46 protein-coding genes (2 of these 46 cut by a window edge) are annotated in these 57671 nt (G+C 65.0%); 21 read left to right on the top strand and 25 right to left on the bottom strand.

The annotated features are described in order from the left end of the window. A protein-coding gene (locus ACDH77_RS05045) for a Bax inhibitor-1/YccA family protein (protein ID WP_008575005.1) crosses the window boundary here: on the top strand, nt 1–649 show its 3' portion. It extends 113 nt beyond the left edge of the window; the window shows 649 of its 762 coding nt (coding positions 114–762); the start codon falls outside the window, past its left edge; the stop codon is at nt 647–649. Nucleotides 650–787: 138 nt separating this feature from the next. Here ACDH77_RS05045 and ACDH77_RS05040 read toward each other — a convergent pair whose 3' ends face one another. The 3 genes from ACDH77_RS05040 to grxC form a co-directional block, all read right to left on the bottom strand. Then, nucleotides 788–1795 carry an isocitrate dehydrogenase gene (locus ACDH77_RS05040; RefSeq protein WP_008575004.1) on the bottom strand — a complete coding sequence of 336 codons (1008 nt, stop codon included), beginning with the start codon at nt 1793–1795 and terminating at the stop codon, nt 788–790. A gap of 226 nt (nt 1796–2021) precedes the next feature. Next, complete coding sequence (locus tag ACDH77_RS05035; protein ID WP_008575003.1) at nt 2022–2417, bottom strand: carboxymuconolactone decarboxylase family protein; 396 nt, start codon at nt 2415–2417, stop codon at nt 2022–2024. Then, nucleotides 2414–2722 (bottom strand): glutaredoxin 3, encoded by a 309-nt coding sequence (gene grxC, locus ACDH77_RS05030; protein WP_017158114.1) that lies wholly within the window; start codon nt 2720–2722, stop codon nt 2414–2416. The genes ACDH77_RS05035 and grxC overlap by 4 nt, the downstream gene beginning before the upstream one ends. Before the next feature lie 89 nt (nt 2723–2811). Here grxC and ACDH77_RS05025 point away from each other — a divergent pair, with 89 nt between their 5' ends. The 8 genes from ACDH77_RS05025 (at nt 2812) to lpxH (ending at nt 13759) form a co-directional block, all read left to right on the top strand. Next, nucleotides 2812–4518, top strand: a complete 1707-nt coding sequence (locus tag ACDH77_RS05025; protein WP_029818792.1) for a M48 family metalloprotease — start codon at nt 2812–2814, stop codon at nt 4516–4518. Between the two features lie 183 nt (nt 4519–4701). Continuing rightward, entirely contained in the window at nt 4702–5391 is a 690-nt protein-coding gene (phoB, locus tag ACDH77_RS05020) for a phosphate regulon transcriptional regulator PhoB (protein WP_003483753.1), read from the top strand. Nucleotides 5392–5464: 73 nt separating this feature from the next. Next, nucleotides 5465–6793, top strand: coding sequence for a phosphate regulon sensor histidine kinase PhoR (gene phoR, locus ACDH77_RS05015; RefSeq protein WP_011346580.1), 1329 nt, complete (start codon nt 5465–5467; stop codon nt 6791–6793). Between the two features lie 112 nt (nt 6794–6905). Beyond that, complete coding sequence (ppk1, locus tag ACDH77_RS05010) at nt 6906–9008, top strand: polyphosphate kinase 1 (protein ID WP_008571427.1); 2103 nt, start codon at nt 6906–6908, stop codon at nt 9006–9008. 177 nt (nt 9009–9185) lie between these two features. Then, entirely contained in the window at nt 9186–10706 is a 1521-nt protein-coding gene (gene ppx / locus ACDH77_RS05005) for an exopolyphosphatase (protein WP_031421318.1), read from the top strand. 134 nt (nt 10707–10840) lie between these two features. Then, complete coding sequence (locus tag ACDH77_RS05000; RefSeq protein ID WP_029818789.1) at nt 10841–11977, top strand: glycosyltransferase family 4 protein; 1137 nt, start codon at nt 10841–10843, stop codon at nt 11975–11977. Continuing rightward, nucleotides 11958–12500: a phosphatase PAP2 family protein gene (locus ACDH77_RS04995; protein WP_008571423.1), complete on the top strand. Its 543-nt coding sequence runs from the start codon at nt 11958–11960 to the stop codon at nt 12498–12500. The genes ACDH77_RS05000 and ACDH77_RS04995 overlap by 20 nt, the downstream gene beginning before the upstream one ends. A gap of 515 nt (nt 12501–13015) precedes the next feature. Then, the gene (lpxH, locus tag ACDH77_RS04990) at nt 13016–13759 is read left to right on the top strand and encodes a UDP-2,3-diacylglucosamine diphosphatase (protein ID WP_008571623.1); all 744 of its coding nucleotides are present in this window, start codon (nt 13016–13018) and stop codon (nt 13757–13759) included. Between the two features lie 182 nt (nt 13760–13941). Here lpxH and ACDH77_RS04985 read toward each other — a convergent pair whose 3' ends face one another. The 10 genes from ACDH77_RS04985 to ACDH77_RS04940 all read right to left on the bottom strand — a co-directional run bounded on the left by ACDH77_RS04985 (nt 13942) and on the right by ACDH77_RS04940 (nt 27692). Then, complete coding sequence (locus tag ACDH77_RS04985) at nt 13942–14361, bottom strand: hypothetical protein (RefSeq protein WP_008571624.1); 420 nt, start codon at nt 14359–14361, stop codon at nt 13942–13944. A 134-nt stretch (nt 14362–14495) separates the two neighbouring features. After that, nucleotides 14496–15749 carry a zinc-dependent metalloprotease gene (locus ACDH77_RS04980; protein ID WP_008571625.1) on the bottom strand — a complete coding sequence of 418 codons (1254 nt, stop codon included), beginning with the start codon at nt 15747–15749 and terminating at the stop codon, nt 14496–14498. A gap of 565 nt (nt 15750–16314) precedes the next feature. Beyond that, nucleotides 16315–17160, bottom strand: coding sequence for a ferritin-like domain-containing protein (locus tag ACDH77_RS04975; protein ID WP_014089506.1), 846 nt, complete (start codon nt 17158–17160; stop codon nt 16315–16317). A 174-nt stretch (nt 17161–17334) separates the two neighbouring features. Next, entirely contained in the window at nt 17335–18801 is a 1467-nt protein-coding gene (gene purF, locus ACDH77_RS04970; protein WP_008571628.1) for an amidophosphoribosyltransferase, read from the bottom strand. A gap of 30 nt (nt 18802–18831) precedes the next feature. Beyond that, entirely contained in the window at nt 18832–19578 is a 747-nt protein-coding gene (locus ACDH77_RS04965; protein WP_372353751.1) for a CvpA family protein, read from the bottom strand. A 213-nt stretch (nt 19579–19791) separates the two neighbouring features. After that, nucleotides 19792–20859: an SPOR domain-containing protein gene (locus tag ACDH77_RS04960; protein WP_372353750.1), complete on the bottom strand. Its 1068-nt coding sequence runs from the start codon at nt 20857–20859 to the stop codon at nt 19792–19794. Between the two features lie 67 nt (nt 20860–20926). Continuing rightward, on the bottom strand, nt 20927–22225 hold the full coding sequence (gene folC / locus ACDH77_RS04955; protein ID WP_071118834.1) for a bifunctional tetrahydrofolate synthase/dihydrofolate synthase: 1299 nt from the start codon (nt 22223–22225) through the stop codon (nt 20927–20929). A gap of 328 nt (nt 22226–22553) precedes the next feature. Beyond that, nucleotides 22554–23198, bottom strand: coding sequence for a histidine phosphatase family protein (locus ACDH77_RS04950; RefSeq protein ID WP_031421310.1), 645 nt, complete (start codon nt 23196–23198; stop codon nt 22554–22556). An 84-nt stretch (nt 23199–23282) separates the two neighbouring features. After that, complete coding sequence (locus ACDH77_RS04945; RefSeq protein WP_372353887.1) at nt 23283–25367, bottom strand: S46 family peptidase; 2085 nt, start codon at nt 25365–25367, stop codon at nt 23283–23285. 237 nt (nt 25368–25604) lie between these two features. Beyond that, nucleotides 25605–27692, bottom strand: a complete 2088-nt coding sequence (locus tag ACDH77_RS04940) for a phosphocholine-specific phospholipase C (RefSeq protein ID WP_218488777.1) — start codon at nt 27690–27692, stop codon at nt 25605–25607. A 106-nt stretch (nt 27693–27798) separates the two neighbouring features. Between ACDH77_RS04940 and ACDH77_RS04935 the strand changes: the two genes are divergently transcribed. Beyond that, a complete protein-coding gene (locus tag ACDH77_RS04935; protein ID WP_218488778.1) occupies nt 27799–30222 on the top strand; it encodes a TonB-dependent receptor in 2424 nt (807 codons plus the stop codon). A gap of 277 nt (nt 30223–30499) precedes the next feature. After that, entirely contained in the window at nt 30500–31534 is a 1035-nt protein-coding gene (tdh, locus tag ACDH77_RS04930; protein WP_008571638.1) for an L-threonine 3-dehydrogenase, read from the top strand. A 663-nt stretch (nt 31535–32197) separates the two neighbouring features. On the opposite strand, the gene ACDH77_RS04925 is transcribed toward tdh, so the two are convergent. The 5 genes from ACDH77_RS04925 to ACDH77_RS04905 form a co-directional block, all read right to left on the bottom strand. Further along, nucleotides 32198–32914 (bottom strand): TorF family putative porin, encoded by a 717-nt coding sequence (locus tag ACDH77_RS04925; RefSeq protein ID WP_011346562.1) that lies wholly within the window; start codon nt 32912–32914, stop codon nt 32198–32200. A 279-nt stretch (nt 32915–33193) separates the two neighbouring features. Continuing rightward, the gene (locus tag ACDH77_RS04920) at nt 33194–34225 is read right to left on the bottom strand and encodes a sulfate/molybdate ABC transporter ATP-binding protein (protein WP_008571641.1); all 1032 of its coding nucleotides are present in this window, start codon (nt 34223–34225) and stop codon (nt 33194–33196) included. 7 nt (nt 34226–34232) lie between these two features. Further along, a complete protein-coding gene (gene cysW, locus ACDH77_RS04915) occupies nt 34233–35186 on the bottom strand; it encodes a sulfate ABC transporter permease subunit CysW (RefSeq protein ID WP_011346560.1) in 954 nt (317 codons plus the stop codon). Further along, nucleotides 35183–36043, bottom strand: a complete 861-nt coding sequence (gene cysT, locus ACDH77_RS04910) for a sulfate ABC transporter permease subunit CysT (RefSeq protein WP_011346559.1) — start codon at nt 36041–36043, stop codon at nt 35183–35185. Before cysT ends, cysW begins: the two co-directional genes overlap by 4 nt. Nucleotides 36044–36046: 3 nt before the next feature. Beyond that, nucleotides 36047–37144: a sulfate ABC transporter substrate-binding protein gene (locus tag ACDH77_RS04905; protein WP_014089499.1), complete on the bottom strand. Its 1098-nt coding sequence runs from the start codon at nt 37142–37144 to the stop codon at nt 36047–36049. Nucleotides 37145–37234: 90 nt separating this feature from the next. Between ACDH77_RS04905 and kbl the strand changes: the two genes are divergently transcribed. Both kbl and ACDH77_RS04895 read left to right on the top strand, forming a co-directional pair. Further along, nucleotides 37235–38443, top strand: a complete 1209-nt coding sequence (kbl, locus tag ACDH77_RS04900) for a glycine C-acetyltransferase (protein ID WP_031421297.1) — start codon at nt 37235–37237, stop codon at nt 38441–38443. 2 nt (nt 38444–38445) lie between these two features. Next, nucleotides 38446–38838 carry an HNH endonuclease gene (locus tag ACDH77_RS04895; protein ID WP_031421295.1) on the top strand — a complete coding sequence of 131 codons (393 nt, stop codon included), beginning with the start codon at nt 38446–38448 and terminating at the stop codon, nt 38836–38838. Here the strand turns inward: ACDH77_RS04895 and ACDH77_RS04890 are convergent. The 3 genes from ACDH77_RS04890 to ACDH77_RS04880 form a co-directional block, all read right to left on the bottom strand. Then, on the bottom strand, nt 38789–39649 hold the full coding sequence (locus ACDH77_RS04890; RefSeq protein ID WP_014089496.1) for a pseudouridine synthase: 861 nt from the start codon (nt 39647–39649) through the stop codon (nt 38789–38791). The genes ACDH77_RS04895 and ACDH77_RS04890 overlap by 50 nt on opposite strands. A gap of 19 nt (nt 39650–39668) precedes the next feature. Continuing rightward, nucleotides 39669–40184, bottom strand: a complete 516-nt coding sequence (locus ACDH77_RS04885) for a hypothetical protein (RefSeq protein ID WP_007968908.1) — start codon at nt 40182–40184, stop codon at nt 39669–39671. Nucleotides 40185–40376: 192 nt separating this feature from the next. Then, nucleotides 40377–41474 (bottom strand): OmpA family protein, encoded by a 1098-nt coding sequence (locus ACDH77_RS04880; RefSeq protein ID WP_008571649.1) that lies wholly within the window; start codon nt 41472–41474, stop codon nt 40377–40379. Nucleotides 41475–41889: 415 nt separating this feature from the next. Between ACDH77_RS04880 and ACDH77_RS04875 the strand changes: the two genes are divergently transcribed. The 4 genes from ACDH77_RS04875 to ACDH77_RS04860 all read left to right on the top strand — a co-directional run bounded on the left by ACDH77_RS04875 (nt 41890) and on the right by ACDH77_RS04860 (nt 48005). Then, complete coding sequence (locus tag ACDH77_RS04875; protein ID WP_014089494.1) at nt 41890–42912, top strand: zinc-binding alcohol dehydrogenase family protein; 1023 nt, start codon at nt 41890–41892, stop codon at nt 42910–42912. Nucleotides 42913–43115: 203 nt separating this feature from the next. Then, the gene (locus ACDH77_RS04870) at nt 43116–45155 is read left to right on the top strand and encodes an NADPH-dependent 2,4-dienoyl-CoA reductase (protein WP_031421290.1); all 2040 of its coding nucleotides are present in this window, start codon (nt 43116–43118) and stop codon (nt 45153–45155) included. Between the two features lie 1365 nt (nt 45156–46520). Continuing rightward, nucleotides 46521–46982, top strand: a complete 462-nt coding sequence (locus tag ACDH77_RS04865) for a cell wall hydrolase (RefSeq protein WP_005915848.1) — start codon at nt 46521–46523, stop codon at nt 46980–46982. A 408-nt stretch (nt 46983–47390) separates the two neighbouring features. After that, nucleotides 47391–48005: a glutathione binding-like protein gene (locus tag ACDH77_RS04860; RefSeq protein ID WP_031421285.1), complete on the top strand. Its 615-nt coding sequence runs from the start codon at nt 47391–47393 to the stop codon at nt 48003–48005. A gap of 84 nt (nt 48006–48089) precedes the next feature. On the opposite strand, the gene ACDH77_RS04855 is transcribed toward ACDH77_RS04860, so the two are convergent. Then, nucleotides 48090–49076: a malate dehydrogenase gene (locus ACDH77_RS04855; RefSeq protein WP_008571655.1), complete on the bottom strand. Its 987-nt coding sequence runs from the start codon at nt 49074–49076 to the stop codon at nt 48090–48092. A 118-nt stretch (nt 49077–49194) separates the two neighbouring features. After that, nucleotides 49195–49689, bottom strand: coding sequence for a peptidylprolyl isomerase (locus tag ACDH77_RS04850; RefSeq protein ID WP_003486644.1), 495 nt, complete (start codon nt 49687–49689; stop codon nt 49195–49197). A gap of 241 nt (nt 49690–49930) precedes the next feature. Between ACDH77_RS04850 and typA the strand changes: the two genes are divergently transcribed. The 3 genes from typA to ACDH77_RS04835 all read left to right on the top strand — a co-directional run bounded on the left by typA (nt 49931) and on the right by ACDH77_RS04835 (nt 54001). Further along, nucleotides 49931–51760, top strand: a complete 1830-nt coding sequence (typA, locus tag ACDH77_RS04845) for a translational GTPase TypA (RefSeq protein ID WP_003486646.1) — start codon at nt 49931–49933, stop codon at nt 51758–51760. 67 nt (nt 51761–51827) lie between these two features. Next, nucleotides 51828–52247 carry a DUF2127 domain-containing protein gene (locus ACDH77_RS04840; protein WP_008571656.1) on the top strand — a complete coding sequence of 140 codons (420 nt, stop codon included), beginning with the start codon at nt 51828–51830 and terminating at the stop codon, nt 52245–52247. A 104-nt stretch (nt 52248–52351) separates the two neighbouring features. Beyond that, nucleotides 52352–54001 (top strand): amidase, encoded by a 1650-nt coding sequence (locus tag ACDH77_RS04835; RefSeq protein WP_031421283.1) that lies wholly within the window; start codon nt 52352–52354, stop codon nt 53999–54001. A gap of 239 nt (nt 54002–54240) precedes the next feature. Here the strand turns inward: ACDH77_RS04835 and ACDH77_RS04830 are convergent, their stop codons facing one another. Continuing rightward, on the bottom strand, nt 54241–55368 hold the full coding sequence (locus ACDH77_RS04830; RefSeq protein WP_008571659.1) for a mechanosensitive ion channel family protein: 1128 nt from the start codon (nt 55366–55368) through the stop codon (nt 54241–54243). A gap of 100 nt (nt 55369–55468) precedes the next feature. Then, nucleotides 55469–56851, bottom strand: coding sequence for a class II 3-deoxy-7-phosphoheptulonate synthase (locus ACDH77_RS04825; RefSeq protein WP_031421281.1), 1383 nt, complete (start codon nt 56849–56851; stop codon nt 55469–55471). 246 nt (nt 56852–57097) lie between these two features. On the opposite strand from ACDH77_RS04825, the gene ACDH77_RS04820 reads away from it, so the two are divergent. After that, nucleotides 57098–57671 carry the 5' end (the start) of a TonB-dependent receptor gene (locus ACDH77_RS04820; protein ID WP_031421277.1) on the top strand. 1550 nt of this gene lie beyond the right edge of the window, so the window shows 574 of its 2124 coding nt (coding positions 1–574); the start codon lies at nt 57098–57100; the stop codon falls past the right edge of the window.

Genomic DNA, 57671 nt, shown 5'->3' with positions numbered 1-57671 from the left:
CGGCGCGTTGTTGCTGATGGCGGTGATCACGGCCGCCTTCGCCTGGTCGCAATCGATCGGGGCCGATGGCATGCCGCTGCCCGTCGCGCGCATCTACATGATCGCCGGCGCGATCGGCGGCCTGGTATTCGCGCTGGCCACCAGCTTCAAGCCGACCTGGGCACCGATCACGGCGCCGCTGTATGCATTGATCGAAGGCTTCTTCCTCGGCTCGATCTCTGCGGTGTACGAAGCGCGCTTCAACGGCATCGTGTTCCAGGCCGTCCTGCTCACCTTCGGCACCCTGTTCGCGCTGCTGTTCGCGTATCGCAGCGGCATGATCAAGGCCACCGAGAACTTCAAGCTGGGCGTGGTCGCAGCCACCGGCGGCATTGCACTGGTGTATCTGGCGACCATCGTGCTGGGCTTGTTCGGTGTGCGCATCCCTTTCATCCACGACTCGGGCCTGATCGGCATCGGCTTCAGCCTGTTCGTGGTGGTGGTGGCGGCACTGAACCTGGTGCTGGACTTCGACTTCATCGAGAGCGGCGTCGAACACGGTGCGCCCAAGCACATGGAGTGGTACGGCGCATTCGGCCTGATGGTGACGTTGGTGTGGCTGTACATCGAGTTCCTGCGCCTGCTGTCGAAGCTGCAGTCGCGCAATTGAGCGGGGAATTGGGAATCGGGATTGGGGAATCGTAAGAGCGTTCCCCACGATCAATGACCAAGTGTGGCTTCAGACAATTCCAAGCAAAAAGAAAGGGCGCCGAGGCGCCCATTCTTTTTGTGCGATCAACCGGTGCGCTCAGAGGCGGCTGGCGATGGCCTTGGCAAAGCCCATGGTGTTACCGGTGCCGCCCAAGTCGGGGGTCAGCGAATCCTTGGCTTCCAGGGTGGCGACGATGGCTTCGCGCAGGCGCTCGGCATTCTGCGGCTGGCCGATGTGGTCCAGCATTTGCGCCGCGCCCAGCAGCAGCGCGCACGGGTTGGCCTTGCCCTGCCCTGCGATATCCGGCGCCGAGCCGTGCACGGCTTCGAAGATCGCCGCATCCAGACCGATGTTGGCGCCCGGGGCCAGGCCCAGGCCGCCGACCAGACCGGCGCACAGGTCGGAGATGATGTCGCCGAACAGGTTGGTGGTCACGATGATGTCGAACTGCTCCGGACGCATCACCAGCTGCATGCAGGTGTTGTCGACGATCATTTCCTGGAATTCGATGTCCGGATATTGCGCGGCGACATCGCGTGCCACCTTCAGGAACAGGCCCGAGGTCGACTTGATGATGTTGGCCTTGTGCACGGCGGTGACCTTCTTGCGGCCGGTGCTCTTGGCCAGCTCGAAGGCGTAGCGCACGATGCGCTCGGAGCCCTTGCGGGTGATCCGGGTGCCGGAGAACGCGGTCTCGCCATCCTCGGACACGGTCTGGCCTTCGCTCAGGTACGCGCCTTCGGTGTTTTCGCGGACGGTGATCAGGTCCACGCCGTCGGCGAAACGCGACTTGGTGTTCGGGAACGACTTGGCCGGACGCACGTTGGCGTACAGGTCGAACTTGCGACGCATGGCGACGTTGATCGAGCTGAAACCCTCGCCGACCGGCGTGGTCAGCGGGCTTTTCAACGCCACCTTGTTCTTGCTGATCGACGCCAGAGTGGACTCGGGCAGCAGATCGCCATGCTTTTCCAGGGCGACCAGGCCGGCGTCGGCGTACTCGTAGGTCAGGCCAGCCTGCAGCGCGTCGAGCACGAACAGCGTGGCATCCATGATCTCCGGGCCGATGCCGTCGCCGCGGATGACCGTGATTGTCTGCGTCATAACGTTGGGTTTCCGAACTTGAAGGGGGGAGCGCCAGCCGCGATACCCGGCAGAGCGGCGCAAGGAGGTTTCACGGGCAATTATGCCCGATGCCGGTGAAGGCGCCCAAACCGACCTTGGTCTAAGGGTGCAGGCGCCCGAACGCAACGCGCCGCCTCGGTGGGCGGCGCGTGCGTTACTCGCTTTGACGAACCCCGACCGACACTTGCGTGCCGCAGCGACCCCTTCAGTCGTGTGCGTGCTGGGCCGGCGCCTGCGCACCGCCTTCGAGCTGGTCCAGGAAATCCACCGCGCGGCGAAGATGCGGGATGACAATGGAGCCGCCGACCACCAGGCCGACCGAGAAGGTTTCGAAGAACTCTTCCCGGGTCACGCCGGCTTCCTTGCACTGGGCCACGTGATAGCTGATGCAGTCGTCGCAGCGCAGCACCATCGAGGCGACCAGGCCGAGCAGTTCCTTGGTCTTCACGTCCAGCGCGCCGGCCTGGTAGGTCTGGGTGTCCAGCGCGAAGAACCTCCGCACCACCTGATTCGGCTCGGCCAGGATGCGCTGGTTCATGCGCTGGCGGAATTGCGTGAACTCGCGCAGGCGGTCGGCGCTGCCGTCGTCGGGACCACTCATGCCTGGCCGCCCGCGCTGCCGGCCAGCAGCGGCTCGAGCTTGCCGGCACGATGCATGGCCATCATGTCGTCGTAGCCGCCCACGTGAACGTCGCCGACGAAGATCTGCGGCACGCTGGTGCGCTTGGCCAGGGCGATCATCCTGTCGCGTTCGGCCGGATCCAGGTCGATCCGCACTTCGGTCCAGGTCTTGCCCTTGCTCTTGAGGAAGTTCTTGGCCGCCACGCAATACGGGCAGATGGCAGAGGAATACAGGGTGATCTGCGGGCCGGAGGCCGCATCCTGATCGGTATGGTCTTGGCTCACGGGAAACTCCGTGGTTGGTGTGAGGTCTGACACATGGTACCGGGCGACTGGAATTTCCATGTCGTCACCGCAACACTGTGGGTTAACCGATGATTCACGCCTCTGCGCCGGGCTGCCCGCATGCTCCGCACACCACCTGGGAGTTCCACTTGCGCCTGCTACCGCTCGCCACTGCCCTCACGCTGGCCGTCGCCATGGGCGTGGCACCTGCGCAGGAAAGCCGCCTGCCCGATATCGGTTCGTCGGCCGGCGAGTTGCTGACCCCGGCCCGCCAGGCCGAATACGGCCGGATGATGCTGGCCGAGTTGCGCAACTACGACTACGTGCTGGACGACCCGCTGATCACAGACTGGCTGCAGACCATGGGCACCCGGCTGGGCGCCAACAGCGACCAACCGCAGCAGCCGTTTACGTTTTTCATGCTGCGCGACCGCCAGATCAATGCATTCGCCACGCTGGGCGGCTACATCGCCGTCAATGCCGGGCTGGTGTTGACTGCCGAGCGCGAGGACGAAGTGGCGGCGGTGCTGTCGCACGAAATTGCCCACGTCACCCAGCAGCACGTGCTACGTGGAGTGGAGCGAGCGCAGCGCGACCAGATTCCGATCCTGCTCGGCATGCTGGCGGCGGTGGTGGCAGCGCAGCAGGCCGGTGGCAATTCCAAGGGCGACGCCACCATGGCCACCATCACCAGCGCGATGGGGCTGATGCAGCAGCGCCAGATCGACTACACCCGCTCCAACGAATCCGAAGCCGACCGGCTGGGCATCCGCACGTTGGCGCGCAGCGGCTACGACGTGGATGCGATGGCCGGCTTCTTCGAGCGCATGTCGGTGGCGATGCGCGCCAACGAGGGCGGCTACAGCGCGCCGGATTTCCTGCAGACCCATCCGGTGACCGTCACCCGTATCAGCGAGGCCAAGTCGCGCGCCGAACAGATGAAGAAGAACACCGTGGTGCTGACCACCTCGGTGCCGGGCGGGACGCGCCAGGAGCGCGTAGACCCGGCCGACCCGTCGCTGTCGGAGCCGCTCAGTCGCAATGGCAACGCGCTGCTCCCTTACGCGCTGCGGTTGCCGGTGGATGCGCTCAGCCGCGGCGGCGACCAGCAGGGTTTCGATTGGGCCAAGGAACGCCTGCGCGTGCTCAGCGCAGCCACGCCGGATGCGGCCATTCGCGAGTACGAAAACCTTCGCCGCAGCGCCAAACAAGGCTTGAGCGATCCGCAGCGCTATGGCCTGGCGCTGGCGCGGCTGCGCAACAGCGGCGGACGGCCGGGCGAGCCGGTGGCAGAGCTGACCAGTCTGCTCGAGGCGCATCCGGACAATGTGTGGCTGGCGCTGGGCCTGAGCGAGGCGCAGGCGCGCGTGGGCCCGCGCGAGGCGGCCAATGCCCGCTTCGATGCGTTGCTCAAGCAATTGCCGAACAACCGCGCGGTTGCGCTGACCTATGCCACTGCGCTCAACGAGCAGGCCAGCAAGGAATCCGGCCAGCGCGCGCGCCAGGTGCTGGAACCGTTGTTGCACCGGAGCAGCGACGACCCATTGCTGCAACAGAGCTACGCGCGGGCCTGCGAGCTGTCCGGCGACCCATTGCGCGCCAGCGAAGCGTATGCGGAGGCGGCGTTTTTGAACGGCCGCGCCGAACAGGCCCTGATCCAGCTGGAAGCACTGAAGAAGAAAGATCTCGACTATGTGACACGGGCGCGCGTGGATGCGCGCATCGCCGCGATCACCCCAACCGTGCTGGAGTTGCGTCGCCAGGGGATCCGCGACCCGGATTTGTCCACGCGCTGATCGCCGATGCATTGCCGGCCTGTTCACGACGGCACGGTATCGCGCGGCCGCCGGCCGGTAACGGAACTGCCCAGTCCGCTTCACGCCCCTGTTTCGCCACGCAGGCGCCGCCGGCGATGTCACATTAGAGTCACAAAACCGTAGTCTACTGGCGATCAACCAAAGCCAGACGGTAAGCCCCGCGTGCAGAAACGCATTCTGATCGTCGATGACGAACCCGCGATCCGCGACATGGTGGCGTTCGCGCTGCGCAAAGGCGAGTTCGAGCCCATCCATGCCGGCGATGCCCGCGAGGCGCAGACCGCCATCGCCGACCGCGTGCCGGACCTGATCCTGCTGGACTGGATGTTGCCGGGCACCAGCGGGCTGGACCTGGCAAGGCGCTGGCGCAAGGAGCAGCTGACCCGCGAGATTCCGATCATCATGCTCACCGCGCGCGGCGAAGAAAACGACCGCGTGGGCGGCCTGGAAGCCGGCGTCGACGATTACGTGGTCAAGCCGTTCTCGGCACGCGAGCTGCTGGCGCGCATCCGCGCGGTGATGCGGCGCACCCGCGAAGACGACGAAGACGGTAGCGTGGCGGTCGGCAAGCTGCGCATCGACGGCGCCGCGCACCGGGTGTTCGCCGGTGATGCGCCGGTGCCGATCGGCCCGACCGAATATCGTCTGCTGCACTTTTTCATGACACACCCCGAGCGCGTGTATACACGCACCCAGCTGCTGGACCATGTCTGGGGTGGCAGCGTGTATGTGGAAGAGCGCACCATCGACGTGCATATCCGCCGCCTGCGCAAGACGCTGGAACCGTTCGGGCTGGAAAACATGGTGCAGACCGTGCGCGGCTCGGGCTATCGTTTTTCCTCGGCGACCTGACGTGCCGCAAAGCCGCCCTGGCCGCAGTCCGGCCGGGTGGCTGCCTACCTGACGCTTCGTGGTAACGCCTTCCATGCCTCAACACATCCGTTCCGCCTGGCTCAAGACGCTCGGCACCCTCGCGCTGTTGTTGGGCGCTGCCGTCGTCGTCGGCGTGCTGATCGGGCATGTGTGGATGGCGCTGACGCTCACCGCCCTGGGCGTGCTGGCCTGGCATTACTGGCGGCTGCGCCAGGTGCTGCGGCGGCTGACTGCACGCCAGCGTGCCGAGCCTGCGGCCGGAATCGGGGCCTGGAACGAACTGGACCGGCTGCTGTATCGCAGCCAGGACGAAATGCGCGCGCGCAAGCGGCGCCTGATCGAAATGTTGCGCACCTACCGCGCCGCAGCGCAGGCGCTGCCGGATGCAGTGGTGGTCGTGGATCGCAACAGCCAGCGCGTGCAGTGGTTCAACAAGGCGGCCGGCGGTTTGCTCGGCCTGCACCATCCCGGCGACATGGGCGTGTCGATCGTGGAGCGGCTGCAGCCGTTGCCGCTGGCGCATTGGCTGGCGGCCGGGCGCAACGCCGAGCCGATGCTGGATGCCGCCTCGCCGGCAGACCCGGATCTGCGCCTGAATCTGCGCCTGATCCCCTACTCCGACGACTACTGGCTGCTGGTGGCGCGCGATGTCAGCAAGCTGCTGCGGCTGGAACAGGTGCGCCGCGATTTCGTGGCCAACGTCTCGCATGAACTGCGTACCCCGCTGACGGTGGTGCACGGTTATCTGGACATGCTCGACCCGGAAGACTTCCCCGATTCGGGTCCGATGCTGGCGGAAATGCGCAAGCAATCCCAGCGCATGGCGCAGCTGGTCGAAGACCTGCTGACGCTGTCGCGGCTGGAATCGCAGGAAGAACTCGGCGAAGAACACGTGGCGATGGCGCCGATGCTGTCGACCTTGCGCCGCGAGGCCGAGGCGCACAGCCAGGGCCGCCACACCGTGGAGGTGATCGACGAGGCCGGCGTGGATCTGCTCGGCTCCAACAAGGAGCTGCACAGTGCGTTTTCCAACCTGGTGACCAATGCGGTGCGCTACACGCCCGGCGGCGGCACGGTGACGATCCGTTTCGTGCGCGAAGGCGATGGTGCGGCGCTGGCCGTGCGCGACACCGGCTATGGCATTCCCGCCTCGCACCTGCCGCGCATCACCGAACGCTTCTACCGGGTGTCCAGCAGCCGCTCGCGCGAGAGCGGCGGCACCGGGCTGGGGCTGTCGATCGTCAAGCACATCCTGGGGCTGCATCAGGCGCGCCTGGACATCGAAAGCGAAGTGGGACGCGGCAGCGAATTCTCGTGTCATTTCGTGCCTGCGCGCGTCGTGCAGCGCGAGCAATCGGTGCCACTGTCACGCTCGGCGTGATATGTAGTCAGTGCGCGCCGCAGCGCGCTGCGATGGACGCGTCTGCCACGCGCCGCATTGCCTGCGTTGCGCGCCCCAGGCAATTACACAACCCGTCTTGACGATCGATTCCATGGGCCACGCCAAAGAACTGCACGACATCACACCCGGCGACGACATCGCCACCGATCCGTTGCGTGATCCGGCGCTGTACATCAACCGCGAGCTGTCGCAACTGGACTTCAACTTCCGGGTGCTGGCGCAGGCGCTCGACGAGCAGGTGCCATTGCTGGAACGGCTGCGCTTCCTGTGCATCTCGTGCACCAACCTGGACGAGTTCTTCGAAATCCGCGCGGCCACGGTGCGGCACGCACAGGAGTTCGGGCTGCCGCCGGCACCGGATGGGCTGAGCCCGACCGCCATCCTCAACGCCGTGCACGATCGCGCCGCAAAATTGGTCGAGCAGCAATACCACGCGTGGAACGAGGTGCTGCGGCCGGCGATGGAAGACGCAGGCGTTGCCGTACTCAGCCGCTCGGCATGGACGGCGCGGCAGAAACGCTGGCTGCGTGCGTATTTCCGCAACGAGATCATGCCGGTGCTGTCGCCGCTGGGCCTGGACCCGGCGCACCCGTTCCCGAAGATCCTCAACAAGACCTTGAACATCGTGGTGGTGCTGGAAGGCCAGGACGCGTTCGGTCGCGCCGGGCATCTGGCCATCGTGCGCGCACCACGTTCGCTGCCGCGCATCATCCAGCTGCCGGCCAGCCTGTCGCCGGAGGGCACGCAGAGCTTCGTGTTCCTGTCGTCGGTGTTGTCCGAATTCGTCGACGAGCTGTTCCCGGGCATGCAGGTGATGGGCTCATACCAGTTCCGCGTCACCCGCAATTCCGAACTGGTGGTGGACGAGGAAGAAGTCGAAAACCTGGCACTGGCGCTGCGCGATGAACTGGTCACGCGCGGCTACCGTCCGGCGGTGCGGCTGGAGATCGCGCACGATTGCCCGGCGCCGATCCTGCGCACCTTGTTGCAGAATTTCGGCCTGAACGAGAACGCGGTGTACCGCATCACCGGGCCGGTCAACCTGAGCCGCGTCACCCAGGTCTATGACCTGGTGCAGCGCCCCGAACTCAAGTATCCCTCGTTCAATCCGCGCACCTTGCGCGACAGCGAGGGCATCTTCGAGATCGTCAAAAAAGGCGATGTATTGCTGCATCACCCCTTCGATGCGTTTACCGCGGTGCTGGATGTCATCCGCCAGGCCGCGGTCGACCCGAACGTGCTGGCGATCAAGCAGACGCTGTACCGCACCGGCAAGGATTCGTTGATTGTCGATGCGCTGATTCTGGCCGCGCGCAACGGCAAGGACGTCACGGTGGTGGTGGAGTTGCGTGCGCGCTTCGATGAAGAAGCCAACCTGGGCCTGGCCGACAAACTGCAGGAAGCCGGCGTGCAGGTGGTCTACGGCGTGGTCGGCTTCAAGACCCACGCCAAGATGCTGCTGATCGTGCGCCGCGAGGGCCGCAAGCTCAAACGCTACGTGCACCTGGGCACCGGCAATTACCACAGCGGCACCGCGCGCCTGTATACCGACATCAGCCTGATCACCGCCGATGCCGAGATCGGCAACGACGTGCACATGCTGTTCCAGCAGTTGTCCGGACTTGCGCCGCGCATGAAGCTGGACCAGTTGCTGCAGTCGCCGTTTACGCTGCATGCGGGCGTATTGAAGCGAATCGATCGCGAGACACGGCTGGCCCGCAAGGGTCGCCCGGGCCGCATCATCGCCAAGATGAACGCCCTCAACGAACCGCAGGTGGTGCGTGCGTTGTACATGGCCTCGCAGGCAGGGGTGCAGATCGATCTGATCGTGCGCGGGGCCTGCACGCTGCGCCCCGGGGTGCCAGGCGTGTCCGACAACATCCGCGTGCGTTCGATCGTGGGCCGCTTTCTGGAACATAGCCGCGTGTACTGGTTCGGCAACGACGGGGCCGCCGAGTTGTACTGCGCCAGTGCCGACTGGCTGGAACGCAATCTGCTGCGGCGGGTGGAGACCTGCTTCCCGATCCTGGAACCGGACCTGGCCAAGCGCATCTACCGCGAAGTGCTGCAGAACTATCTGGACGACAACGTCAGCGCCTGGGAGCTGGACGCCGAGGGCGTGTACCACAAGCGCACGCCCGCTCCGGGCGAGCCGGCGCATTCGGCGCAGATGACCTTGCTCGAGCGGATCTGAGCGCGCACTGCCGCACGCCAGGTGCAAGCCGCTTGCGCAGGCATGCGGCATGCCCATCACGGCGATTGACCGCCCGCTTGCCGCGCTTGCGAATGCAGATCTGGTGCGCCTGCCGCTGGGCGCACGCATGGCCTCTCACGTGGCCAACAGCCCATCGGCTACCATGCGGCCATGCCAATGCCCTCCCCCACGATTCCGCCCCTGCGCGATGGCGATTTTCTTGCCGCCATCGACCTAGGCTCCAACAGTTTCCACATGGTCATTGCGCGCTACCTGATGGGTCAGCTGCGCGTCGTCGATCGCCTGCGCGAGACCGTGCGCATGGCCGATGGCCTGGATGGCAAAGGTGGGCTCTCCAATGAAGCGCGACAGCGCGCACTGGAATGCCTGGCGCGGTTCGGCCAGCGCATTCGCGACGTGCCTTCGCTGCGCGTGCGTGCGCTGGCGACCAACACGGTGCGTCAGCTGCGTTCGCCACAGGCGTTTTTGATGCCGGCCGAAACCGCGCTGGGCCATGCGATCGAAGTGGTCAGCGGGCGCGAGGAAGCGCGCCTGATCTATCTTGGTGTTGCGCATGCGCAACCGCCCAAGCCCGACCAACGCCGGCTGGTGATCGACATCGGCGGCGGCTCGACCGAGTTCATCATCGGCCGCGGGTTTCAGACACTGGAACGCGAAAGTCTGCAGGCCGGATGCATTGCCAGCACGCGGCGGTTTTTCCCCGGCGGCAAATTATCCAAGAAGAAATGGAAGGACGCGCTGACCGAGATCGGCGCCGAGTTCCAGCAATTTGCCGGCCAGTACAAGGCACTGGGCTGGCATGAGGCGATCGGCTCGTCCGGCACGCACAAGGCCATCGGCGAGATGTGCGCGGCGATGAAGCTGACCAAGGGCGCGATCACCGCGCAGGCGCTGCCGGCGCTGCGCGAGGAGTTACTCAAGGCCAAGCGCATCGAAGACATCCAGCTGCCCGGCCTGGCGGCCGAACGGCGGCCGATCATCGCCGGTGGCATCCTGGTGCTGGAGGCTGCGTTCCAGGCGCTGGGGCTGGAGAAACTGATGGTCAGCAAGGCGGCGATGCGCGAAGGCATCCTGTACGACATGCTTGGCCGCGGCGGCGAGAACGACCCGCGCGACAGTTCGGTGACCTCGCTGATGCAGCGCTACGGCATCGACGAAGTACAGGCGCAGCGCGTGGAAGCGACCGCCTGCCGCCTGTTCGACCAGGTCTGCGAATCCTGGCAACTGGATGGCGACGATGCGCAGGTGCTGCGCCGCGCCGCGCGCCTGCACGAGCTGGGGCTGATCATCGCGCACAGCCAGTACCACGTGCACGGCAGCTACATCCTGGAACATTCGGATATCGCGGGTTTTTCGCGACAGGAACAGCAGGTGCTGGCGGCGCTGGTACGCACGCACCGGCGCAATGTGCCCAAGACCGCCTTCGATGCGCTGCCCGACCGCCTGCTGCTGCCAACCCGACGCAAGGCTGCGCTGCTGCGACTGGCGGTGTTGCTGCACCGCGCGCATGAGTCCGACCCGATTCCGACCCTGGAACTCACCGCCGAAGACGCCCGGCTGTCGTTGATCCTGTCGCAAAGCTGGATCGACTCGCGCCCGCTGCTGCGCGCCGACCTGATCGGCGAAGTCGACAGCATGGCCGGGCTGGGAATTGCGTTCAAACCGTTTGTGACCTGAGGCCTGCGGCCTCAGGCGGTGCGATTCCCGATTCCCGATTCTCCATTCCCGTCACACCTGTCACCGCCACGTCTTACTAGCGCAACATCAATGCCATCGCACTCCCGGAAGCTAGTCAAAACGGGAGAACGGGCATGCGCTACGCGATCGTTACCGAAACCTATCCCCCCGAGGTCAACGGTGTTGCGTTGACCGTGCATGGTCTGGAAACCGGTCTGCGCACGCGCGGACACCAGGTGGATGTGGTGCGGCCACGCCAGAGCGCCGATACCGCCCCGACCGATGCGCTCCTGGTGCGTGGCGCCTCGTTGCCGCGCTACCCGGGATTGAAATTCGGCCTGCCGGCGACGCAACGCCTCGTCCGCCATTGGCGCAGCACGCAGCCGGACGCGATCTATGTGGCCACGGAAGGCCCCCTGGGCTGGTCGGCAATGCGCGCAGCCCGCCGGCTCGGCATCCCGGTCGCCACCGGCTTCCACACCCGCTTCGACGAATACCTGCCCGACTACGGCGCTGCCTGGCTGCAGGGCACCGCGTTGCGCTGGATGCGGCGCTTCCACAACCAGGCCGATGCCACCCTGGTGCCCACGCGCGAGCTGCAGCAGTTCCTGCGCAACGATGGCTTTGAGCGTGTGCAATTGCTGGCGCGGGCAGTGGATAGCCAGCAATTCGATCCGAGCCGTCGCGATTTCGCATTGCGCGCCGATTGGGGCATCGAAGGCGAAGGCTTTGCCGCCATCTATGTGGGGCGCATCGCCAGCGAAAAGAATCTGCCGTTGGCCGTACGCGCCTTTCGCAAACTGCAGCAGATCCGCCCGAAGGCACGCTTCGTCTGGGTGGGCGATGGCCCGGCGCGCGAGAAGCTTGCGCACGACAATCCGGACTTCATCTTCTGCGGTGTCCAGCGTGGCGATGCATTGGCCCGTCACTTCGCCAGCGGCGATCTGTTCCTGTTTCCCAGCCGCAGCGAAACCTTCGGCAACGTGACGCTGGAGGCGATGGCCAGCGGCGTGGCGACGGTCGCTTTCGATTACGGCGCGGCCCGCGAATATCTGCGCAACGGCCATACCGGCGCGGCGGTGGACACCGACGAGGCCTTTATCCAGGCCGCCGTCGCGCTCACCGAAAACGACGCCCTGCGCCAGCGCATGGGCACGGCGGCGGCGCAGGCGATGAAGAAACTGCATCCGGACAATGTGGTCTGCGACTTCGAAGCCTTGTTGCTGGGGATCAGCGCTGCACGGGGGCGTTATGTCGTCAACGCGGCTTGAGGTGTTGCGCGGTCATGAAGCGCGCTGGTGCCGACGCGCCAATCTGTGGTGCCGACGCCACCCGGTACGGCGCGTCTTCGCCACCATCAGCCGCCTGGGCGACGGCGTGTTCTGGTACGCCTTGATGGGGTTGCTGGTGGTGCTCGACGGCATGGACGGTGTACGTGCATCGGCGCACATGGCTGCCACCGGCGTGCTTGCATTGACGCTCTACAAGGCGCTCAAACGCTGGACCCGGCGTCCGCGGCCATATGCGGCGGACGTGCGTATTCGCGCATGGGTGGCACCGCTGGACGAGTTCAGCTTTCCCTCCGGCCATACCTTGCACGCGGTGTCCTTCAGCATCGTGGCGCTGGCCTATTACCCCTGGCTGGCCCCCTTGCTGGTGCCGTTTTCGGCCGGCGTGGCGCTCTCGCGGGTGGTGCTGGGGCTGCATTATCCCAGCGACGTGCTGGCCGCCACGCTGATCGGCGTGCTGCTGGCCAGCCTGTCGCTGTGGGGCTTGCCGGTGGTGTTGGGATAAGCGCTAGGGGTTGCGTGATGGCGGCTCGCTGACAGGTAAGCGTAACGGCAAACGGACAGGTACCAAGACGCTGCCCAGTCAGCAACAAGGCCTCTTCGCCTCATCTTTCTCCCTTCGGGACATTGTCCTCCTTTATGAGGGCGAAGGGCCGATGAGGGTACGTGCGAAGCCTCATGCACTCGCCGTCGATGGGTGTTTTCGCTAAAGCCGAAAAGAGCCCCAGCGCAGCAATTGCGACTCCAGCGCGTGGCTTTGCCCCGTACCCTCACCCCCCACCCCTCTCTCGCAGGGAGAGGGGATCTTGCGCTGACGGTACGCGGTGAACTGACGGCAGGTTGCCCACCCACGCGCATGTCGCACGGCGCGTGCGACCCGCAGGATGTCTGAATGGCGATCGCCAGCCTGCGGCGTCGTTGCAAGTTGGCACACCAATCGCTGCGAAGCTGCAATGCTTCTGCGATTCCCGATTCCCGATTCCCGATTCCCGCCCCGCTCTACCGCCGTACAATGGCGCAATGACGACCCTGTTCATTTCCGACCTGCATCTGGATCCGGCCCGGCCGGCAATCACCGAGTTGTTTCTGGAGTTCCTGCGCACGCAGGTTCCCGGCAGCGACGCGCTCTACATCCTGGGCGATCTGTTCGAAGCCTGGATCGGCGACGACACCCCATCCACCGCCGCCGATGCAGTGGCGGTGGCCCTGCATGCAGTGGCAGATTCCGGGGTGCCGGTGTTCTTCATGGCAGGCAACCGCGACTTCCTGGTAGGCGAAACCTATGCGCAGCGCGCGGGCTTCCGGATCCTGCCCGACCCCACCGTCATCGATCTGTACGGGCACACCACGCTGCTGATGCACGGCGATTTGCTGTGCACCGACGACACGGCCTATCAGGCATTCCGCGCGCAGACGCGCGACCCGGTGTTCCAGGCGCAGTTCCTGGCCCAGCCGCTGGCCGCACGCGTCGCGTTCGCGCAGCAGGCGCGCGCTGCCAGCCAGGCGCGGCATGCAGAACTCAAGCAGGGCGACCAGTCGCGCTTCGAAACCGTCACCGATGTCTCGCCGGCCGAAGTGGAAGCCACCTTCGTGCGTTACGGGCTGGATCGGCTGATCCACGGCCACACCCATCGCCCTGCCATCCACACCTTGCAGGCCGGCGGCAACACCTGCACGCGCATCGTGCTGGGCGACTGGTACGAGCAAGGATCGGTCCTGCGCGTGGATGCCGATGGCGTGTCGCTGGAGCAGTTGGCGTTATAGCGCGGCAGATCCACGCGCCTGCCATGGCAGGCGCAGCGACGCGGTGCTGCATTCAAGGCACGCAGCAAGATCGAAAGCGCGCCTGATGCCACAGACACGCGGCGACGCAACGATGGATCGGCAGCGCTTGCCGATTGAGGCACGCCGCATCGTCGGGCGTGCCAATCAATGACCGCACCTCATCACTGCAGGCTTCGCGCACGCTCGGCGTAGTCGACGAAATCGGCATTCACCACGTCGTACCACAGCAGCGTGCCATCGGCCTGTACGCGGAAACGGTCGCGTACCGGGCTGGTCTGCGGGTCGCCGGGGCAGCCGTCGCCATGGCGTTCGCGCACCGCAAAATCGAACGTGTCCGGCGCAGGCGCATCGCCGTCCTCGGCCATGATGCTGATGCAGTTATCCGGGTACACCTTGTCGCCCTGCAAGCGGCTTTCGAGCGCCTGCAGTGCGCGGGCCTGCGCGTCGCCGCCGGGGGGTGGCGCCGGTGCGCTCACGGCAGGTTTGGGTTGCGTGGCGACAGGGTCGGCCGGTTGCTGCTTGCATCCGGCAACCGTCAGCGCGGCCAGGAACACAAGCGCATGACGCAGAGACGTGGACATGAGGGCTCCGCTCGACAGGACAAGGCCGGCAGTCACCGGCGGTGCGCCTAGTCTGCGCGATCCATGCGCGCGGGTGTAGCCAAAACGCCCGGCACTTGCGGTGCCGGGCCGGGCTTGGATCGGTCAACAACCGCTCAACGGAAGGCCGCAATCGTGGCCTTGGTATTGACCAGCACGCGTTGGTTGTCGGCGGTGCTGGCATTGCCCATGGGCACGCCGTTGTAGCTGATGTTGGGGTTGGACCAGTAGTTCAGGCGTGGGCAACCGCTGGTGCAGTCGTAGGCCATGATGGTGCGCCAGCTGTTGCCGTAGCGGTAGCCGTGGCCATACGCATACGGGGAGGTGCTCGGGTCGTTGGTGGCGTCGTGGCGTGCGCTTTGCAGATGCCCGATTTCATGAGCGAAGCTGTAGTAGCCGGTGGCGCAATCCCAGTACACCGACGCAAATGCGCTCGCGGCGTTAGAGCCAATACCCGACGCCAGGCCGCAGTAGCTGCTGTTGTCCAGCACGATGACTCCCACATCGGCCGTGTAGGTGTTGCGGCTGGTGTGGATGCTGTCCATATAGCCGTCGTTGGTCACGCGGAAACGCTGCAGGTCGGTCGTGAAGTTGCCGGTCTCGGTGTAGCTGGTGGTCTCGTAGCGCGCCAGCTGCAAGGTGATACCCACGTTGCTGTTGATGTAGCCCTGGTTGGCTTCGGCCACCGCCAGTTGCACCAGCGACTGCATGTTGCCGCCGTAAGCGGTCACGGCCTTGTTGGTGGCCACCACGAGCACGCGAATGGTGGCCGGGCTACCTGATGAGGCAGCAGCGGCAGTCACGCGTCCGTCGCCGGGCATGTCGAACTTCGGCAGCAGGCTGTATTCGGCCGGATGCTCCTGCGGCATGCGCTGCTCATCCACCTGCACCAGCACGTGGCGGCCATCGGCCAGCGGACGCAGGCGATAGAGCTTGCCGGCGTAGCGAATCGTGCCGGTCACGGTGTCGCCGCTGCGCACCAAGATGGCCGAGTTCAGCGGGTCCACGCCCGAGAGCGTGCGTGCGCGGGTGCCGGCACGCGGCCCGAGGTTGCCGTACCAGACGCTGTCGCCACCCTCCAGGGCATCGACCTTGGCCTGGGTGGCGGTGATGGTCTGGCCATCCAGCTGTAGCTCCAGCAATTTTTCCGAGGCGGTTACCGCGCCGGCATCGAGCTGAACCACCTGCGCGTTGGCAGTGGACGGGGCGCTCAACAGGCGTTGCAGCGAAGGTTCGGCTGCAGCGGTGGCGGCGGCACTGCGGCTCAGCGCAGGGCCGGTTTGATACAACGGCTTGCCGGCAGCGGCGGCCGAGCCGGCCAGGCACATGGCAATCAGACCGACCGTGGTGCACATCGACTTCGACTTCATCGTCTTTCTCTCCTAAGACATGAAAGTTACGGATGTGAAACACCGGGCCCCTGTCCCCGGGACGCCATTAGGGCGCGTGGCACTGCACAGAATGCAAGTTGTTGCAACGGAAAATTATGTTTCTGTGATGTTTACCAATCCCTGGATGCGATTCCAGCAGCTGTCGAACGGGAACCAGCGCACAGTCGTACTGAAAGCGCGCGCGTTGAAGGCGTGCGTCAAACGAGCACAAGCGGTCTTCACGGACAATACGGTGATCCTGCGTCGCCCTACGGATCGATGCACATGGACCCGATTGCGTCCGCCCCGCGATTGGCTTCGTCGATCCTCGCCTGTGTCGTGGACACCGCGCCGCGTCGGCGTCGGTGCAGATGGCGAGTGACGCCAGGTCGTCATGCATGGCATCGCGTGCATCGATGCCCGCCTCATCGGCCATGACGTGAAGGTGCGCTCCAAGCTGTGGCGCGTGACGCGGCGTGTGTGGCGTCATCGGAATCCGCGCACGCATGCGTCAGGTAGATTCACAGGTCACGAACGCAGATTCGCGGCTCCCGTGCAGGCACGCTCAGCCAGCCTGCTCCACCAGGTCGGCCAGCTCGTCCTCGTCGAAACCGGCAAGCAGGCGCGCCTGCAGATTGAACGGCCCATGCAGATACCCGCCAGCGTATTCGCGCAGCAGCGCCTTGAAGCGTGCGCGCGGTTCGACACCGGCCTGCTCGCAATACCACCGGTACCAACGCGAGCCGGCGGCCACGTGCGCCACCTCTTCGCGCAGGATGGTTTCGAGCACCTCGGCAGTGGCAGCGTCGCCGAGCGAACGGAGTTTGACGATCATCGCCGGTGTCACGTCCAGGCCGCGCGCTTCGAGCACGCGCGGCACCAGGGCCATGCGCGCCAGGCCGTCGTGTGCAGTCTTCTCGCACATTTCCCACAGCCCGTTATGCGCGGCGAAATCGCCGTAGTCGTGGTCGTGCGCCTGCAATCGTGCGCGCAGCAGCATGAAGTGGCGCGATTCATCGTCGGCGACCGCGACCCAATCGGCATAGAACGCCGCGGGAAGCCCGCGAAAGCGATACACCGCATCCCAGGCCAGATCGATGGCGTTGAGTTCGATGTGCGCAATGGCATGGATAAACGCAGCGCGCCCTTCCGGCGTGCCCAGTCCACGGCGCGGCAAGTGGCGCGGATGCACCAGCAGTGGCGTGGCCGGACGGCCTGGCATACGGATCGGCGCAGGCGCAGGCGCTGCCGGATCGAGCGTCAAGACGCCTTCGCGAAAGGCGGCCGCGTAGTGCTGGGTCAGCGCGACTTTCTGTCGCGGGTCGGCCTGGTCCAGGCACAGGCGCGCAGCGTCGAACAGATCCGCGCTTGCGAACGGATCGCTGCTCACGCCGTTGGCCGCACGGGGCACTGGCGCGCTGCAGAAACGCACTGCGCTTGCACATGTTCGGCCGCAGGTAGCTGCCCGTTGCGCAGGCGCGCTTCATCGAGCGTGTCGATAGCTGCGGTGTTTTGTTTGCCGCACCTCGCCGACCCTCTCCGCACGCCAACCAGCGCGGCCAATCGGCCGCCCTGGTTCGGTGACTCAGGCGCGGCGACGCTTCTTGGCATCGTCCGAGCGCAGCTGCTGGATGCGTTCGAAATACCCCGGCTCGATGCCGGTGATGTATTCGCCGTTGAAGCACGAGGAATCGAACTGCTTGATGTCCGGGTTGCCCTCGCGCACTGCCACTTCCAGGTCTTCCAGATCCTGGTAGATCAGCCAGTCGCAGCCCAGAAACTCCTGGATTTCCAGCTCGCTGCGGCCATGTGCGATGAGCTCTTCGGCCGCCGGCATGTCGATGCCGTAGATGTTGGGGTAACGCACCGGCGGCGCGGCCGAGGCCAGGTACACCTTGCGCGCACCGGCATCGCGCGCCATCTGCACGATCTGCCGGCTGGTGGTGCCGCGCACGATGGAATCGTCCACCAGCAGCACCACACGGTTACGGAATTCCAGATGGATCGGATTGAGCTTGCGGCGCACCGATTTCTGCCGTTCGCCCTGCCCCGGCATGATGAAGGTGCGGCCCACGTAGCGATTCTTGACGAAGCCCTCGCGGTACTTCACGCCGAGCACGTTGGACATCTCCAGCGCCACATCGCGCGAGGTGTCCGGGATCGGAATGATGGTGTCGATGTCATGGTCCGGTCGCAGGCGCAGGATCTTTTCGCCCAGCTTCAGGCCCATGCGCATGCGCGCCTTGTGCACCGAGATGTTGTCGATCATCGAATCGGGGCGCGCGAAATACACGTACTCGAAAATGCACGGCGCGTTGTTGGTCGGCGCGGCGCAGACTTCCGAGAACAGCTCGCCGCGCGCGGTGATCACCAGCGCTTCGCCCGGGCGCACATCGCGCATCCGCTGGTAGCCGAGGATATCCAGCGCTGCCGACTCGGAGGACACGATGTATTCGGTGCCTTCGGCGTGTTCGCGCTTGCCCAGCACCAGCGGGCGGATGCCGTGCGGGTCGCGGAACGCCACCAGGCCCAGGCCCAGCACCACGCTGACCACCGCATAACCGCCCTTGCAACGGCGGTGCACGCCGGCCACCGCGCGGATCGCCGCTTCAGGGGTGAGCATGCGCTGCGCGTCCAGCTCGTAGGCGAACACGTTCAACAGCACTTCGCTGTCCGAATCGGTATTGATGTTGCGGCGGTCGGCTTCGAACACCTGCTGGCGCAAGGCCTCGGTGTTGATCAGGTTGCCGTTGTGCGCCAGCGCGATGCCGTAGGGCGAATTGACGTAGAACGGCTGCGCCTCGTCCATGCCTTCCGAGCCTGCGGTCGGGTAGCGGCAATGGGCGATGCCGACGCGCCCTTCCAGCACCGCCATCTTCTTTTCGTCGAAGACGTCGCGCACCAGGCCGTTGGCCTTCTGCACGCGCAGGCGCGTGCCATCTGCGGTCGCGATGCCCGCGGCGTCCTGCCCACGATGCTGCAGGACGGTCAGGCCGTCATATAGCTGCCCGGCGACGTTCTGGTTGCCGACAATACCGACGATGCCACACATGGTGCGCGTTCTCCGCTTCGGCTTGCGCCGTTACTGTGAAGGTGGCCGTGCCTGGCCTTGGGATTCGACCCGAGCCGGGTCGCTTTCTCCGCCGCGAACCTGCGCCGGATCGATGTTGGCCGGCATCGCCTGCGTCGGATCACGTCCGTCGCCAGCCGTCTTGCCGGGGTTGCCAAGCGCACGGGTGATGGTGTCGCTCAGCCCGGAACCGCCAAGTGCCTTGCCCAGGTCCGTATTATCGCCTGCCGAAGGCAACTTCCCCAACTCCGTGGGCAAGTTGCCGAGTTCCATTGATGGCATCTCCATCGATGGCATTCGCCAGGCCGGCAGTTGTGCCCGCATCCAGCCCGCGCCCGGCTGCAGCATGGGCAGCAGCACCGACTGGCGCCATGCCGGCTCGCGCAGCAGCGGGGTGAAGCCCATCAGCAGCACCAGCACGCTGGCCAGAAACGCACCGCGCACCACGCCCAGGCCGAACCCGAGCATGCGGTCGGTGCCGCCGAGCTTGATCGCATCCACGCCCGCGCGGATCACCATGCCAATCACCGCCACGCTGATCAGCACACCGACGAACACCATGGCGTAGCCGCCGAACGATTCGGTCGCAGACGGGTGCTTGCCATCGGCCAGCCAGCGCGCGGCCGCGCCGCCGAACATGAAGGTGGCCCAGCCGGCCAGCAACCATGACAACGTACCCACCACGATGGCCACAAAGCCGCGCAACAAGCCCAACAGGGCCGACACCAGAATGATGACGCCCAGCACCATGTCGATCATGGGCAACCTCTCCGCGTGGCGCGCGCGCCGTGAATGCAATTGGGCTCGGTCGTCATTGCCCTCCCCTCCATGGGTGCGAGGCGTTGGAAAATCCAGCAGCTGCAGGCGCGCAGTGCAGGCAGTTGGCAGACACGTGACGGTCCGCCGGCAGTGCAGTGTACGAGCGGCTGCCACCTGCGCGGCGGCCGCGTTTGCTTGCGGCCGGCATGGCGGTTACGGATGCGGACGTACCATGCCGGAGATACCGACCTTGGCTGCCAACTGGGCACGCAACTGTTCGGCATCGCTGCGATTGGCGACCGGGCCGACGCGCACGCGGTTCAACGCGCCCTTGTCGGTCCGCACCTGTTCGACGAAGGCACTGAAGCCGGCGGCGCGCACGCGGTCGCGCAAGGCATCGGCATCTTCGGCACGACCGAACGCGCCCAGCTGCACTGCAAACCCGACCGCACTGGCCGCAGGCGCTGCCGGCGCGGTGGCCACCGGCTTGGCGGGCTCAGGCTTGGCGGCAAGCTCGGGCTTGGCGGGGGCGGGCTTGGTGACCTCAGGCTTGGCCGGCACGGGCTTGGCCACCTCGGCCGGCTTGGGCGCGGCGGCCACCGGTTTGGCGGGCTCCGGCGGCAGGCTTTCGGTCTTTGTCGGTGCGGTGGTGCTGGCGGCGGCGACGCTGCTGCCGGGTTTGACGGCAGGCGCAGGCGCCGGTGCGCTGGCGACAGGCGCCGGCGCGGCGGCGTTGGCGTCCAACGTCACCACCTGGGCGTTGACGTCGCTGCGTACCTTCACTGCCTGCAGCCGGGCCGATTCGGCCTGCGCCTGGTCGGCATACGGCCCCACGCGCACGCGCCAGGCGGGGCGGCCGTTGATCTGGGTCTTTTCGCTGAAGCCGGGCAATTGCGCCTGCTTGAGCCGCGCAATCACCGCGTCGGCGTCGGCGCTGGTGGCGTATGCACCAAAATTCACTGCGTAGTTGCCGGCAGCCACTTCCGGAGCCGAGGGCGTGCTGGACGGAGCGGCCAGATCGGCGGCATTGGGGTTGTTCTGCACCGGCGCCGGTGCGCCGGCCATGCCTAGCGCCCCACCGGCCGGCGCATTGCCCGGGGTGACCAGCGGCAATTCGCGGGTTTCGAACTCGCCATTGGCGGGCGCTGCGGGCGCCTCGAGCGGTACATCGGCCACACCGCTCGACGGCGCGGGGCCCTTGACCAGCATCGGCAGGAAGATCACGGCAAGCGCCACCAGAACGATGGCGCCAATCAGTCGCTGTTTCAGAGCAGTATCCACGGAAGAGACGAGAGGCGGCGTGGCGGGGTGCCGCGGCGATTATAAGGCCGGCGCCACCCCGACGACCTCAGCGGGCTGAATGAAGTGCGTCGAGCGCGTCGGCCACGGTGTGAAACGAGCCGAACACCAGCACGCGGTCGCCGGGGCTAGCCGTGTCCAGAACCGCGCGCACTGCACTGGCAACATCGCGATGACACGGCGCCTGCGCGGCGGCACTGCCTTGCAGACGGGCCTGCAATGCCTGCGCCGACTGGCCGCGCGCGCCTTCCAGCCCCGCCAGCGCCCAGTGGTCGATCTGCCCAGCCACTGCCTCCACCACGCCCAGCACATCCTTGTCGACCAATGCGGCGTAGATCGCATAGGTGCGGCCGGCATGCGCCTGCGTACCGAGCGCGGCGGCCAGCGCGCGTGCGGCCTGCGGGTTGTGTCCGACATCCAGCAATACCTGCACGCCGTCGGCCTCAAGCCGCTGCAGTCGCCCGGCCACTTGCGCGTTGCCGATGCCCTGCGCCCAGGCCGCGTCGGGCACTTCCACCGGCAATGCCTGCAACGCGGCGATCGCGGCAGCCGCGTTGGCCAGCTGCACTGGCGCACGCAGTGCCGGCATCGGTAGTTCCAACGTCACTGCCACATCGCGCCAGCGCCAGCGCGGCGCGTCTGGTTGCGGGCTCTCGGCGTGCGGTGTGTCGATCGGCTCGAAGAAATAATCGCTGCCGGCACGGATGGCATTGGCACCCAGCTGGTAGGCGCGACGCAGCACGCTGGACGGCGGGTCGATCTCGCCCAGCACCACCGGCTTCCAGGCGCGGATAATCCCGGCCTTCTCGGCGCCGATGGCCTCGCGGTCCTCGCCCAGCCAGTCGGTGTGGTCGAGATCGACCGTGGTGATCACCGCCACATCCGAATCGACGATGTTGACCGCATCCAGGCGCCCGCCAAGGCCGATTTCCAGCACCGCCAACTCCAGCGCCGACTGCTGAAACAACCACAGCGCCGCCAGCGTACCGAACTCGAAATAGGTCAACGCGGTGTCGCCGCGTGCTGCTTCGACCGCTGCAAACGCGTCGACCAGCTGCGCGTCGCTGGCCTCTTCGCCATCGATGCGCACGCGCTCGTTGTAGCGCAGCAGATGCGGCGATGTGTAGGCCCCCACCTTCCAGCCGGCAGCACGCCCGATCGCCTCGATGAAGGCCACCGTCGAGCCCTTGCCATTGGTCCCACCCACGACGATGACATGCGTGGCCGGCGCGGCAAGCTGCAACCGCGCCGCAACCGCGCGCACACGCTCCAGGCCCATCGCAATGGCACTGGGATGCTGCTGCTCGATATAGGCGAGCCAGGCGGAGAGGGAGTCGGTTGCGTTCATGGGGAGGGCTGCGCAGAGAGGGGCACATTATCGCCATTTGCGCTTGCGCAACGCACGCCACGTCGGTGTTGGATGTATCGCGCGTGCTTGGTTAGTACGACGCAGCTCGGTTGATCGCGCATGGTGCGAACGCCGTCACCAGCGCATCCCAGGACGTTTAGCGATCACCCCAAGACGCAGCCCCGACACGGAGCGTTGACTACGCAACCGCACCGAGGCCTGTTCCACCAACTCACCCAAACCTGCAAGCGTGTATCAACGACGTTCGGCATTTTGGCACCTGCAACGACATGGCGTGTCATTGGTGATCCAGCGTCCTTGCCTCGCCTTACAACGCCCGATGCTTTGCCTCACCAAAGAACGGTGTGTGATGCGCACAGTCGTTGAGGCGCACCACTTCGAGATGCTCCACGTCATCGCCTTCGAGCAGGTTCAGCGTGGTCGGGGCCTGGCGGAAGCTCCATAGCTTGGACAACGGCAGGCCCAGGATCTTGCACAGGATCACGCGATTGACCGCATCGTGCGCAACCACCAGCAAGGTTTCGTGCGCGCCCAGCCCATCGGTGGCACGCACCAGGCCGCGCCAACTGCGATCGAGCACCTGACGCAGCGATTCGCCACCCGGCATCAACACGGTATCGGGCTCTTCGCGCCAGGCGCGCAGACGTGCGGGATCCTTGTCGTTGATCTCGCTGGCCAGCAGGCCCTCCCACTCGCCGTGCGCAATTTCCTGCAGGTCGGCATCGGTCTGCAGCAGCGCTTGACGCGACGCGCCCAGCGCGGCCTTGGCAGTGGCCTGAGCACGCGACAACGGCGATGCCACCGCGCGGTCGATCTGCAGCGTGTGCAGCCGTTCGCCCAATGCGCGCGCCTGGCCTTCGCCAACCGGCGAAAGCGGAATATCGATCTGGCCCTGGTAACGGCCTTCGGCGTTCCACGGCGTCTCGCCGTGACGAGCAAGCAGGATGCGCATGCGCTGGGAGTTCCTTGGGGGAGGGGCCCGCTCGCCGCAGCGAAAACGGGACCGCATGATAACCCCTGCCGCACCGGCGCCGCGTCAGCGCACGCCTAGCTCCTTCAACAGCTGTGGCGCCGGAGCGACCTCGGTCATGATCCAGCGCAGATAGCGGCTGTCCACGGCAATCATGCGGGTCATTGCCGGGTCGAAGATCCAGTTGCTGCTCACCGACTCCCAATTTCCGTCGAATGCCAGGCCGACCAGCTTGCCTTGCGCGTCCATCACCGGCGAACCGGAGTTGCCGCCGGTGATGTCCAGGTCAGACAGGAAATTGACCGGCACCGAGCCCAGGCGTTTGTCCTCCAGCCCGGCGTAGCGCTTGGCCTTGACCGCATCCAGCAGGGCCTTGGGCGAATCGAACGGATCGGCGCCGGTCTCCTTGGCGACCACCCCTTCCAGCGTGGTGAACGGTGTGTAGGCCACGCCATCTTTCGGGGCGTAGCCCTTGACGTTGCCGAAGGTGATGCGCAGCGACAGGTTGGCATCCGGATAGACCGATTCGCCCCGGCTCTTCCTGTAGTCGGCCAGGGCTTGCAGATACACCGGCCGCGCCTTGAGCTGCTCGCCGGTACGCAGTTTGTCCTCGCGCTCGATCTGCAACAGGGCCGGTGTCACCGCCACGGCGTACTGGATCGCCGGGTCGGTGCTGGCTTCGAAGGCGGCCCGGTCGGCGGCGAGCCACGTCAGCCGCGCTTGCGTGCTCCCCAACGCCGTGCCATCGAGCTTGCCCACGGCCGCCTGCACGGCCGCCGCATCGCGACCGCCCAACCACTGGTCCAGCGCGGCGATGCGCTGGTTGGCCTGCAGCTTCAGGTACTGGCTGAGCCAGTACTGCTGCAGCTGACGATCCATGGCCGGCACGTAACGGCGCTCCATCTGCTTCATCGTCGCTTCGATCGACGGCAGGTCGCGGTCCTGGTACCCGGATTCGCGTTGCGCATTGGGCTTGGCACGCTCCAGCGCCAGCCGGTACAGCGTCACCGCGGCACCCACCGTGCCGGTGGAGTCGAACTGGCGCAGCACGAAGTCGCGCTGTTGCGTGGCCTGGGTCTGCTTGAGCAGCTTGACCAAGGTGTCGTGCGCGGCAAGCGCATTACGCCCGCTCGCACCCCGCCCCTTGAGCCAGGCCAGCACGGCCGCTTCGTCGGCCTGCTTGGTGGCCTGCGCATTGATGCGCTTGAAACCTTCAAGTTGCCCGTCGAAGTTCTTGGCGGAGTTATTGAGGCTGGCGACGGTGCTGGCATATTTCACCTGGATGTCGGGATCCTGCTTGCCTGCCTGTTCGATCAGGCCGATCACGTCCTTCAATTGCTGGCCGACCACCGGGTAGGTCCAGCTGGCGGTGTTGTCGAATTCGGCAGCCAGCGCGTAGCGATTGGTGCGGCCCGGATAGCCGGCCACCATCACGAAGTCGCCAGCGCCCAGCGGCTGGTCGGCGAACTTCAGGAAGTGCTTGGGCTGATAGGGCACATTGTCCTTGGCGTAGGCAGCAGGCGTGCCGTCCTTGCCGACATAGGCGCGATAGAACGAGAAATCGCCGGTGTGGCGCGGCCACATCCAGTTGTCGATGTCGCCGCCGAACTTGCCCACGCTGCCGGGCGGTGCATAGACCAGGCGCACATCCTTGATCTCCAGGTTCTTGAACAACCGGTAGGCGTTGCCCCCGGCAAAACTGAAGAACTGGCAGCGGTAACCGGGCTGCGCTTCGCAGGACGCGATCTGTTGCTTGCTGAAATCCTCCAGGGCCAGCGTGCGCTTGAGCGCATCGTCGCCTGCAGTGGCCATCGCTGCCCTTGCCGGTGCCGTGACGTCGGTAATGGCATCAAGCACGTAGATACGCGCACTGGGACCTGCGCTGAGCTCGTCGGGGGGACGTACAGCGTTGAACCCGTCCTTGATCAGGTTCTTTTGCGCGGTGGAGTTGAGCTGGATCGCGCCATAGGCACAGTGGTGGTTGGTGACGACCAGACCCTGCGGCGAGACGAAGCTGGCGGTGCAACCACCCAGGGCGACCACGGCGCCCATCGGATCGCCGGTCAGGTCGGCCAGCTGCTGCGGCGAAAGCCGCAAGCCTGCTTGCTGGAGGGGCCCGGCGATCTCGGGCAGCTGTTGTGGAACCCACATCCCCTCGCCCGCCTGTGCAGACGAAACGACAGCCAGCGTGGCCAGCACGGAAACAGCGAACAGGTTCGGACGCATCGACAGCCCCAAGGGTTATTGTCGTTACAGTGTAACGCCAACGTCTGCTGGCAAACCCACGGCCGATGACAGGATCGGCGCGCGCCCTTTCCCCACGCGCGCACGTGTGCCGCGCAGCAGGCGCCCGCGGTTCGCCTGCAGCTACCGCGGCCGGGCGCCCGCCTAGGCGCGGCCGAACGCGGGGTCGCTGCGGCTGGGCCTGCCGGTTTCCAGATGCCCGGCCAGCCGGCGGCGGAACGCGCTGCCCGGCTGTTCCACCACCAGGTCGTACCAGTGATCGCTGGCGGCAAGCGCCAGGCGAATGGTCTCGCGCTGACCTGCGGCCAGCGGCAAGGTGCGCGCATCTGGGTCCGCGTAGTCCAGCGCACGCAGCTGCACGGTGCAGGCGCGCTGCCCGGCATTGCCGATTTCCAGCACCAAGGCGTCGCCCTCCTGCCGCGCCTCCACCCATGGCGCGGCCGATGGCGCAGAGGCACTTGGCACCTGCCCGGCGAACTCGCGCAAGAAGCCATTCGGCCCGTGCACGCGCAAGGCGTATGCACCCGCGTGCGTGGCCCCGACCGGCGCATCCTCCAGCTGCGTGCCGGGCAGCACCGTGTAATACCAGGGGCCGCCACTGGCCGCGCTGCTGTAGACGTTGAACGCCGCGGCCGCCGCGCCGCTGTTGACGAACTGCAACTGCACGGGGGCGCCCTCCTGCACGCGTGCATGCACCTGCAAGGCATACGGCAATGCGCGCGCTGGCCGTTGCCCCGGTTCCTGCCGCGGCATCGCTGCGGCGGCAGGCACCGACGGTAGCGGTTTGTCGCGCACGGCAGCGGTACGTGCGCGATAGTCCTCGACCGACGGCAATGCGCTCAACGCCGAATCGTCCGGTTTGCGGAAGTCGAACACGCTGGTGAGATCGCCACTGACCGCACGCCGCCATGGGCTGATGTTCGGCTCGGCCACCGCGAAGCGGCGTTCCAGCAGACGCAGGACCGAGGTGTGATCGAACACCTGCGAGTTGACCCAGCCACCACGTGTCCACGGCGAGATCACCAGCATCGGCACGCGAATGCCCAGGCCGATCGGCACGCCATCGTAGACCTCGCCACGCGTGTCGACATTGCTGCGCCCCATGCGTGCGTCCACTGCCGGCAACGGCGCGGGCACGTGATCGAAGAAGCCGTCGTTCTCGTCGTAATTGATGATCAGTGCCGTCTTGGCCCACACCTCGGGATTGGCGGTGAGCGCATCGATCAGACGCGCCACCAGCGACTCGCCATAGGCAGGCGGCGCTTCGGGATGTTCGCAGTACGCGGTGGGCGGGATGACCCACGACACCTGCGGCAGGCGATTGGCCTGCACATCGGCAGCGATCGCGGCGACCAGATGCTCGGCCTGGGTGGTGGCGGCATTGTCCGCGGTGGACCCGGGCACGCACGCACGTGCACGCCGGTACCGTTCGTCGTCGGTGCGTAGATCGCGATAGTGCGAGAAGTATGCCAGCGAGTTGCAGCCGAAGTTGTCGTATTCCTGATACACGCGCCAGTCCACGCCGGCAGCCTGCAAACGCTGCGCGTACGTGGTCCACTGCAGTGCAGCGTAGCCGGGCTTGTCGCGCGCCATGTCGGCGGTCCAGTTGCCATCGTCGGCATTGGTCACCGCCTGCGCGCCGACGTTGCCCACGCTTGGGCCGCTGGTACCGGTGAACAGATACATGCGATTGGGATTGGTCGGCCCGTGCAGCGAGCAGTAATAGCCGTCGCAGATGGTGAACGCGTCGGCCAGCGCGTGGTAGTACGGGATGTCGTGACGCTGGAAGTATCCCATCGTCAATTCCCCCTTGTACGGCACCCACGCATCGTATTCGGCCCAGCGTGCCGGGTCCTGCCCGTGACCGGCCTTCCAGGAATGATCCAGGCTCTTGATCAAGGGCGCGCAGGTATTTTGCGAATCGAACGCGAACGGCAGCAAGCGTCGTCCATCGGACGTGGGTTGACTCCATACCGGATGGCCATCGCGCAGTTGCAGCGCGCGCGGATCGCCAAAGCCACGCACGCCACGTAGCGCGCCGAAATAATGATCGAACGAGCGGTTTTCCTGCATCAGGATCACCACATGTTCGAGATCGCGCAACGTGCCGGTCCGCGCGTTGGCCGGCAGCGCGAGCGCACGGCCGATCGAAGACGGCAAGGCGCCGGCAGCAGTGAGCGCAGCGACGCGCTTGAGGAAATCGCGACGCGAAGAGGAAGAGGAAGAGGTCATGGCGGCAGAACCTGCAAAAAATGGTGCTTTTTTCACCGCGCAGCGCGGTTGGACACGACACGTATAGCGGGCGAGCGCGACAGTTTTGCGACAGCGATCGTCATCAATGTTTCATGAGCCGTTGACACCCTGCGTCGCGAAACGCCGGCTTTGCACCGTGCGTCCGCCCTCAGCCGTGGCCGAACAGGACTCCCCCATGACTTCCGCTCGTCGCTTTCATGTCACACCGCTGGCGCTTGCCCTGGCAACGCTGCTTCCCGTCGTTTCGCAGGCCGCGTCGCCGGCTGAGCCGGTTGCCGTTGCTCCGGCAGCGGAGGCAGCGACACCTGTGGCCGACGCCGCCAATGCAACGCAACTGGATGCAATCAATGTGGTGTCGCAAGGCAGCACGCGCCAGGTGCAACGCATCAGCCAGCAGGACATCGAGCAGCTGACGCCCGGCAGCAGCGCATTCAAGGCAGTGGAAAAACTGCCTGGCGTGCAGTTCCAGTCCGCCGATCCATTCGGCACCTACGAATGGTCCACGCAGGTGACCCTGCATGGCTTCGACCAAAGCCGCCTGGGTTACACGCTCGACGGCATTCCACTGGGCAACATGAGCTATGGCGTGACCAATGGCCTGCACATTACGCGCGCCATCATTTCGGAAAACCTCGGTTCGGTGGAAATTGCGCAAGGCGCCGGTGCACTAGGCACTGCGTCCAACACCAATCTCGGCGGCACCATGCAGTTCTACTCGGCCGACCCGCAGACCACGCCTGGCGCACGGTCGGTGCAGACAGTGGGCAGCGATGCAACGCGCCGCACCTTCGTGCGCGCCGACACCGGCGATCGCGATGGGTTGTCGGCGTATCTGTCGTATGCCAATGCCAGCACCGACAAATGGAAGGGCTATGGCGATCAGACATCCGAACAGGCCAATCTCAAGACGGTGTACCAGTGGGGCGACGGCAACCGCCTGAGCCTGTTCGTCGATACCTCGCGGCGCAAGGAATACGACTACATGGATCTGTCGTTGACCAGCCAGCGCGCGCTCGGCTGGGACTACGATTACCTGCAACCGGATTGGGCCACTGCCGTGCAGATGGCGCGCGCCTACCAGAACACCGGGGCCACCAGCGGCGTGGCCAACGGCTACCCGCAATCGCTTGCCGGTCTGCCCAGCGACTACAGCTGGCTCGACGCCAGCTATTACGCCGGCGGCGGACTGCGTCGCGACAACCTGGCGGGCTTGTCGGGCACGTTTGTCTTCGGCGGTGCCACGCTCGATGCCAGCGGCTATTACCACGGCAATCGTGGCGAAGGCCAATGGGTGACACCGTATGTGCCCACCTCCGCGCAGATGCCGCTGTCGATGCGCACCACCGACTACGGCCTCGATCGCTTCGGCGGGACCAGCGCACTGAAATGGTCGTGGGGCAATCACGATCTGGAAGTGGGCGCATGGGCAGAAAACGCGCGCACCACGCAGGGCCGCAATTACTTCGCGCTTGGTAACGAAGGTTACACCTCGCTGTACAACGTATACGAGGCACAGACCCCGTTCCGTCGCGACTTCCTGCAGCGCTACACCACCCAGACCCGCATGCTGTATCTACAGGACACCGTGCGCTTGCTCGACGACCGTCTGACCCTCAACTACGGCGCAAAGGCGCTCAGCACCACCACGCGCGCACAATCGCTGGTGCCGACCACCGCACTGGCGCAAGGCCGCATTCGCGCCGAAGATAATTTCCTGCCGCAAGTGGGCATCAACTACAAGCTCGACGAACGCCAAGACCTGTACGCGTCCTACAGCAAGAACATCGCGGCGTTCGGCTTCACCCCGTTCGCCACCTCGCAGGCGGCGTTCGACCGCAGCCGCTCCACGCTGGAACCGGAACAATCGCAGACCGTGCAGGTGGGTTACCGCGTGCAGGATGCGCAGTTCCAGCTCTCGGCCGACGCCTATTTCACCAAGTTCTCCAACCGCCTGCTGACCACCTCGCCGTGCACCGCGGTGCAGACCTGCGCCTCGATCCTGAGCAACGTCGGTGCGGTGCACAGCGCCGGCGCGGATCTGGCACTGATGTGGCGCCCGACCGAAGGAGTGAGCTGGTTGAACTCGTTGTCGTGGAATCGCTCGCGTTACCAGGACGATTACCTCAACAACGGCGTGGTCGCCACCTCCGGCAAGGACGTGGTGGGCATCCCGGCGTTGATGTTCTCTTCCAGCGCCAGCTACCAGATCGGCAACCTGCGCCTGGATCTGGACGGCAAGTACGTGGACAAGCGCTACATCACCTTCCTCAACGATTCGCAGGTGCCGTCCTACTGGCTGTTCAATGCCGGGGCACGTTACGACTTCGGCCGTGTCGGCGGGGTGGCCGATGTGGCGCTGGCGCTCAACATCAGCAATCTCACCGACAAGCGCTACTTCGCCAGCACCGGCACCAACGGCTATGTCGCCTCCGATCCGGATGGCTACAACCAGACCATGGTGGTCGGCGCACCGCGGCAGTACTTCATGAGCCTGGATGTGAAGTTCTAGGCGCGGCTGACAAGCATTGGAGCGGTGCTGGCGCCGATGACGCACGCCTGCCGTTTGGCCAACGCGCTAGCCCTGGCAGGCGGCGGCAGGTCTGGAGCGTGGCTCTCATCCTGCGCCTAGGTGCCAGCTTCTTCGCAACGGGCACGGGCCGGACCGGCCCTGCCCCACCCCACCGTGGATCCAGGGCGGCATCACGTCCATTCCCGCACCGCCGCATGGCATACAGGCCGCGACGCCTATAATCGCCGGCTTACTTTCACTCAGCAGGTTCCGCCAGATGGCGCAGACGATGAAGGCGCTGGTCAAGCGCGAAGCGAACAAGGGCATCTGGCTGGAACAGGTGCCAGTGCCGACGCCCGGCCCCAACGAGGTGCTGATCAAGCTGGAAAAGACCGCCATTTGCGGCACCGACCTGCACATCTACCTGTGGGACGAGTGGAGCCAGCGCACGATCAGGCCGGGCCTGACCATCGGTCATGAATTCGTCGGCCGCGTGGCCGAGCTCGGTTCGGCTGTGACCGGCTATCAGGTCGGCCAGCGGGTGTCGGCCGAAGGCCACATCGTGTGCGGCCATTGCCGCAACTGCCGTGGCGGCCGTCCGCACCTGTGCCCCAACACGGTCGGGATCGGTGTCAACGTCAACGGCGCTTTCGCCGAATACATGGTGATGCCGGCCAGCAACCTGTGGCCGATCCCGGACCAGATTCCGTCCGAGCTTGCCGCGTTCTTCGACCCCTACGGCAACGCCGCGCACTGCGCGCTGGAATTCGACGTCATCGGCGAGGACGTGCTGATCACCGGCGCCGGCCCGATCGGCATCATTGCCGCCGGCATCTGCAAGCACATCGGTGCGCGCAATGTGGTGGTCACCGACGTCAACGATTTCCGCCTCAAGCTGGCTGCCGACATGGGGGCCACGCGCGTGGTCAACGTCTCCAAGACCTCGCTCAAGGACGTCATGGCCGACCTGCACATGGAAGGCTTCGACGTGGGCCTGGAAATGAGCGGCAACCCACGTGCGTTCAACGATATGCTCGATTGCATGTACCACGGCGGCAAGATCGCCATGCTCGGCATCATGCCGCGTGGCGCCGGTTGCGACTGGGACAAGATCATCTTCAAGGGCCTCACCGTGCAGGGCATCTACGGCCGCAAGATGTACGAGACCTGGTACAAGATGACGCAGCTGGTGCTGTCGGGTTTTCCGCTGCACAAGGTGCTGACCCATCAGCTGCCGATCGACGATTTCCAGAAGGGCTTCGACCTGATGGAAGAAGGCAAGGCCGGCAAGGTCGTGCTGAGCTGGAATTGATCGGCTGACACTGCAGATCTGCGAAAGGCCCCGCGAGGCGCCTTTTGCGTTTTTAAGACATGCGCTTGCTGACAAATGCTGCGAGCGATTTTCAGGAGCTGGCGAAGCGTCTCAAGCAACGCGGGGTCGGCTAGGGTCTGGATAAACGCCTAGTGGGCCGATTGCGCGGTGCCCTCGCCGCTCGCGGGACACGCCGCAAGTACGTCCATGTAGGCGCGATGGCGGCATCCATGCCGCCAACGGTCCCGCAATCGGCAAGGACACCGCGCCGGATAGTTGCTGGTGGATTCATTGAAGAACGAACACACCGCGGCAGATCGTCTACTGAATGCCTCCTTGGAACTCGACGCACCGACCAGCTCAACTGGTCCTTGCCCGCTCACCGTCGCGGGACCCGTGGCGGCATGGACAACGCCACGGAGCTTGCACGGACGCACGTGCCGCGTGCTGCGCGATGGTGGGCGGGCAAGGACCCTGCAGACGGTCCGCCGATCGGCAGCTCCACACGTGATCGATCCACAAGCTGCAGTCATTCAAGAATCGAACCAGCCAAGCCTCGAGTCTTGACCTGGTTTGGACGCAGAGGCAGACAACCCAGTGCGTCGACGCTTCCCGCATGACGACGACTCTGCACGTTGTCAGAGTCGCTTCAATCAGTCGCCATCACGGCCAGGTGACGGTCGCCGTTGCCACCAGATGGTTCTGCGAATTCTGACGACCGAAGCCGAATTCGGCGGCTTTGCTGGTGTCGTAATAACCCACGCTCAAACCCAGCGGGCCGAACGTCTTGCCGACGTTGACGCCGAAATCGTTGTAGTCGTGGTCCACCTGACTCAGCGACGAGGTGTAGACGCTGTGCCCTGCGTGCGCGCCGAGCGTAAAGTCGTACGGCAACGTCCAGTTGGCATCGAAGGCGTAGTAATAGCCATCGGTCTTGCTGCCGTACAGATCGTCGGTGTAGGCGACCGTCACGCTATAGGTCTTCAGGAACGTGGTCTTGGTGATCAACTCGGCGTAGTTGGATGCGCCCGCTCCCAGATACTGGTAACGGTTGATCATGACGTCGAAGTTCCAGTGGGTGCCCAGGTCGGTGTTGTAGCCGACGAAACCATCCACTTCCCAATCCGGGTCGCCGGCGCCGAAATCGACGTTGGACGACCAGGTCCCCAGGTACAACCCGAATGGCGTCTTGTAGGTCAAACCGGCCTGAAACGCAGGCTCTTCATTTGTCTGCGAAATACCGCGGAACAGGTAATCGCTGGTCACCGCGAAGGTGCCGCTGAACGGCGATGTAGACGCATCTTCGTCCTGCGCCTGCGCAAGCGGTGCAACGCCCAACAGGAGTAACGAAAGACAACAAGCGAGCGGGGACGACTTCATGGGCATCTCCTGGAGCGATGAACGGTGGGATGGCGCGAAGCGAGGCTGCAAGGACTTATTAGTCCAACTGTCATTGCAGCGCAACATGAAAGTCGCGTTCGCTTGATCCAGCGCACACACTCAAGAGCCCATGCGCGAATCAGGTGTCGATGTCATCGACCGCTTGCGCCGAATCTTGATGTTCGGGGTTGAAATCGGGCGGTGGGAATTGGTCGCAGCAAAGGCGAAACGCGCCTCGCTCATCCATTCCCGCGCCCTGCGATCTCAGCCGGCGCCCGCTTACGCGGGAAATATCCCGTACTGCCGTGCTGCCAAGCGCACTTGCTGCCCTGGCTGAAAGCTACCGGCAGAGGCCGGCAGTTCCACCTCCACTTCGTTGCCCGCCGGTTCCAGCGTTGCGCGCAGCCGCAGGCGTGGGCCGCTGCGCTGCGACCACGCCACCGTCGCCGGCCAGCCCGCCTCGTCGGGCACCAGATCTTCCGGCCGCACATATACCTCCACCGGCCCTGCAGCCAGCGCGGCATTGGGCAGGGGAAGTGCGTGCCCAGCCACCTGGATCTGCCCCTGCGCCAGCACCCCGGGGATACGGTTCACCGCACCCACGAACGAATACACGAATGGCGAGGCCGGCTTGTCGTAGATCATGGCCGGCGTGTCGAGTTGCTCGATGCGGCCGCGGTTGAGGATGGCCACGCGGTCGGCCAGTTCCAGGGCTTCTTCCTGGTCATGGGTGACGAAGACGGTGGTCAGGCCGGTACGTTCGTGCAACTCGCGCAGCCAACGGCGCAGGTCGCGGCGCACCTGCGCATCCAGCGCCCCGAATGGCTCGTCCAGCAACAGCACGCGCGGTTCGATCGCCAGCGCGCGCGCCAGCGCCACGCGCTGCCGCTGGCCGCCGGAGAGCTGGGTGGGATAACGCTGCTCCAGGCCCTGCAGCTGCACCAGCGCCAGCAATTCCTCCACGCGCGCACGGATGCGCGCTTCGGCCCAACGCGCGTTGCCGCGGCGCACGCGCAAGCCGAACGCGATGTTCTCGAACACGTCCATATGCTTGAACAATGCGTAGTGCTGGAACACGAAGCCGACCCGGCGCGATTGCACGCTCATGCGGGTGGCATCTTCATCGCCGAACAGCACCTGGCCGCCATCGGCATGCTCCAGCCCGGCCATGATCCGCAGCAGCGTGGTCTTGCCCGAGCCGGAGGGCCCAAGCAAGGCCAGCAACTCGCCCTGGCGCACTTCCAGATTGATGTCGTCCAGCGCGGTAAAGGTCTCGAACTGCTTGCGCAGGCGGTGAATGCGGATGCCCATGGTCACCTCAATGGCGGTGGTTGGCGGCCAGCGAATCGCCGTGTCGCCATTCCAGATACGTCTTCAGCGCCAACGTCAGCAGCGCGGTCAGTGCCAGCAGCGACGCGCAGGCAAATGCGGCGCTGTAGGCATATTCGTTGTAGAGAATTTCCACATGCAGCGGCAGCGTATTGGTGCGTCCACGGATATGCCCGGACACCACCGACACCGCCCCGAATTCGCCCATCGCGCGCGCCGCACACAGCAGCACGCCATACAGCAGGCCCCAACGGATATTGGGCAACGTCACCCGCCAGAACATCTGCCAGCCGTTCGCGCCCAGGCTCAGTGCCGCCAGTTCCTCGTCGCTGCCCTGCTGCTCCATCAGCGGCATCAGTTCGCGCGCGATGAAGGGGAATGTCACGAACGTGGTCGCCAGCACGATGCCCGGCAACGCGAACACGATCCGCGGCAGCTGAATTACCAACTCGCCCAGCACCGGCAGCTGCACATGCCAGCCTTCGTCGATCAGCGGCCAGGCCCAGCCGCTGCGGCCGAAGATCAGTACGAAGATCAAGCCTGCCACCACCGGCGACACCGAAAACGGCAGGTCGATCAGGCTGACCAGCAGACGTTTGCCCCAGAACTGATGCTTGCTGATGGCCCACGCCGCGGCCACGCCGAATACCAGATTCAACGGCAGCACGATCGCCGTCACCAGCAAGGTCAGCTTGATCGCCGACAACGCGTCCGGGTCGACCACCGCACGCAGGAAGGTTTCCCAACCGCCACGCAATGCCTCGGCGAACACCAGCACCAGCGGCAGCAGCAAGAACGCCAGCAGAAAGAGCACGGCCCCCAGGATCATCAGCCATTGCACCCAGCGCGGCTCATTGGTGGCCGAATCGCTGATGCGGCGCGCCTGCTTGGTCATGGCGTGGGTAGGCAACATGGAAGGCAGCGATGAAACGGCATCGTTCATACGGGCCTCCGTTGATAGCGCAGCAGCCGTGCCTGCAGCGTATTGACCACCAGCAAGATCACGAACGACAGCAACAACATGGCCGCGGCAATGGCAGTGGCGCCGGCGTAGTCGAATTCTTCCAGCCGGATGGTGATCAGCAGCGGGGCGATCTCGGTGGAATTGGGCAGGTTGCCGGCAATGAAGATCACCGAGCCGTACTCCCCCACGCCGCGCGCAAATGCCAGCGCAAACCCGGTCAGGACCGCTGGCCACAGCCCCGGCAGCACCACCCGCCATACCGTCTGCCAGCGCGAGGCACCCAACGTGGCGGCGGCAGCCTCCATTTCACGATCGCTCTCTGCCAGTACCGGCTGCACCACCCGCACCACGAAAGGCAGGCCCACAAAAACCAACGCCAGCACGATGCCCAGCTGCGTGTAAGCCACCTTGATCCCGATCGCCTCCAGCCAGCGCCCCACCCACCCGTTGCCGCCGTACAGCGCGGTCAGCGCAATGCCGGCCACCGCGGTGGGCAACGCGAACGGCAGATCGATCACCGCATCGAAAAAGCGCTTGCCCGGGAACCTGTAACGCACGAAGACCCAGGCCACCCAGGTGCCCATCACCGCGTTGAAGGCACCGGCCGCAAACGCGGTGCCGAAGCTCACCCGCAGCGCCGACAGCACGCGCGGCTCGCTCCATACACGCCACAGGCCCTCCCAGCCCAGACCGCTGGTCTTGATGAAGATGCCCAGCAGCGGGATCAACACGATCAGGCCAAGCCAGGTCAGGGTGATGCCCAGACTCAGGCCCAGCCCCGGCATCACGCGTCGGCGCGATGACGGCGCTGGGTGGGGTGCAACCGACATCGACATCGCCTACTTGTTGGCCTGGATCTGGTCGAACACGCCACCGTCGGCGAAGTGCTCCTGCTGCGCCTTCTCCCATGAGCCGAACGCCTGCTGGATGGTCACCAGCTTGATGTCCGGAAACCGCGCCATGTCGGCCGGGTCGGCAAATTCGGGATGCCGCGGGCGATAGAAATGCTTGGCTGCCAGCTTCTGCCCTTCAGGCGCATACAGATCGCGCAGGTAGGCTTCGGCCACCTCGCGGGTGCCATGCTTGTCAACGTTCTTGTCCACCAGCGCCACCGACGGCTCGGCCAGGATCGACAACTTCGGCACCACGATCTCGAACTTGTCCTTGCCCAGTTCCTCGCGCGCCAGCAGCGCTTCGTTTTCCCAGGCCAGCAGCACATCGCCGATGCCGCGCTGCACGAACGTCGTGGTGGCACCGCGTGCGCCGGTATCCAGCACCGGCACGTTGCGGAACAGCGCCTGCATGTAGCGCAGGATGCGCTGGCGGTCGCCCTTGAAGATGTGGTCGGCGTACGCCCAGGCGGCCAGATAGTTCCAGCGCGCGCCTCCGGAGGTCTTCGGGTTAGGCGTCACCACCGCCACGCCAGACCGCAGCAGGTCCGGCCAGTCGTGGATGTTCTTCGGGTTGCCCTTGCGCACCAGGAACACGATGGTCGAGGTATACGGCGCACTGTTGTCGGGCAGGCGCTTTTCCCAATCGGCATCGATCAGCTTGGCCTTCTGCGCGATGGCATCCACGTCGTAGGCCAGCGCCAGGGTCACCACGTCGGCCTCGATGCCATCGATCACCGCGCGCGCCTGCTTGCCAGAGCCGCCGTGCGAGGTTTCCACGGTCACCGTGTCCTGCGGGTGCTGCTGTTTCCACTGCGCGGCGAAGGCGGCGTTGTAGTCACGGTAGAACTCGCGGGTGGGGTCGTAGCTCACGTTGAGCAGCCCGATCTCGCGCGCGCCAGCCGGCCCGGCCAGGACCAGCAAGGCGCAAAGAAGGGAGGCAAAACGGAAACGGGGGTATGTCACGACGATCTCCTGGCCGGTTGAGCACAGCTGAACAGCAAGCATGCCATGCTGCGCAGCGGCACGCAGGCGGTGAAATGACATCAGCGCCGCCTCTTATGCCGATTTTGCATGACGTAGTGGTATGCCACCGTGATCGTTAAAATTGCGCTTCTTTCTGCCACTGCGACCGCCATGACCACCGCTCCCGCCGCGCTGACTGCCCATTACGCCGCCGAACTGGATGCCATCCAGGCCCAAGGCCTGTTCAAGTCCGAGCGCATCATCACCGGTCCGCAGTCGGCCGAGATCACCCTGGCCGATGGCCGCCGCGTGCTGAACTTCTGTGCCAACAACTATCTGGGCCTGGCCGACCACCCGGACATCATCCAGGCCGCCAAGGACGCGCTGGACAGCCACGGCTTCGGCATGGCCTCGGTACGCTTCATCTGCGGCACCCAGGACCTGCACAAGCAACTGGAACGCAGCATCGCCGAGTTCTTCGGCACCGAAGACACCATCCTCTACGCGGCCTGTTTCGATGCCAATGGCGGCCTGTTCGAACCGCTGCTGGGCGAGCACGACGCCATCATTTCCGACGCGCTCAACCATGCCTCCATCATCGATGGTGTGCGCCTGTGCAAGGCCAAGCGCTTCCGCTACGCCAACTGCGACATGGCCGATCTGGAGGCGCAGCTGCAGGCCGCCGACGCCGCCGGTTGCAAGACCAAGCTGATCACCAGCGACGGCGTGTTCTCGATGGACGGCTTCATCGCCCCGCTCGACGAAATCACTGCCCTGGCCCGCAAGTACAACGCGCTGGTGCATATCGACGAATGCCACGCCACCGGCTTCCTCGGCGCCACCGGCCGCGGCTCGGCCGAGGTCAAAGGCGTACTGGACCAGATCGATATTTTCACCGGCACCCTGGGCAAGGCCATGGGCGGCGCACTCGGCGGCTTCACCACCGCAAAGCGCGAAGTGATCGAGTTGCTGCGTCAGCGTTCGCGCCCCTACCTGTTCTCCAATTCATTGCCGCCGCACGTGGTGGCTGCCGGCATCAAGGCCTTCGACATGCTGGATGCCGCGGGCGAGCTGCGCACGCAGCTGGTCGAAAACACCACCTATTTCCGCGCCCGCATGACCGCCGCCGGTTTCGACGTCAAGCCGGGCGTGCATCCGATCAGCCCGGTGATGCTGTACGACGCACCGCTGGCGCAAAAATTCGCCGAGCGCTTGCTGGAAGAAGGCATCTACGCCATCGGCTTTTTCTTCCCGGTGGTTCCGAAAGGCCAGGCGCGCATTCGCACCCAGATCAGCGCAGCGCATACGCGCGAGCACCTGGATCAAGCGATCGAAGCGTTCATCAAGATCGGGCGCGAACTCAAGGTCATCGACGCCTGAGCATGCGCACGGTGCTGCGCCAACGGCTGCTGCTGGCGGCGCAGACCGATGCGCAGGCGCAGCTGCGCGACGGTCATTGGGAGACACGCTGCCTGCATTGCCGTCGGCATCTGCAAGTGCGCGCCGACGGCGAACCGCTTGGCCACACCACGCTGGAACACGTGGTGCCGCAGGCCTGGTTCGGTCGTCGCGCGGCGGCGGCGCTGTGCGCGCTGGTGGGCGGCGATGCCAACGATGCGCGCAATCTGGCGCTGGCCTGTGCCGGCTGCAATCACGCCAAGGGTCGCCGCCACGATGCCAACGGCGCCGGCGACGCACGCGCTTACGAAGTGGTGAGCGCCCTGCTCAGCGCGCGTCTGGCGCGCTGGCGCGCGCCGCCGGCACCAACGCCCTGACTTCCTCGGCGCTCAGCATCCGCCACGCGCCTTTGCCGAGCTCCCCCATCGCCAGCGGGCCGATCGCCACCCGCACCAGCCGCAGTACGCCGATATCGACTGCGGCCAACAGCCGGCGGATCTGCCGATTACGGCCTTCGTCCAGCACGATTTCCAGCCAGGCATTGCGCTCGCCTTCGCGCAGCACGCTGACCTGTTTGGCACGCAACAGCACACCCTCGCCCTCAGGGTCGGCATCTGCCACACCGGCCTGCAGCTGCGCCAGTTGCGCGGCACTGGGGCGGCAATCGATCTGCACGTGGTACGTCTTGTCCGGCCCTCTCGCCGGGTCGGTCACCGTCGCCGCCCATTGGGGGTCGTTGCTGAAAAGCAGCAGGCCTTCGCTGGCCTTGTCCAGGCGCCCCACCGGCGCAATCCACGGTAGGCCGGCGCCATCGAAGCAACGGTAGACCGTGTCCCTGCCCTGCTCGTCGCGCACGGTGGTGACCACGCCACGCGGCTTGTTGAGCATCAGATAGCAACGTGCCGGCCCCGCAAGCGGCTGCCCATCGACAGTGATGGACGATTGCTGATCGCCGCGGATCGGAAATTCGGGGTCGCGCACCACACGCGCCGACACGCTGACGCGGCCATCGGCAATCCAGCGCGCTGCCTCGGTGCGCGAACACACACCAAGCTTGGACAGCACACGCGCCAGCCCATGGCGTGGCGCGGCATTGGCGGATGCGGCAGCGGACGTGCGCACTGCACCGGCCGCTCCCGGACCACGCTGACGCTGCCGGGACGTTGCCGGCGCAGGTCGCCGGGGCATGCCGTCCCGACCGCAGGGCTTACTTGTTTTCGACCGACTTGGCGTCGGCTGCAGGTGCTGCGGGCGCTGCCGCGGCAGGTGCCGCGCCAGCGGCCGGGCGTGCCTTGACCACGCGCACACCGCGGGCCTTCATCCAGGCATCGAATTCTTCTGCCGTCATGCGCTTGCCGTTCTGGCTCATGTCGAAGCGCCACGGGGTGTTGTCGAACGCGGTGGTCGCCTTGTAGGCCGCCGGGTCGTTCGGGTTGACGGTGCCGCCAGGCGGAATGACCTTGGCCAGATCCTGGCAGCCTTCCACGCGCAGGCGCAGCAGCACGCGATCCACCGACTGGTCGCTGCTATAGGGCTGTGCCAGCACCCCAGTGGGCATGCCCAGCTGCACGCTACGGGTGTAGAACTCGGCAGCCGCCGGTGCAACCACGGTGGCGGGCAACGGCAGTGGCTGGGACACCATGCTGCCGGCGCAGTTCGGAGCGGCGTAGGCGGCGGGGATCAGAGCGAGACAGAGCAGTCCTGCCGTAGCGGTACGCAGCATCGGGTTCTTCCAAGTATGAGTGTGGTATTGACGCGGCGAGTGTAGGCAGCGATGAACGCTGTTTCAACAGGAACCGTGCCTGGATGGCAACACAGACAGGATCGGCAGCGCCTGAGCGCGCTTTTCCAGGGCCTGCATAGACAAAACCCGGCGCAAGGCCGGGTTTTGTATGCAGCAAAGCTAGCGGTCCAATTAGTTCTGGACGTTCAGCTCGGTACGACGGTTCTTCGCACGACCTTCCGGATTGTCCGAACCATCCGGGTTGGTGTTCGGAGCAATCGGACGGCTCTCGCCGTAGCCGATCGGGCCGACCAGACGCGACGCATCGACGCCGTTCTTGGTCAGGTAGTCGTACACGGTGGTCGCACGACGCTCGGACAGCTTCTGGTTGTACGCGTCGGTACCCTTCGAGTCGGTGTGACCGGCAACCTCGACCTTCAGATCGGGGTAACGCTTCAGGATTTCGGTCGCTTCGCTCAGGATCGAGACGGCATCCGGACGCAGGGTCGACTTGTTGAAGTCGAAGTTCACGCCCTTCAGGTCGATCGAGACAGGAACCGGGCAACCGTCCGGACCGATGGTCTGGCCAGGCTGCGAGTTCGGGCACTTGTCGTCGCAGTTGTTGACGCCGTCACCGTCGTCATCCAGATCGGCGCAGCTCGGAGCAACCGGAGCCGGAGCCGGCGGCGGAGCGGTCGACGGAGCCGGTCCCAACGGGATCACGACGCCGACCGAAGCCAGCACGTCACCGAACCAGTCTTCGCGCGGAGCGGCAACGCTCTGGTCGTTGAAGTCAGCGCGATAGGCCAACTCGGCACGCACGGCGACGCGCTTGTCGAAGGTGGTCTGCAGACCGACACCAGCCTTGGCGGCAAAGTTGCCGTCCTTCTGCTGGCCCGGCGAAACCGGGTTCGGGGTCGCGTCGAATTCTTCTTCCGAACGCTGGTAGCCCAGGCCGAACAGCAGGTAGGGGTTCCAGCCGCGGCCTTCCTGAATGAAGTGGCGACGCAGGTCGAACGAGATGCCGTACTGGCTCCAGTTCAGATCCTGGTTGGCATCGAAGTTCGGGTTCTGATAGTTCAGCTCACCGTCGATCGACCAGTTCGGGCTGACGAACTTGCCCAGACCCAGGGTGACGAACGGGGCATCATTGGTCAGGCGATCGCTGTCCTGGAAGTTGAAGCCAGCGCTACCGGTCAGGTACCAACGGTCGTCGAACTCCTGCGCGGAAGCAGCCTGGGCAACTGCCAGACCGCCGAGCAACGCGGCAGTGAGAATTTTCTTGTTCATTTATACAGCTCCTTCTTTGGGAGATAAAACCGATAGAGGCGTTGTGCTTGGTAAAGATGCTCGTCACATCCAGAGCCATCGGGGCGCAGATTAAGCCGGCCTCGGTGAAGATCGCGTTAACGGTCATATAACATGTGAAAGCAATCACCAGGTCCCGCAACGCCAAGCAATACTACGTATACAGCTTCATGAAGGAAAGGACCGCGCGCTCAATTCGGATAACGCGCCTGCATGAACCGCAGCCCAATTAAGTCACTTGAATACGCTTTCAGGCTGACTGGTTTTTAGCGTCCCAGGCGGCCTCGAAAACTACATTGGTGAACGCCAGGCCCCGTCCGAGCTGAATTGTGGGGTCGGTGGTTGCGGGCGACTTGCTCCACAACGCACCCTGAACCTCCCGCTCTGGAGCGCTCCAATGAAAGCTGTCGCCCTCACCCGCCATCTTCCGATCGACGATCCCGAATCGCTGCTTGACATGGAACTTCCGACACCTGCGGCGCCGTCGGGGTATGACTTATTGGTGCGGGTGGAAGCGATCTCGGTGAACCCGGTCGATACGAAGGTGCGCGCGCCCAAGCCGCAACCGCTGCACGCGCCGAAGATCCTGGGTTACGACGCCGCCGGGGTGATCGAGGCGGTCGGCCCGGAGGTCACCGCCTTTGCGGTCGGCGACGAGGTCTACTACGCCGGCGATATCGGGCGGCCGGGCAGCAATGCGCAGTACCAGCTGGTGGACGCCCGCATTGCCGGATGCAAACCGACCTCGCTCAGCTTCGCGCAGGCGGCCGCGTTGCCGCTGACCACCCTGACGGCATGGGAGTTGCTGTTCCAGCGCATGCCCTTTTCGTTCGACGGTGCACGCAATCGCGGCAGGCATCTGCTGATCATCGGCGGCGCTGGTGGCGTGGGCTCCATCGCGATCCAGCTGGCGCGGCATGCCGGATTCACGGTGATCGCCACCGCCTCGCGCCCGGAGAGCATCGAGTGGGTTCGCCAAATGGGCGCGCATCACGTGATCGATCATCACCAACCGCTGCAGCCGCAACTGCAGGCGCTGGGACTGGACACGGTGGACGCGGCGCTCAATCTGGCCGACACCGACCGCTACTGGCAGCCACTGGGCGAAGTGCTGGCGCCGCAGGGCCATGTGGGCCTGATCGTGGAGCCGCGCGGGCCGTTGTCGATCGGCGACCCCTACAAATCCAAGTGCATCGGCATCCATTGGGAGTTGATGTTCACGCGCGCGCGCTACGCGACCGAGGACATGGTCGAGCAGCACCGTATCCTCAACCGGGCAGCCAGCCTGATCGATGCCGGCGAACTGCGCACCACGCATACCGAGACGCTGTCGCCGATCAATGCGCAGCAGCTGCGCGAGGCGCACCGTCGGCTGGAAAGCGGCAGCACGATCGGCAAGCTGGTGCTGGCCGGCTGGTAAGGCGGCCGGCGGGCCAAGGTCGCTGCCCTGATGCCCTGGTGCGAAAGGCGCCTGCGCATCGGGGCGCGCCTGTGCGGACGGCAGCACAGGCGTGGTGCCGAACGGGCGTCTGCAGCATCGGCGCGCCGCTGCATGCACCAGGACTTGCCGCCAGACCGGTTTGCCGGCATCGTGCGCAATCCGTACGCCAGCGTATCCACATCATGTCGCCCGCCACCGGCCCCTCCGCCTTGTCTTTCCCGCACCTGTTCACCCCGCTCGATCTGGGCTTCACGCAATTGCGTAATCGGGTCCTGATGGGCTCGATGCACACGGGCCTGGAAGACCGTGCGCGCGACTTCCCCAAGTTGGCGGCGTATTTCGCCGAGCGCGCCGCCGGTGGCGTGGGCCTGATCGTGACCGGTGGGTTTTCGCCCAATGTGGTGGGCTGGCTCAAGCCATTCGGCGGCAAGTTATCGTGGCCGTGGGAAGTACGCCCGCATCGCCAGGTCACCCGCGCAGTCCACGAACACGGCGCCAAGATCTGCCTGCAGCTGCTGCACGCCGGGCGCTATGCGTACCACCCGCTGTCGGTTGCGCCGTCCAGGCTCAAGGCACCGATCAACCCGTTCACTCCACGTGCGTTGTCGGCCGGCGCGGTGGACCGGCAGATCGCCGCGTATGCGCGTGCCGCGCGGCTGGCGCGCGAGGCAGGCTACGACGGCGTCGAGGTCATGGGCTCGGAAGGCTATCTGATCAATGAATTCACCGCCGCGCGCACCAATCGGCGCAGCGACGCGTGGGGCGGCGATGCCAGCAAGCGCATGCGCTTTGCGGTGGAGATCGTGCGGCGCATCCGCGAGGCCTGCGGGCCGGATTTCATCATCATCTATCGGCTGTCGCTGGTGGATCTGGTCGAAGACGGCAACCAATGGCAGGAAATCCTGGCGCAGGCACAGGCGATCGAAGCGGCCGGCGCGACCATCATCAATTCCGGTATCGGCTGGCACGAAGCGCGCATTCCCACCATCGCCACCTCGGTGCCGCGCGCCGCGTTTGTCGGGGTCACCGCCAAGCTCAAACCGCATCTGCGCATTCCGGTGGTGGCCACCAACCGCATCAACATGCCGGAGGTGGCCGAGCGCATCCTGGCCGACGGTGCCGCAGACATGGTGTCGCTGGCGCGGCCGCTGCTGGCCGACCCGCAGTGGACCAATAAAGCGCGCGCCGGGCAGTCGCACACGATCAATACGTGTATCGCCTGTAATCAGGCCTGCCTGGATCATGTTTTCGACAACAAGCTGGCCAGCTGCCTGGTCAACCCACGTGCCGTACACGAGACCGAACTCAACTACACCCCGACTGCCACGCCCAAGCGCATCGCCGTGGTCGGGGCCGGCCCGGCCGGTATGGCCTGCGCGACAGTGGCGGCAGAACGCGGGCACCGGGTGACCTTGTTCGAAGTTAGCGATGCGATCGGGGGGCAATTCAATGTCGCCAGGCGCATTCCGGGCAAGGAAGAATTCAACGAGACCTTGCGTTACTTCGGCCATCGCATCGAAGCGACCGGCGTGCAGCTGCGTCTGAACACCCCGGTACAGGCGGCCGATCTGAAAGACTTTGACGAAGTCGTGCTGGCAACCGGCATCGAGCCGCGCAAGGTGGATTTCCCCGGTGCCGATCATCCGATGGTGGTGAGCTACCTCGACGTGGTGCTGGGCCGCCACGTGGCCGCCGACAAGGTGGCGATCATCGGTGCCGGCGGCATTGGCTTTGATGTCGGTGAGTTTCTGGTGCACACCGGCCAATCGCCTGCGCTGGATCCGCAGCGCTGGATGGCCGAATGGGGCGTTGACCCGAACTTCGAAGCGCGCGGTGCGTTGACCAAACCGCAACCCGAGCGCGCCGCCCGCCAGGTCTGGCTGTTGCAGCGCAGCCCCGGCAAGCCTGGTGCACGCCTGGGCAAGACCACCGGCTGGATCCACCGCGCGACGCTCAAGGCCAAGGGCGTCAAGATGCTCGGCGGCGTGGAATATCTGGGCGTGGACGATGCCGGCCTGCGCATTCGCGTGGAAGGCAGCGAACAGCTGCTAGATGTCGGCACGGTGGTGGTATGCGCCGGGCAGGAGCCGCGTCGCGAGTTGCTGGCTGCGCTGCAGGCCAATGGCCAGCAGCCGCATTTGATCGGCGGCGCGGACGTGGCGGCCGAACTGGATGCCAAGCGCGCGATCAACCAGGCAAGTCGGCTGGCCGCGACCCTGTAAGGGGTTTTCAAAGACGGCGTCACCACGACGCCGTCGTTGTGTTCGCGTCCTGGCTGCACGACTGACGTGCATGCGGCGTTACCGACGCCGACATGCACGCGGATGTGGCGGTCTGCGACGCCCATTCCCTCTTTTTGTCGTGCGGCTCGGCGATAAGTGCCGCATGCATCGTCACCGCGCGCACTGCCGCCTGCCATATTGCGTGCCTGCCCCGCAGCGCATTTTCGACAAGCACCTGCCTGGTAGACGGGTGGGCACTTCGCGCACCTGAAACGCGCTCGGGTCGATGCTTGTTTCTTGCGCTGTCGATTCGCAGTTACTGCGAGAGCATCAACGCGGTTATGGGATGCGAATACACCGCACGCTTTGTCACTTGGATAAAGATTTTCGAAAGCTGCATGCACGCGATGCCGACAGTGCATGCTGCACTGACTGCAGCACCTGGCGCCTCATCGCCTCCTTCGCCTTGGCGTCCATTCGTCTTGAAACTTATGTGCCTGGCACTTCTGCACTTGAGCATCTTCGTGCTCTTGCGCGCATAAGCAGGCGACCTCGGAACACATCGCAACGCAGTAGGGCGCACCCCTGGCGCATCGAATGATCGACGAGCTGTCGAAACATGGTCACGCATCCTCCGAACGTCATTCAGTGACGGAAATCGCGTCGTAATGGCAGATAGCTTTCTCTGCAACGGCTGGCGTCTGTGCTGCTTCCGATGGCGTTATCAGCAAGATGCGTCGAGACCCCGCATCTGTACGCATCCAAGATGATGCCTAAATCGCCAAGACTGCAGCACGACGATATATCTCGGACACGTAGCACTTCCGCCATCGCTGGCGTCACCGCAATGCTCTTTTTTCTCGCGCATTCGTGGTCGATGTACGAAACCCAACTGCGCAACTCCAGTGGACCACACAACAACGCGTGACGAGCGCGTGTAAGAAAAATTCGCTTATGCGGAGCGTGCTTTTTTGGCCGCCAGGCGATCTTCCAAAACCAACGCGCAATGCCGCAGCGTACGCGATGTGGCAAAAAATCCAGGCAACACAACAGGCGCTGCAACGATGCGACGCAGATGCGACGCAGATGCGATGTTGCGATGCACGCGACGCGGGTGTGCAGCGCCATGCGTTGCGGGCAGTTGCAATCGTCAACCCCTCTCATTCAGCCGCGATTGTGTGATCGACGCCTACCTTGCGCCAACTTTTTGACCCACCGCATTTGGTGGGCGCCTTCGGCAGATGGTCTTTCGCCGAAGCATTTGGCGACCGGTGGCAGGTCGCCTCCCCATGACGCCAAGCCCTCTGCACTGGTGCATCCACATTGGATGCTCTGCGGACCGGCCCATACGGAGCAAGGAGTTCTATGAAACTTGTTTGGATACTCTGGCTGTCGCATGTGTTGCCGCAGCCAGCCGCAGATTCGCTGTGTTTGAGCACGACCGTCTATCTGGAAGCGCGCGACCAGACCTTGCGTGGCCAGCAGGCCGTTGCAGAAGTTGCATTGCGTCGCCTGGATAGTGGTTTGTGGGGCGACTCGATGTGTCAGGTGGTCACTGCACGCAAGCAGTTCGCGCCGACGATCGTCGCGCCAGGCACGCAGCTGAAGAACGACGATGCCTGGAACAAGGCATTGGGCGTGGCACTGGCGGCGCAGCGCAACTGGGCATTGCCGGTTGGCCAACGCAAGGAGATCGTGCCGGGCGCCAGCCACTTTGCCGCAAGCGCAATTGCGAGCCCCAGCTGGCGTAATGCCTATCAGGTGGCCACCATCGGCGACCACACGTTCTATCGCGTGCAATCGCTGCGCCCGCGCAACGCGTCCTAAGCGCGGACTGTCGCGGTACCTCTGAGCGTCATACGTCGCTGGGATCGTTGATCATCGAGACGCAGTGCCGCTGCGTTTGACGTGTTTCAAGCGCCTATCTCAAGACGCTCATGCGTCGCATACAACGGACACACTGCACGCATGGCGATCGACCAGCGCGGCAGCAAGCCTTATCAGGCACCGACTCGCTTCCCGCGCCCGGACAGGTTGCAAAGAAGAGCCTGACCAGGCCGGAGCCGCCACGTGCGCGCTGCCAGTTCGGTGATGCCGTTCATATCGGCGCGACACCAGCGCGAGCGAGCCATGGGCCAATGAGCGGCGCCCTGCTGAAGCCCAATTCCCGCTGCGCGCTCCACACGGCATCGTCTGCCCGCTAAGCTTGGGTCTTCATTCCCGCGTGGATCGTCCATGAAGCTGTATACCAAGCCCGGCGCTTGTTCGCTGGCAGATCACATCGTGTTGCGTTGGTCGGGGCTGCCGTTCGACCTGAGTGTGGTCGATGCGGCAACGATGAAATCTCCCGAGTATCTGCGTCTGAATCCAGCAGGCTCGGTGCCATTGCTGATGGTCGACGATTGGGCACTGACCCAGAATGCAGCCATTCTCAATTACATCGCCGACATCGCACCGCTCACCGGCCTATCCGGCGATGGCACCGCGCGCAGCCGTGCCGAGATCAATCGGTGGATCGCCTTCGTCAATGCCGACGTGCACCCCACCTTCAAGCCGATCTTCGGCAGCACCGCGTATCTGCAAGACCCGGCGCTGATTGCGCGCAGCCAGGACGATGCGCGCAGCAAATTGCGCACGCTGTACGAGCGCGTCGATGCGCATCTGCAAGGTCGCACCTGGCTTGTCAGCGACAGCCACACCGGTGCCGATGCGTATTTGTTCGTCACCTTGCTGTGGGCGCAGAAAGGCGCGGTGAATCTGGATGGATTGAATGCGCTGCAGGCGTTCGTGCAACGCATGCTGGCCGATGCCGATGTGCAGGCTGCGCTCAAGGCCGAAGGCCTGGCCTGACCGCGCAGTGTCTGCCACGCGAGGCGCAATAAAAAAAACGCCGGGCAATGCCCGGCGTTTTCATGACAGCAGTGACCGAATAACTCAGCCCAGCAGATGCGCCACGCCGCTGCGCTCTTCTTCCAGCTCGGCCAGGGTCTTGTCGATGTACTTCTGGCTGAAGTCGTCGATCGGCAGATCCTTGACGATGGTGTACTTGCCATTTTCGGTGGTGACCGGGAAGCCGAACATCACGCCTTCCGGAATGCCGTAGGAGCCGTCCGACGGCACGCCCATCGTCACCCACTTGCCGTTGGTGCCCAGCACCCAGTCACGGATGTGGTCGATGGCGGCATTGGCGGCGGAGGCGGCCGAGGACAGGCCACGCGCTTCGATGATCGCTGCGCCGCGCTTGCCCACGGTCGGGATGAAGGTGGAAGCGTTCCACTCCTGGTCGTTGATCGCATCACCGACGGAGGCACCATCGGCGGTGGCGAAACGATAATCCGGGTACATGGTCGGGCTGTGGTTACCCCACACCGCCAGCTTCTCGATGCCGGCAACCGGCTTGCCGAGCTTGGCCGAGAGCTGGCTCAGCGCGCGGTTGTGGTCCAGGCGCAGCATGGCGGTGAAATTCTTCGGGTCCAGGTCCGGCGCCGACTTCATGGCGATGTAGGCGTTGGTGTTGGCCGGGTTGCCGACCACCAGCACCTTCACGTCGCGCTTGGCGACCTTGTTCAGGGCCGCGCCCTGTGCGGTGAAGATCTCCGCATTGGCCAGCAGCAGGTCCTTGCGCTCCATGCCCGGGCCGCGCGGACGCGAACCGACCAGCAGGGCGATATCAACGTCCTTGAAGGCCACTTCGGCGTCGTCGGTACCGACCATGCCGGCCAGCAGCGGAAACGCGCAGTCTTCCAGTTCCATCATCACGCCCTTGAGGGCGGCCTGGGCCTTCTCAATGGGCAGTTCAAGCAACTGCAGAATGACCGGCTGGTCCTTGCCCAGCATTTCGCCGGAAGCGATGCGGAACAGCAGGGCATAGCCGATCTGGCCGGCAGCGCCGGTCACAGCAACACGAACAGGTGCTTTCATGGGGTGTTTCCTCTGCTAAAAAACGTTGGTGGGGGTCGCACGCTGGCGGGGCGCAGGGCCTGGCGGCGCGCGTTGACAAGCGAACGGCCGCACATGGCGGCCGTTCGACGGGATGCGATCAGGCGGCGAGGATCTTGTTCCACTCCGCAACGCGGTCGGCTTTGGCGGCCAGCACGGCGTCGGTGTCGCCTTCGATGGTGAGCGTATTGATGGTGTCGCCCTGGGCAACGCTATCGACCACGTCCAGGCCCTGGGTGACCTTGCCGAATACGGTGTGCTTGCCGTCCAGCCACGGGGTGGCGGTGTGGGTAATGAAGAACTGGCTGCCGTTGGTGTTCGGGCCGGCATTGGCCATGGACAACACGCCGCGCTCGTGGCCCACGCCGTTGTTGGTCTCGTCTTCGAAACGGTAGCCCGGGCCGCCGCGGCCGGAACCTTCCGGACAACCGCCCTGGATCATGAAGTCGGCGATGACGCGATGGAAGCTCAGGCCGTTGTAGAAGCCGCGCTTGGCCAGGTTAACGAAGTTGGCAACCGTCAGCGGGGCCTTGTCCGGGTACAGCTCGACGACGATCGGGCCGCGGGAGGTGTCGAAAGTGGCGATCAGGGACATAGAAATCCTTGCAGGTTCTGGGGTGATCAATAGCCCGCTAGGATACACCCGGGTGCGTGGCCGGCCGCATGGGTACGACCATCGTTCAACGCTCCCGCCCGCCCGGCGCGCGGCCCGTCACGCTGGCTGAATGGGCGATCTGAATCGACTCCGGGCAATCGGCAACGGCAGCGCAACGAAACCGCTATAATGTCGGGCTTACCTCATCTCAAGACTGGCGCCAGACAGGGGCCCTTTCCGCATGTCTATCGAAAAACTCCGCAATATCGCCATCGTCGCGCACGTCGACCATGGCAAGACCACCCTCGTCGACTGCCTGCTGAAGCAGTCCGGCACCCTGTCCGAACGCACCGTGTTGGCTGAACGCGTGATGGACAGTAACGACCAGGAAAAGGAACGTGGCATCACGATCCTGGCCAAGAACACCGCCATCACCTGGCAGGGCAACCGCATCAACATCGTCGACACCCCCGGACACGCCGACTTCGGTGGCGAAGTCGAGCGCGTGCTGTCGATGGTGGACTCGGTGCTGATCCTGGTCGACGCGATGGACGGCCCGATGCCGCAGACCCGCTTCGTGACCCAGAAGGCCTTTGCGATGGGCTTCAAGCCGATCGTGGTGGTCAACAAGATCGACCGTCCCGGCGCACGCCCTGACTGGGTGATCGACCAGGTGTTCGACCTGTTCGACAAGCTCGGCGCCACCGACGAGCAGCTGGATTTCCCGATCGTCTACACCTCCGCACTGAACGGCTACGCCAGCCTGGATTCGGACGTGCGCGAAGGCGACATGACCCCGCTGTACGAAGCGATCATGCAGCACGTCTCGGCCCCGGACGTGGACCCGGACGGCCCGTTCCAGATGCGCATCAGCCAGCTGGACTACAACAACTTCGTCGGCGTGATCGGCATCGGCCGCATCCAGCGCGGCACGTTGAAGAAGAACATGCCGGTCAGCGTGATCGACCGCGAAGGCAAGAAGCGCCAGGGCAAGGTGCTGCAGGTGCTGGGCTTCCTGGGCCTGGAGCGTATCGAGCAGGACACCGCCGAGGCCGGCGACATCGTGGCCATCTCCGGCATCCAGGAACTGACCATCTCTGACACCGTGTGCGCGCTCGATCATCCCGAAGCGCTGCCGGCGCTGACCGTGGACGAACCGACCATCTCGATGACCTTCCAGGTCAACAACTCGCCGTTCGCCGGCAACAAGGACCTTTCCGGCGGCAAGTTCCTGACCAGCCGCCAGCTGCGCGACCGTCTGGACCGCGAGAAAGTGCACAACGTGGCGCTGAAGGTCGAGGAAGGCTCGGACGCCGACAAGTTCCTGGTCTCCGGCCGTGGCGAGCTGCACCTGTCGGTGCTGATCGAAAACATGCGTCGTGAAGGCTACGAGCTGGCCGTATCGCGCCCGGAAGTGATCATCAAGGAAATCGACGGCAAGTTGATGGAGCCGATCGAGCAGCTGGTGGTGGACATCGAAGAACAGCACCAGGGCGGCGTGATGGAAAAGCTGGGCACCCGCAAGGGCCAGCTGAAGAACATGGAGCCCGACGGCAAGGGCCGCGTGCGCCTGGATTACATGATCCCGGCGCGTGGCCTGATCGGCTTCCAGAACGAATTCCGCACCCTGACCCAGGGCTCGGGCCTGCTGTTTCACGTATTCGACCACTACGGTCCGAAGGAACAGGGCGCCATCGCCAAGCGCCAGAACGGCGTGATGATTGCCAATGCACCGGGTGCGACCCCGGCATATGCCTTGGGGCCGCTGGAAGAGCGTGGCCGCCTGTTCGCCGCCGAAGGCGACAACGTGTACGAAGGCCAGCTGGTGGGTATCCACTCCAAGGACAACGACCTGACCGTCAACGCGATCAAGACCAAGCCGCTGACCAACATGCGCGCCTCGGGCAAGGACGATGCGATCAAGCTGACCCCAGCGATCAAGTACACGCTGGAACAGGCGCTGGACTTCATCGAGGACGACGAGCTGGTGGAAGTCACCCCGAAGGAAATCCGCCTGCGCAAGAAATTCCTGACCGAAAGCGACCGCAAGCGCGCTGGCCGTTCGGGCTGAGTTGTTGAGCTGACGCGTGAGTAACAAACCCTATAGCCCGGATCCGCGCGCGCATCCGGGACTGCATGTGATCGCCTTGCTTGAGGCGGTCAAGGGGACGCTTGCGCTGTTGGCGGCGACGGGCCTGGAAATTCTGGGCCCGCTCCCGCTGCAAAACGCGGTCATCACCCTGATCCGCCGCTTCAACCTGGACCCCGACCACGGCGCACTGCCGTCGTTGCTCAAGACCATCAGCCCCGATGCGGTGCATCTGGCCGCTGCCGCCATGCTGGCCTATGGCCTGCTGCATGTGGTGGAAGCCTGGGGTCTGTGGCGTGCCAAGGCCTGGGCCTCGGTGCTGGGCTGCCTGTCGGCGGCCATCTATCTGCCTTTCGATATCTACGCCATCGTGCGGCATCCCGGCTGGACCGCCTGGGGTGTGCTGGCGATCAACCTGCTGGTGGTCGGCGTGCTGGCACGCGACCTGGTGCGACGCCGCCGTCGCTGAGCCTGCCTGCCCGTTGGCGGGCACGTCCTTACGTTGTCACCCCGACGCAGCGCCGTTAGCCTGCGACTTCTCCCCGGGGACGACCATCCATGCGATCCACCCTTTTGTCCTTCGCGCTGCTTGCCGCGCTGTGCGGCTGTGCGCATGCCGATGATCCGTCGCGTTCTGCGGCCAGCGCTGCCGACGCGTCCACCGCCCACCCTCTCGATCTGAGCGAGGCCGACGTGGCCGGCCTGCAGGCGCGCATGGCCAGCGGCCAGAGCAGCAGCCTGCAACTGACGCGCGCGTATATGCAGCGTATTGCCGGCATCGATCGCGCCGGCCCCAGGCTCAACGCGGTGATCGAACTCAATCCACAGGCCGAAGCCGACGCACGCGCCCTGGATGCCGAACGCAAAGCCGGCCACGTGCGTGGGCCGCTGCACGGCATCCCGGTGCTGCTCAAGGACAATATCGACGCGCTGCCGATGGTCAACAGCGCCGGCTCCCTCGCCCTGGCCGAGTTCCGCCCCGCTCGCGATGCGTTTATGGTGCAGCGCCTGCGCACCGCCGGCGCGGTGATCCTGGGCAAGACCAACCTCAGCGAATGGGCCAATTTCCGCTCCACCCAATCCAGTTCCGGCTGGAGCGGACGCGGAGGGCTCACGCGCAATCCATATGCGCTGGATCGTAATCCCTGCGGCTCCAGTGCCGGCACCGGTGCGGCCATCGCGGCCAGCCTGGCCACCGTCGGCATCGGGACCGAAACCGATGGCAGCATCACCTGTCCGGCATCGGTCAACGGCCTGGTCGGGCTCAAGCCGACCGTTGGCCTGGTCAGTCGCGACGGCATCATCCCAATTTCCGCCAGTCAGGACACCGCCGGCCCGATGACCCGCAGCGTCGCCGATGCGGCTGCAGTGCTGCAGGCCATCGCCGCACCCGACCCGCAGGACCCCGCCACCGCCAAGGCACCGGCGACCAGCGTCGATTATCTCGCCTACCTGAAACCCGACAGCCTGCGTGGCGCGCGCCTGGGCCTGTTGCGCAACCCGCTGCGCGAGGATCCGGCAATCGCCGCGGCGCTCGACCGCGCCGTGCGCACCCTGCGTGACGCTGGCGCCACCGTGGTCGAGACCGCCCTGGTCACCGATGGCAAGTGGGATGCTGCAGAGCAGATGGTCTTATTGGTCGAATTCAAGGCCGGCTTGAACGCGTATCTGCAGAACCACCACGCGCCTGTGGCGAACCTGGAGCAGTTGATTGCGTTCAATCGCAAGCACGCGCAGCGCGAAATGCCGTACTTCGGGCAGGAATTGTTCGAACAGGCGCAGGCAGCGCCCGGTCTCGACGATGCGGGGTATCTGAGCGCGCGCGCCAACGCCAAGCGATTGGCGGGGCCGGAAGGCATCGACGCAGCCTTGAAGGCAGATCGCCTGGATGCCTTGATCGTGCCCACGACGGGCGCGGCGTGGATCACCACACTCGGCAAGGGCGATACCTTCCCCGGCGCCGGCTATGGTGCCGCGGCGGTGGCCGGCTATCCAAGCCTGAGCGTGCCGATGGGACAGACCCAGGGCTTGCCACTGGGCCTGTTGTTCATGGGCACGGCCTGGAGCGAGCCGCGCCTGATCGAGCTGGCGTATGCATACGAGCAACACAGCCATGCGCGCTTTACGCCTGGCTATGCGCCGAGTGCGCCGGCTGCGCCAGGTGGGGCCACGTCAGGCACGATACCCGTCGCGCCTGCGCCCGGTTCGCACCAGCATGATTGACCGCCGTTATACCTGGCGCCCAAGAAGGATGCCCCGGCGGGTGCTTGTGCAACTGCCTGCCGAACACATTCGATGCCGGCAGTTGCGCAATACCACCCGATAAAAGCAGTCCCACAAACGCAACGAGCGTCGCCAGGCGGCGTGGGCGGCGCGCAAGAACCGCCTGTCCGCGGAATACATGCCGGTTTCGGGCACCGGCCGCACGCGCCTGGCAGGGATGCAGTCGTTTTCTTGGCGCGCTAGATGCTAGCCGCAGGCTCGCCGTCTTCTGCGCCCGGCGAGCGCACGCTCTCCTGTGCAATCGGCTCGGCAGGGCGTGATGGCGTTCTTTCCTGCGTTGCGATTTCGGCGCGCAGCCTCGGCAAGGCATACGCATGCTCGCGGGTCAGGAAATCGATCATGCGTTCGCGCACCAGGCAGCGCAGATCAAAGGCATCGCCGGAATTGCGCGCGCTCACCAGCAGTCGCACCTGGATGGTGTTGTCGCTGGTGTCGGTAATCTGGGTCACGCACACGCGGCCGTCCCATAGCGGTTCGCTGTGGCAGATACGCTCCAGTTCCGCACGTACCGCTGCAATCGGCGTACGGTAATCCAGCCACAGGAACGCGGTGCCGAGCAGATCGGCACTGCTGCGCGTCCAGTTCTGAAATGGGTTTTCAATCCACCAGGTCAGCGGCACCACCATGCGGCGCTCGTCCCAGATCCGCACCACCACGTACGAGCTGCCGATCTCTTCGATGCGGCCCCACTCGCCTTCCACGATCACTACGTCATCCAGGCGAATCGGCTGGGTCAGTGCAATCTGCAAACCGGCGATCAGGTTGCCGAACACCGGCTTGGCCGCGATACCGGCCACCAGCCCGATGATGCCGGCCGACGCCAGCAAGGTCTTGCCGATCTGGCGTACCTGCGGGAAGGTCAGCAGCACCACCGAAATGCCGAGCAAGATCACCGTGCCCATCAGCACGCGGCTCAGCACCCGCGTCTGGGTCTGGATGCGCCGCGCGGTGAGGTTGTCCGACACCTCGATCGGATTGCTGCGCAAGATCGCCGCCTCGCCGGCGGCCACCGCGCGTACCAGCAACCAGGTGACGCAGCCGACGATTCCCAGGTGCAGCAGATGCTGCACCGCTGCCAGCGCCTTGCCGGCCAACGGGGTCGCTTCGGTGGCAACCCCCAGAAACAACAGCGGCAAGATAAACGCCGCCGGTAGCGTGATCACGCGAATGATGCGCGCACGGCGGTAGTCGCGACCCTGCATGCGGCGAAACAGCCACAGCATCAACGACCAGGTGACGATGCCCGCCAGCAGCGAGGCACCGAGCGGAATTGCATATTCGCGGATGACGTTCCAATCGGCAGTCAAACCGTTCCTCCTGTGGGGGGAAAGAGGGATGGCTGCCAGAGCATGCCGCACGCGGCATGAGCATCACGTCATGCGCACACGTTGATCATCCGCCCAGCGGCTACGAAGCCACCTGTTGTTGCTTGCGCACGATCGCCATCGCAATTTCCAGCGACTGTTCGTAGTTCAGCCGCGGATCCACGCTGGAGCGATACGCCCGTTCCAGATCGCGCTCGGTGAGCTCGCGCGCACCGCCGGTGCATTCGGTGACATCTTCGCCGGTAAGTTCCAGATGCACGCCGCCCAGCCGCGTGCCGGCGGCCGCGTGCAGGTCGAAGGAGGTCTCCACTTCGTTGCGGATATTGTCGAAACGCCGCGTTTTATAGCCATTTCCGGTGCTTTCGGTATTGCCATGCATCGCATCGCACACCCACAGCACCCGCCGCCCGTCGCGCTTGACCGCATCCAGCAACGGCGGCAATTTGTCGGCGATCTGCGCCGCGCCCATGCGATGGATGAAGCTCAAACGCCCGGGCTCGTCCTCGGGATTGAGCACATCGATCAGGCGCAGCAGCTGGTCCGGCTGCACCGACGGACCCACCTTGATCGCGATCGGGTTACGCACGCCACGCAGGTATTCCACGTGCGCGCCATCCAGCGCGGCCGTCCGCATCCCGATCCACGGGTAGTGCGTGCTGAGATTGAACCAGCCCCACTGACGCGGCACCTGACGGGTCAGGCCTTCTTCGTACGGCAGCAACAACGCCTCGTGCGAGGTGTAGAAATCGATGCGATTGAGGTTGTACACCTCTGCCCCGGACAGCGTTTCCATGAAGCGCACGGCGTCGCCGATCGAGGCAACCATCTTCTGGTAGTCCGCCGCCAGCGGCGAATAGCCCACCCAGTCCAGATTCCAGTATTCGGGGTGATGCAGGTCGGCGAAGCCGCCGTCGATCAACGCGCGCACGAAGTTCATCGTCATCGCCGAGCGCGAATGTGCGGTGATCATGCGGCGCGGGTCGGGCACGCGCGCGGCCTCGGTGAAGGCCGGCGCATTGATCACATCGCCGCGATAGCTCGGCAAGGTCACGCCATCGCGCGTTTCGGTGTCGGCCGAGCGCGGCTTGGCGTATTGCCCGGCAAAGCGACCCACCCGCACCACTGGCAAATGCAGGCCGTGCACCAGCACCAGGCTCATTTGCAGCAGCACCTTCAAACGGTTGGAGATGGTGCCCGATTCGCAATCGCTGAAATTTTCGGCGCAATCGCCACCCTGCAGCAGGAAGCGCTTGCCTTCCTGCGCTTCGGCCAGCTGGCGCTTGAGCGCAAAGATTTCCCACGAGGTCACCAGCGGCGGCAGCCGCCCCAACTCGTGCATGGCCGCCTGCAGCGCGTTCTCATCCGGGTACACCGGCAGCTGCAATGCAGGCTTGCCGCGCCAGCTGTCCGGCGCCCACGCTGCGGCGGCCGAATCGGTAGCGGAAGTGGCAGCGGAAAGATTCATGAAAGGACTCCTAGGCAGCCTGCGATGTTGGCAGAGCCGGAACGCTACGCAAAGCGCCTGAAGGCCAATGGCACCGAATTGCCGCCGCGTCCGTCCGACGCGCGGTCGCGCGCCGGCCCTTTCGACCTGAACAGCAAACAACATCGCCCGTCGAGCCATGACTTTCGACCTACGCTAGCGCTCGCCAAAGCGCTCAACGTTACAAAATAACAACACCCTCCCCCTCACTCGCCTCGCGAAACTGCCATGACTCCTCGTCTTCTGTCTGCTGCCATCACCGCCGCCCTGCTGGCCGCCCCCATCGGTGCGGCGTTTGCCGCCGATGCCGACTCCGAACGCACGACCGATCTGGACACGGTTAACGTGATCGCCAAGCTCGAGGCGGCGCGCAATGCCCTGTCGCCGGACATCGGCAGCAGCCAATTTGCCATCACCGCTGACGATATCGATCGCCTGCCGCTCGGCGCGGCGACTCCACTCAATCAGGTCCTGCTGCAGGCGCCGGGCGTGGTACAGGATTCCTACGGCGGCATTCACGTCCGCGGCGACCACGCCAACCTGCAGTACCGCATCAACGGGGTGATGATTCCCGAATCCATCTCCGGTTTCGGCCAGAGTCTGGAGCCGCGCATCATCAAGAACCTCAAGCTGCTCGATGGTGCGCTGCCGGCGCAGTTCGGCGACCGCACCGCAGCCGTGGTCGACATCACCACCAAGAGCGGTGCCGAACTCGGCAATGGCGGCAGCGTCGGCATCACCGCCGGCTCATTCGGCACCATCAACCCCAACGCCTCGCTGTGGGGCAGCAGCGGGCGTTGGA

This window comes from Xanthomonas axonopodis pv. maculifoliigardeniae (assembly GCF_041519315.1).
GTDB lineage: Bacteria > Pseudomonadota > Gammaproteobacteria > Xanthomonadales > Xanthomonadaceae > Xanthomonas > Xanthomonas euvesicatoria.
Note: the sequence above shows the minus strand (reverse complement) of the source record. Positions and strands in the feature narration are given on the sequence as shown.

What these genes read in the sequence shown, in the direction of transcription:
- ACDH77_RS05040 (WP_008575004.1), bottom strand. Translation starts at nt 1,795, where the DNA reads ATGACGCAGACAATCACGGTCATCCGCGGCGACGGCATCGGCCCGGAG.
- ACDH77_RS05035 (WP_008575003.1), bottom strand. Translation starts at nt 2,417, where the DNA reads ATGAGTGGTCCCGACGACGGCAGCGCCGACCGCCTGCGCGAGTTCACG.
- ACDH77_RS05025 (WP_029818792.1), top strand. Translation starts at nt 2,812, where the DNA reads ATGATTCACGCCTCTGCGCCGGGCTGCCCGCATGCTCCGCACACCACC.
- phoR (WP_011346580.1), top strand. Translation starts at nt 5,465, where the DNA reads ATGCCTCAACACATCCGTTCCGCCTGGCTCAAGACGCTCGGCACCCTC.
- ppk1 (WP_008571427.1), top strand. Translation starts at nt 6,906, where the DNA reads ATGGGCCACGCCAAAGAACTGCACGACATCACACCCGGCGACGACATC.
- ppx (WP_031421318.1), top strand. Translation starts at nt 9,186, where the DNA reads ATGCCCTCCCCCACGATTCCGCCCCTGCGCGATGGCGATTTTCTTGCC.
- ACDH77_RS05000 (WP_029818789.1), top strand. Translation starts at nt 10,841, where the DNA reads ATGCGCTACGCGATCGTTACCGAAACCTATCCCCCCGAGGTCAACGGT.
- ACDH77_RS04995 (WP_008571423.1), top strand. Translation starts at nt 11,958, where the DNA reads ATGTCGTCAACGCGGCTTGAGGTGTTGCGCGGTCATGAAGCGCGCTGG.
- lpxH (WP_008571623.1), top strand. Translation starts at nt 13,016, where the DNA reads ATGACGACCCTGTTCATTTCCGACCTGCATCTGGATCCGGCCCGGCCG.
- ACDH77_RS04985 (WP_008571624.1), bottom strand. Translation starts at nt 14,361, where the DNA reads ATGTCCACGTCTCTGCGTCATGCGCTTGTGTTCCTGGCCGCGCTGACG.
- ACDH77_RS04980 (WP_008571625.1), bottom strand. Translation starts at nt 15,749, where the DNA reads ATGAAGTCGAAGTCGATGTGCACCACGGTCGGTCTGATTGCCATGTGC.
- purF (WP_008571628.1), bottom strand. Translation starts at nt 18,801, where the DNA reads ATGTGTGGCATCGTCGGTATTGTCGGCAACCAGAACGTCGCCGGGCAG.
- ACDH77_RS04965 (WP_372353751.1), bottom strand. Translation starts at nt 19,578, where the DNA reads ATGATCGACATGGTGCTGGGCGTCATCATTCTGGTGTCGGCCCTGTTG.
- folC (WP_071118834.1), bottom strand. Translation starts at nt 22,225, where the DNA reads ATGAACGCAACCGACTCCCTCTCCGCCTGGCTCGCCTATATCGAGCAG.
- ACDH77_RS04950 (WP_031421310.1), bottom strand. Translation starts at nt 23,198, where the DNA reads ATGCGCATCCTGCTTGCTCGTCACGGCGAGACGCCGTGGAACGCCGAA.
- ACDH77_RS04945 (WP_372353887.1), bottom strand. Translation starts at nt 25,367, where the DNA reads ATGTGGGTTCCACAACAGCTGCCCGAGATCGCCGGGCCCCTCCAGCAA.
- ACDH77_RS04940 (WP_218488777.1), bottom strand. Translation starts at nt 27,692, where the DNA reads ATGACCTCTTCCTCTTCCTCTTCGCGTCGCGATTTCCTCAAGCGCGTC.
- ACDH77_RS04935 (WP_218488778.1), top strand. Translation starts at nt 27,799, where the DNA reads ATGTTTCATGAGCCGTTGACACCCTGCGTCGCGAAACGCCGGCTTTGC.
- tdh (WP_008571638.1), top strand. Translation starts at nt 30,500, where the DNA reads ATGGCGCAGACGATGAAGGCGCTGGTCAAGCGCGAAGCGAACAAGGGC.
- ACDH77_RS04925 (WP_011346562.1), bottom strand. Translation starts at nt 32,914, where the DNA reads ATGAAGTCGTCCCCGCTCGCTTGTTGTCTTTCGTTACTCCTGTTGGGC.
- ACDH77_RS04920 (WP_008571641.1), bottom strand. Translation starts at nt 34,225, where the DNA reads ATGGGCATCCGCATTCACCGCCTGCGCAAGCAGTTCGAGACCTTTACC.
- cysW (WP_011346560.1), bottom strand. Translation starts at nt 35,186, where the DNA reads ATGAACGATGCCGTTTCATCGCTGCCTTCCATGTTGCCTACCCACGCC.
- cysT (WP_011346559.1), bottom strand. Translation starts at nt 36,043, where the DNA reads ATGTCGATGTCGGTTGCACCCCACCCAGCGCCGTCATCGCGCCGACGC.
- ACDH77_RS04905 (WP_014089499.1), bottom strand. Translation starts at nt 37,144, where the DNA reads ATGTCATTTCACCGCCTGCGTGCCGCTGCGCAGCATGGCATGCTTGCT.
- kbl (WP_031421297.1), top strand. Translation starts at nt 37,235, where the DNA reads ATGACCACCGCTCCCGCCGCGCTGACTGCCCATTACGCCGCCGAACTG.
- ACDH77_RS04895 (WP_031421295.1), top strand. Translation starts at nt 38,446, where the DNA reads ATGCGCACGGTGCTGCGCCAACGGCTGCTGCTGGCGGCGCAGACCGAT.
- ACDH77_RS04890 (WP_014089496.1), bottom strand. Translation starts at nt 39,649, where the DNA reads ATGCCCCGGCGACCTGCGCCGGCAACGTCCCGGCAGCGTCAGCGTGGT.
- ACDH77_RS04885 (WP_007968908.1), bottom strand. Translation starts at nt 40,184, where the DNA reads ATGCTGCGTACCGCTACGGCAGGACTGCTCTGTCTCGCTCTGATCCCC.
- ACDH77_RS04880 (WP_008571649.1), bottom strand. Translation starts at nt 41,474, where the DNA reads ATGAACAAGAAAATTCTCACTGCCGCGTTGCTCGGCGGTCTGGCAGTT.
- ACDH77_RS04875 (WP_014089494.1), top strand. Translation starts at nt 41,890, where the DNA reads ATGAAAGCTGTCGCCCTCACCCGCCATCTTCCGATCGACGATCCCGAA.
- ACDH77_RS04870 (WP_031421290.1), top strand. Translation starts at nt 43,116, where the DNA reads ATGTCGCCCGCCACCGGCCCCTCCGCCTTGTCTTTCCCGCACCTGTTC.
- ACDH77_RS04865 (WP_005915848.1), top strand. Translation starts at nt 46,521, where the DNA reads ATGAAACTTGTTTGGATACTCTGGCTGTCGCATGTGTTGCCGCAGCCA.
- ACDH77_RS04860 (WP_031421285.1), top strand. Translation starts at nt 47,391, where the DNA reads ATGAAGCTGTATACCAAGCCCGGCGCTTGTTCGCTGGCAGATCACATC.
- ACDH77_RS04855 (WP_008571655.1), bottom strand. Translation starts at nt 49,076, where the DNA reads ATGAAAGCACCTGTTCGTGTTGCTGTGACCGGCGCTGCCGGCCAGATC.
- ACDH77_RS04850 (WP_003486644.1), bottom strand. Translation starts at nt 49,689, where the DNA reads ATGTCCCTGATCGCCACTTTCGACACCTCCCGCGGCCCGATCGTCGTC.
- typA (WP_003486646.1), top strand. Translation starts at nt 49,931, where the DNA reads ATGTCTATCGAAAAACTCCGCAATATCGCCATCGTCGCGCACGTCGAC.
- ACDH77_RS04825 (WP_031421281.1), bottom strand. Translation starts at nt 56,851, where the DNA reads ATGAATCTTTCCGCTGCCACTTCCGCTACCGATTCGGCCGCCGCAGCG.